The sequence below is a fragment of the Amycolatopsis sp. NPDC059235 genome (assembly GCF_042754125.1).
Classification (GTDB): Bacteria; Actinomycetota; Actinomycetes; order Mycobacteriales; family Pseudonocardiaceae; genus Amycolatopsis; species Amycolatopsis albidoflava.
In genome coordinates this window covers 1-55,627 of the sequence record NZ_JBHZAG010000021.1, presented here as the reverse complement: position 1 = coordinate 55,627, position 55,627 = coordinate 1, and the positions used below count along the sequence as shown (strand labels likewise).

The following is a 55,627-nucleotide window of genomic DNA, read 5'->3' as shown; positions in this document are numbered from 1 at the left end:
GCTGCCAACGACAGCGGTGTGGTGAGTGCCCCGAGTCTCAGGAACTCGCCCACCGGCGGATGTTGTCCGTGTCGGACGACAACCCGTCGCCACAGGAGCGTCGGGAGCGAGCCGCGGGTCATGATGAGTGTGGAGGCGCAGCGGTCCAACGCCGGTGGTCCGACGTTGTCGCGCGGCAGCACGGTCGCGCCGCGGGGCTAAAGCGCCAGCCACAAAGCACACGTCGCCGCTGCCAACGACAGCGGTGTGGTGAGTGCCCCGAGTCTCAGGAACTCGCCCACCGGCGGATGTTGTCCGTGTCGGACGACAACCCGTCGCCACAGCAGCGTCGCCAGCGAGCCCAGGTAAGTCGCGTTCGGGCCGATGTTCACGCCGAGCAGCACGGCGAGCAGCACGCCCTGGTTCGGGTGCGGGCCGAGGACGGACAGCAGGATCAGCGTCGCGGGCAGGTTGTTGACGACGTTCGCCAGCACCGCCGCGATGGCTGCGGCGAGGAGCAGTTCGGGCAGCCCGGCCGTGGTCGGCAGAATTGAGCGCAGCAGCCCGCCGAGGACGTGTTCGTCGACCGCTTCCACCACCACCGCGAGGGCGAGCACGAAGAGGATCAGCAGCGGGGACGCTTCGGTGATCACCTGCCACGGCCGGATCTTCCGCTCTGCCAAGGCTTTCACGGCCAGGACGAGCGCGGTCAGCGCAGCGATCCAGACCGGTTCGACGTGCACCAGCTGTCCGGTCGCGAATCCGGCCAGCATCACCGCCAGCACGACGAGGGTGAAGACCGGCGCTTCGCGGTGTTCCGGCTGACGGGTGCTGGCCGGTTCGCGGAGGTCCTTGCGGAAGAACCAGGCGAACGCGGCGAGTTCGACGGCGAGGGTGACCAGCCAGGGCAACGCCATCAGCGCGGTGAAGCCGGCGAAGGTGAGGCCGGACGCGGTGAAGGCGAGCAGGTTCGTCAGGTTGGAGACGGGGAACAGCGTGGACGCCGAGTTGGCCAGGTGCGCGCACGCGTAGACGTGCGGGCGCGCGGTGAGCTTCAGTTCTGCCGCCGTGGCGAGGACGACCGGGGTCAGCAGGACGACGGTGGCGTCGAGGCTCAGCACCGCGGTGACGATCGCCGCCGCGGCGAAGGTGAGCAGCAGCAGCCGCGGCTGGCGTCCTCGGCAGATTTCGGCGAGTTCGGCGCCTAGCCAGGTGAAGACGCCTTCGCCGGCGGCGAGGTGGCTGACCAGCAGGATCGCTGCGAGAAAGCCCATCGTCGGCAGCATCTGGACGACCCGCTCGCCTGCTTCGTGCGGGGAAGTCAGGCCGAGCGCGAGGACGACACCGGCGGCGGGGACCGCGAAGACTGCCTCCGGGAGGCCGCGCGGACGCGCCATGGCGAACCAGAGCGTTCCGGCCAGGAGAAGCAGGGACAGGGCACCGTTCACCCCCGAACGCTAGCCGCCGCGAGATCTCAGATCCCCGCCGGTTCCGGGACTCCCGCGCCGCGTTCCAGCGCCCGCTCCTTCTCCCGGATCACCGGCAGCACCGCCCGGCCGAAGTGTTCGACGTCCTCCAGATAGTGCAAAAACCCGAGCAGCAACAGGTTCGCGCCGCGCTTTTTGTACTCGATCGCCCGGTCCGCGATTTGTTCCGGAGTGCCGATCAACCCGGTCCGGAATCCGTCGTTGTACTGCACCAGGTCCGCGAACTCCGAATCCGCCCACATGCCCTTGGTGTCCGAAGTGGACTTCCCGGCCTGCGCGACCGCCGAGCGGAATCCTTCGACGGCGGGCACGTTCGCCTTCGCCACGATCTCCCGCAGCACCTCGCGCGCCTCGGCTTCGGTCTCGCGGGCGATCACGAAGCCGTTCAGCCCGAATCGCACCGCGTGGTCGTTCTCGGCGGCGTACCCGCGCACCTCGTCGACCTGCTCGCTGAACCCGTCGAAATCCTTGCCGTTGCTGAAATACCAGTCCGAAACGCGACCGGCCAGCTTGCGCGCCGCGGTGGAGTTGCCGCCCTGGAAGACCTCCGGATGCGGCCGCCCGGGACCGGCGACCGGTTTGGGTTTGATGTCGAAATCGTGGATGCGGTAGAAATCGCCGCCGAACTCGGCGTGGTCGTCGGTCCACAATTCCTTGAGCACGCGGATGAACTCCTCCGAGCGCCGGTAGCGCTCGTCGTGTTCGAGCCACGGCTGCCCGAGACCGGTGAACTCGTCTTTGAACCAGCCGCTGACCACGTTCACCGCGGCCCGGCCGCCCGAGATGACGTCCGCGCTCGCGATGAACTTCGCGAGCACGCCGGGCTGCCACAGTCCGGGATGGACGGCCGCGATGACCTTCAGCCGCTGCGTCGCGAGCAGCAGCGCCAGGCTGAACCCGGTGGATTCGTGCTGGTAGGCGGCCCCGTAGCTGGCGGTGTAGCGGACCTGGGTGAGCGCGTACTCGAAGCCGTTGTTCTCGGCGAGCACGGCCAGGTCGCGGTTGTACTCGTAGCCCCAATCGGTGCGCTGTTCGATGTCGCTGGTGACCAGGCCGCCGCTCACATTCGGGACCCAGTAAGCGAATTTCAGAGGTTCGTAGGGTTCAAGTGCGGACATGGCGGGAGTGAAACAGCGGCCGGGCGCGAGGGCAAAGGGCGTCCACGCGGTGGAATGTGCCAACCCGTGCCGGTGCTCCGGCCGTTCCCGGGTACGCTGCTTCGGCGGACGAGCTGGCAGGACGGTCGCGGCCCGGGTTCTCCCGGTCCGAGGAAAGTCCGGACTCCGCAGGGCAGGGTGGTTGCTAACGGCAACCCGGGGCGACCCGCGGGACAGTGCCACAGAAAACAGACCGCCCCCGTCTCGCGACGGGGGTAAGGGTGAAACGGTGGTGTAAGAGACCACCAGCATCCCGGGTGACCGGGATGGCTCGGTAAACCCCACCCGGAGCAAGGCCAAGAGGGAGCAACGCTCCTGCGCAGGCGATCGAGGGCGGCCCGCCCGATGCCTGCGGGTAGGCCGCTGGAGCCTGCCGGCGACGGCAGGCCGAGATGGATGACCGTCGCCCGGTCCGCCGCGAGGCGGCCCGGGAACAGGATCCGGCTTACATGCCAGCTCGTCCGCCCGATCGCTACGATCGGGCGCATGGGTCAAGCCGTCGCCGCCGCTGTCGCCTTCCGGACCACCTTCGACGCTCTGCACGCTCCCGTCTACTTCGCGCCAGAGACCCAGCAGCGGCTCGCCGCCGTCGGGCTCAAACCGGGGTCGATGACCTACTTCGCCAGCCGCTCCGCGGCGATGGGCGCGGTGGGACCGGGCACGGTCGCCGCGACCTTCTACAGCTTCAGCCCCAGCCTGATCGCGCACTTCGTCCCGCGTGTCTGGACGCTCGCCACCCCGGAGACCGTCCTGGAAGCCCGGCTCGCTGCCGTCGACGAGGTCTACCGCAGGCTGTTCGGCGACGAGACGCTCGCGTCCGCGGAAGTCGCCGAGGCGGCGGCGCTCGCGCGCGAAGCCACCGAGGGCTGTCGTCCGGAGGGGCGTCCGCTCTACGCCGCCCACGCGGACCTGGCGTGGCCCGAGGAGCCGCACCTCGCGCTCTGGCACGCGACCACGCTGCTGCGCGAGCACCGCGGAGACGGGCACGTCGCGGCGTTGACCACGAATGGCCTGCCCGGTCTGGAGGCACTGGTCACGCACAGCGCGACGGCGAACGGAACACCGCCGGACACCGCCAAACGCACCCGCGGCTGGAGCGACGACGAGTGGGACGCGGCCGCGTCCAGGCTGGCCGCCGACGGAATCCTCGGCGCGGACGGCGCGCTCACCGAACGCGGGCTGGCGTTCCGCGAACGCGTCGAGACGGCGACGAACGCGGCTGCGGAGGGTCCGTGGCGGCATCTCGGCGAGGAGAAGACGGCTCGGCTGGAGGCCCTGTGCGCTCCGCTCAGCCGCCGGGTGATCGAAGCGGGCGCGATCCCGAGCAGCGCGTTCCGGGTCTGATCCGCGAGGCGGTCTGGAACTGCCCGGGATCACGTTTTGTAGTGAACAAATGCGCACATCGGACGTGATGGTGACCGTTATCGCATCAGAGAGTGATCAATTCCGGATTGTTTTCCACACCGGTTGTCACTCACCGGACTCGCGGCGGAACGCCGATCGGGGCATGCCACACTGGTGCCTGCCCGACACGCCGGTCCGGGGCGCACTGAGAGTGAGCGCCGCACGATTTGCGGAGCCGCACCGCCGGAACACTGCGCAATCCGGGTGGCTTGGGTTATTCCGGAGCACCCTTGCCACGATGATGGAGGGCGAGGAATCCTGACCACCGGACCGCAGCACCCGCCCGCTAACCACAAGTCGACATCTACGCAGCGCGCTTTGACCATTACCCCTTGTAACGCCATGATGGTGTTCGTAGCTTCGCCGAAGCCAGAACAGCGCGGCGCCAACCGTGCACCGGGAGTATCGCGATGACCAGCATGACCGCCCTCGAGACGTTCGTGGCCGAAGGGCTCGGCACCAGCAACGTCCGCACCTGGCTGCTCGACAACGTCATCCCGCTCGTGCTGCTCGCGGTGGCGCTGCTGCTGCTGTGGCTCGGCGGCGGCAAGGGCGACAACGCGGGGGTCATGCGACGGCTCGCCGGCGTGGTCATCGCGCTCGCGATCATCGGACTCGCGGTCAGCGGCGCAGGCGTCAACGTGGGCCAGTGGATCGCCGGCCTCTTCACCGGCTGAGGCGGAGCAGGCGTGCGGATCAGGACCGATGACGAGGTGTACCGGGTCGATGCCGTCTGGCTCGGCCCGCCGAAAGCGACTTTTCCCTGGCGAGCCCGTTACGTGGCCTGGCTCGTCGGCATTCCGGTCTTCCTGGTCGTGCTTACCGTGGAGCGGTGGGTCGGCTGGAGTTTCGGGTTCTTTTCCACGGCGTGGGCGTTCGTGGCCACGATCGTGATCACCAGGCTGATCACCGCCAAGATCAGTCACGAGCGCCCGCTGGGCGCGGTGATCGCGATGATGGGCCAGGAATTGCGCGCGCCGCGCGAACGGTCCTCGGGCACGGGCGGCGCGGTGAGCGCGAGCCGGGTCCGGGTGCGGGCGGAGCGCCCGCTGCCGAAGCACAAGAGAAGGCGGCAGTACCAGCACCGCGACCTTCGTCGCGGTGCTGGCGCGAGTGCCGGGAAACAGGGAGCACCACGAGCGCGCCGGAGCCGCCCCGCGGCTCGGGCCGGGAGGTAGTCGTTGTTCGGTCGCGGCGGAAGCCGAGGGAAACGGGAGCAAGACGTCCCCGCCGGCGCGTGGAACGCGCCACCGCAGGGCCGTCCGCCGTCCGGCGGCAAAAACTCCGGCGGCAAGGGTCGCCGGCTGCCCGGTGAGCAGGCGATACCGGCGTACACGCCGTCGATCGCCGCGCGCAGCATCGACGGGCACCTGCTGCGGACCGGGTACGAGGTGTACGCCTGGTACCGGCTCGCGCCGCAGCGCTGGTCGTTCCGTTCCGATTCGCAGCGCCGCGACCTGATCGCGGCCATCGCGGGCCAGTACGCCGAACTGCAGGGCCGCTGGCTGCACCTGCGCGTCACGAACCGGCCGTACCCGATCCGGATGTGGGCCGAGGCGCACGTGTACAACGCGGTCGGCAGGCCGAACGACGTGCCCGGCGCGCTGTCGTTCGACGACTACCTGATCGGCGAGCAGCAGCAGCTGATGGGCCGCTCGATGGCGGAGAAAGAGGTCTACCTCGGCGTCCAGGTGCAGACCCGGCGGATGGTGGACCGCGCGGTCGAACGCGCCGCGCCGGTGCTGCGCCGGATCCTGCCCGAGGCGGTCGACGCCGAACTGGCCGCGCTCGACTCCGAGATCGAGCACCTCGACCAGGTCATCGGCAGCGCCGGGCTGGAAGGCCGTCCGGTGCACGCCGAGGAGATGTCCTGGCTGATGCACCGCTCGTGCTCGCTGGGCCTTCCCGCGCCGCGGAACATGCCCGCGGTGCCGGGCGCGGCCTGGGAGCCCGAGGACCTCGCCAGTTTCACCGACGCGGCTGATTTCCACGCCGACCCGTACGCGCCCACGGTCACCGTGCGCGGTCGCACCGGGTCCAACGCCGGCGTGTCGCGGCACCTCGCGGTGCTTACCGTCGGCCAGATGCACGGGCTGCAGATCCCCGAGGTCGACGATCCGTGGATCCAGCACGCGGACCGGCTGCCGGCGTCGGTCGAGGTGTCCGCGCGGATCTACGTGCGGCGTCCGGAAGAGGTGTCCGGCGAGCTGCAGCGGCAGATGAACAAGGTCCGCTCGCAGGTCAAGCACTACACCGACGAGCACGAGCTGGAACCGCCGCAGTCGCTGGCCCGCCAAGCGGGCCGGGTGCTGGAAATCGACGACGAGATGACGTCGGGCTTCACCGCGCTGGCCACCCGCGTGCGGTCGTGGTGGCGCCTCGCGGTGTCCGGCCCGACCGAACGCGACGCGCTGCGGCTGGCCCAGCAATTGCTGGACCTGTACAAGCCGAAGATCGCCATCGAGCACCCGGAAGCGCAGTACGCGATGGCCCGGGAATTCATCCCGGGCGAGCCGCTGGCCTCGGGCGCGTACATGCGCCGCGGTTCGGTGGTGTGGACGGCGTCCGCGGTGCCCACGGCGACCGCGGAAGTCGGCGACCGGCGCGGCATCCTGCTCGGCGAAACGGTCACCGCGACGCGGCGTCCGGTGGCCTGGGACCCGTGGATGGCGCAGGAAATCCGCGACGGATCGGGCCTCACCGCGATGGTCGCCGGACTCGGTGGCGGCAAGTCGTTCCTCGGCGGCGGCATCGTCTACAAGACGCTGCGGGCCGGGGCGCACTGGACGATCCTCGACCCGTCCGGCCCGCTGTCGCGGCTGTGCGACCTGCCGGAGATCCGGCCGTACGCGCGGCCGATCAACCTGCTCAACGCCCAGCCGGGCATCCTCAACCCGTACCGCGTGGTCGCCGATCCGCTGATCGAGCACTTCATGGACGAGGAGGACCCGGAACGCTCGTGGCGGCGCGAAAAGGCGCTGGCCGGAGCGACCCGGCGGCGGCTGGTGCTCGACGTGCTCACCGGCGTGCTGCCGTACGAGGTGTCGCGGATGGCGCAGACCCGGATCGTGCTGCTGCGCGCGGTGCGTGCGGTGGGCGGCCGGTTCGACGCGGACCCCGGCCAGGTCATCGACGCGCTGCGGCGGGATTCGAGCGAGCACCACGAGCACGCGGTCGTCGTGGCGGACTTCCTGGACGAGATGCGCGAGCGCATGGCGCTGCTGATCCCGGAGACCGACGCGGACCCGTACGCCGAGACCCGCGACGACCGGATGACCGTGCTGACCATGGCGGGCCTGACCCTGCCGAAGGACGGCGTGCCGCGCGAGTACTGGACCGACGCCGAATCGCTCGGCGTGGAAATGCTGAACCTCGCGGCGTGGCTGACCCAGCGGTCGGTGTACGAGAAGCCGAAGGAACTGCGCAAGGGCGTCTGGATCGACGAGGCGTTCTTCCTGTCCGAGGTGCCGACCGGGCGCGTGCTGATGAACCGGTTCGCCCGTGACTCGCGGAAGTGGAACGTCCGGGTGCTGCTGTCGTCGCAGATCCCGGCGGACTTCCTGAAGATCCAGGGTTTCGTGGCGCTGCTGGACTCGGTGTTCGTCGGCCGGCTGGACGACGACGACGCCCAGGCCGACGCGCTGCGGCTGCTGAAGGTGCCGGTCGGCGTGGGCTACGAGCAGGTCGTCGCCGCACTCGGCCGCCGGCCGGGAGCCCAGCGCGGGCTGGAGCGCGACATGGAGCCCCGGCAGTTCATCTTCGGCGACGGCGCCGGCGGCGTGGAGCGCATCCGCGTCGACTTTTCCGGCCCGCATCTCGACCCGCTGCGCGCGGTCATGGACACCACCCCGGGTTCGCCCGACGCGCGCACGAAACCCGGCAGCGAACTCGTGGTACCCCACGAGGACGAGGCCAAGCCGTATGTCCCCGCCCCACCGGAGGACGACGAGCTGGAACACGACTTCGAACTCCAAGCGGAACTCGAGGTCGGTCTTGCCGACGAGCAGCTGCTGGGCTCGCCGGACCCGCTCGCGTCCGAGACCGGCGAGGTGGAGGGTGCAGTGCGCAACGGACGGCAGGAGGACCGGCACGCCCGCGCCGGCGGCAAAGGCGGCGGCACCGGCAGGGATGCCGCGTGAACCCCGGTGATCCGGGCCGGCCGGCGCCGGCCGTGAGGAGGCCTGCGTGAACACCGTCTTCACGCTGGCGTTCGTCCTCGCTTTCGCCGCCGGCTGGCACGCGCTGCGCAAACGCGTCAAGGAAGGGCCGAAGGCCGGTGGCCGTCGGCCGAGCCGGCGCGCGTCGCTGCTGGCCGTGGTGGCGGTGATCGGGCTGCAGACGGTGCTGTTCGCGCCTGCCGCCAATGCGGCGGCCTGCGGGGAATCGCCGAACCCGGAGCGGCCGGGCGCGGGCATGGTCGGCGCGCTCGACCCCGCCGAGGGCCACGGCGAGGCGGGCAGCCCGTACATCGATTACAGCTACGCCGGATTCGTCTGGAACACCTACCAGACGAACTGCACGGCGTTGTCCGCCATCGCTTCGCCCAGCTCGACGATCGACACGTGGGCGGGCAACCAGCTCTTCAACGTCGGCAAGAACATCGTCGGCGCCACCAACTCGCTGCACTACACGGTGCTCGAGGGCGGTCTGCTCAACCCGATCTACAACGCGGTGAAGGCAGGCGCGGAGAAGGTCTACAACAACATCTACGCGCAGCTGTTCGGGCTGGTCGCGCTGATTCTGTCGATCATGTTGTTCCGCAACATCTGGCGCGGCGATCTGGCCGGGGTCAGCAAACGCGCGCTCTACGCGATGGCCGGCGTGTGGCTCGCGGCCTCGTCGCTGGCGATGCTGAGATATTTCGATCCGATCGACAAAGCGATCGTGCAGACCACCACGAACATCCAGGCCGGGTTCGTGGACGAGTCCGAGAACCGGGTCGTGCGGCACATCCTGCCGACCGACCTGCACACCGAAGTGGTCTACAAGAACTGGATGCGCGGGGAGTTCGGGTCGCCGGACGCGCCGCAAGCGACCCAGTACGGCCGCCCGCTGCTCGACGCCCAGGCCTTCACCTGGGACCAGTTGCGCAACGGCGACGACGCCAAGCAGAACGTCGTCGACGCCAAAAAGGCGGCCTTCAAAGACATCTCCACCAAACTCGGCCCCGCCACCGGCTACTTCACCGGAGAGGCGGGCGGGCGCACCGGAGCCGGGTTCCTCGCGCTGGGCCAGAGCCTCGTCTACTCGCTCTTCCAGTTGCTGGCCAAGGCGTCCGTGCTGCTCGCGCAGGTGCTGATCCGCCTGTTCGCGCTCACCGCGCCGCTGATCGGCCTGATCGCGCTGCTGAACCCGGAGATCCTGCGCCGCGTGCTCAAGGTCGCCGGCGGCATCGCGTTCAACCTGGTCGTGCTGTCGGTGCTGGCCGGCGTGCACGCGCTGCTGCTGCAGGCGATCTTCGCCGCGGGCGACGGGCTCAACCTGCTCACCAAGATGGTCCTCGCCGGGCTCATCACGGTGCTGCTGTTCCTGGTCGGACGGCCGGTGCGGCGGCTGTGGCAGATGGTCGAGATGTCGGTCAGCATGGTCGGCGCGGCGGTGCCGTCTCCGGGCGGCGGGCTGTTCTCCCGCTTCCGGCGGAAGAACGGGCCGACGCCGCAGGACGAGTTCTGGCAGAACGTCCGCGACACCGACGACGTCGTCGACGGCGACCAGCGCGGCCCGATCGGCGCGACGGTCGGCGGTGGCCGGTACCGGCCCGAGGCGGCGGTGTTCGCCAGCTCGCAGCGGCTCGACAACGGCTCTCGCGCGGCTAGGCCCGCCGCGGCCTGGTCCGGTGCTCCGTGGCCGGGCGCGGTCGGCCCCGCGCAGTCCGCCGCGGGCGCGCTGCCCGCGGGCGGCGGTGGGGGTGCGCCGGTGTTCGGCCAGTACCACCCGGTGGCCGGTGCGCCTGGCGACTACGTCATGGCGGGCGCGCGGTGGCCGGTCAAGGAAAGCCGCCAGGTCGACACGTCCCCGATCGCGGACCGGCGGTGGAGCGACGAGCCGGAACCGGTGGTCGTGCCGTCCCGGATGAGCGCGCCGGACCGCGGGTACTCCGCCCCGGCCCCGGACCAGCCAGGGTTCACCGTGCCGACGCAAGGCATCCGGGCCCAGCCGCGCCGGGTGGATCCCGAGGTCGTGGCCGGGAAACCGGTGTTCGTGCTGTACCGCCCGTCGCGCGGCATCGAGGTCCGCGACACCGACCAGGTCATGGGGCGGTGACCGATGCCGATCCGCACCAACCGCGGCCGCACCGCGGTGTACCGCCGCCTGTGGGGCTTCCCGCTCCGCTCGCCCCGGCATCTCGTGGGCACGCTGGTGTTCCTCGCGCTGGTGATCACCGCGCTGGGCATCGGCCTGCCGAAGGTGCTGGGCAAGCCGGCGTCCGCGCAGCCGGGAGCGGCTCCGCCGAACTCGTCGGCCGGGCCGCGCACCGGCGTCGCGGCCCCGGTGCCGAGCACTGAAACCCTGCCGACCCGGCTGTCGCAGCCGCTGGTCACCCCGACGTCGGCGCCGCCGAGCCCGGAGGCGGTGAACGTCGCGAGGCAGTGGGCGAACGCCTGGGTCCGCCATCCGGCGGGCATCTCGAACGCCGACTGGCTCAACGGGATGCGCGGGCTCACCACCGACGAGTACCTCCCCGTCATGTCCACAGTGGACCCCGCGAACATCCCCGCCACCAAGGTCACCGGCGATCCGACGGTCACGCAGTCCTACTCCAGTTCGGTCAAGGTCGTGGTCCCCACCGACGGTCCGAAACTCAGCATCACCGTGGTCCAAACCAGCGCGGGATGGCGAGTGTCGGATTACGACCAGGCGAGCTGACCGTGAAGCTGGCCATTCTCGTCTCGGTGCTGATCGCCGCCGTTTTCGCGACGGTGCTCACCACCAACGTCGTGACGAAGGTCGTGAACGACCAGCAGCAGGCGGCGGCCGGCGGGATCGCGCTGACCTCGTGCGACGCCGCGATCGGCCCGACCCAGCCCGGCCAGCCGGAGCAGGGCGGGTCGGACGCCGCCGAACTCGACCAGGAGTCGCGCGGCACGGTTTCGCTCATCATCGCGATCGGCAAGCAGCGCAGCCTCGCGCCGCGCGCGTGGCAGGTCGCGATCCAGGCCGGGATGACCGAATCGCGGCTGCACAACGTGAACTTCGGCGACCGCGACTCGCTCGGCATCTTCCAGATGCGCCCGTCGATGAACTGGGGCAGCGCGGCCCAGGTCACCGACCCGAACTACGCGATCAACAAATTCTTCGACGTCCTGCTCGGCGTCCCGGACTGGGAAAACCTGCGCCCCGGCGACGCCGCGCAGCGCGTCGAGCGGTCCGGCTTCCCGGACCGCTATCACCGCTGGGAGGCCATGGCGGCCTCGCTGGTGCAGAACCTGGGCCAGATCACGGACGTGGTCGGCTGCGGGCAGGGCATGGGTGCCGCGCTGCCGCCGAGCCAGGCCGCGGCGCAGGCGATCAAGTTCGCTCTCGGCGAGCAGGGCAAGCCCTACATCTGGGGCGCGACCGGCCCGGATTCCTACGACTGTTCCGGCCTGATGCTGCGCGCCTACGAGTCGGCGGGCGTGATCCTGCCGCGCGTGTCGAAGGACCAGTACAAGGCGGGCGCGATGCTGCCGGTGCGCGAAGCCCAGCCCGGCGACCTGATTTTCCTCGCCACCGACCCGGCCGACCCGACGACCATCCACCACGTCGCGATGTACCTGGGAGACGGCAAGATCGTCGAGGCCCAGCAGACCGGCGTCCCGGTGCACATCCGCCCGTTCTCGTTCGACGAGCGTCAAGTGGTGCCGCAGGCGGTGCGCCCCGGCGTCTAGCATGGGTGCGGGAGGCACCGGCTCTTGACCCGCGGGTGCCCAGTACCGCGGGTCCGGATTCACCCCGAAGTCGCGGCCTGTCCACGAGCACGTGGCCGCGCGCTGGCAGAGGATGGCACACGTGGCACGGAAATTCGGCAAGCGAGGCAAGACAGGCCAGAGCGAGCCCCAGGACCCGGCGGCGCTGTTCGGCACACCGCAGCCGCCGCGCCAGTCCGCGCACCCCGCGTCCAGCACCCCGTTGGCGGACCTGCTGAACCAGGGAATGCCCGGTGTCGACGGCGGGTACGTCGTCCTGCCGCGATCGCTGGCGGAGGGCATGTCGCTGCCGTGGCAGCAGCAGATGGCGGCTTTGCTGGCCCAGTTCCACGCGGAGCACGCCCGGTTGTCGTGGCCGGTGTACCGGGTGGTCCCGTCTCGTTACGAGCGGTTGGTCGATCTCGACGAGGAGCAGTTGGCCGAGGCGGGCTATCTCGTGGAGATGGACGCCGAGGGGGAGATGGTCTACCGGGAGCGGAGCGGCCGGAAGGTCCAAGACCCGGACCGGACGACTGTGCTCGTGTCCTGTCTGGACCCGATCCCGCGCCCGGCCGCGGCTGGTCCGGCGCCTTCGGGAACGGATCGACCGGTGGGGCCGTTGCCCGCGCCGGTGCCGATGAACATCGGACCCGCGCCGGTTTGGCGATCGGTGCCCAACGGTCCTGCTGAGGGGGCGGCTGGGCCGGTGAACACCGGTCAGGCACCACCTCCCGCGCCGCGTCCGCCGGAGGAGCCGCGCCCGTCCGCCGGTGCTGAGCCGGTGGCGAACGGCCAGACCAAGGCTCCGGAACCGGCTGCGCCCGCGCCGCCCGCCGCGACGGCTGACCAGGTTCCGGAGACCGTCAGCCCGGCCCCCGCGGCAGAACCACCCCAGTCCGACCCAGCGCCCGCAACCGACTCGGGCACGACTGTCGAAGAACCGGCTGCTCCGCACAACTCGGATTCCGCTCCGTCCGCAGTGGAGGAAGCACCGCCCGCAGCTCCCGCAACGGCGAGCCCGACCTCCGCGGCGCCCGCACCTGTCCCGGCACCGCACGAAGCTCCCGCTCCGCAGGCCGATCAGCAGTTGCGGGCGAGGCAGTCGTGGCAGCCGAAGCCGTACGTCCACGAGCCGAGGCAGCCCGCACGTCCGGCGGAACCGTTGCCGCCGCAAGGAAATCCAGCGCACGGCCAGGCTCCGCAGCCGGGAGGGCATCAGCCCCAGTACGTCGCTCCGTCACCGGCGCAGCAGACTCCGCCCGCGCCCCAACCCCCAGCGCAGCAGACTCCGCCCGCGCCCCAACCCCCAGCGCAGCCGCCCTTTTCCGGGACGCCGCACCAGGTTCCGGCGGTGCCTCCCGCCGCGCCGGTCACGGAGCAGCCGACGAACCCTGCCGCGCAGCAGCCGTTCGCACCCAGCACCCAGCAGCAACCTCCGGCTCAGCCGAGCGCGCAGCCGCTTCCGCCGACTGCACCTGCCGCGCAGCAACCGGCTCCGCCCGCACCGGCCGCGCAGCAACCGGTTCCGCTCGCACCTGGCCCGCAACAGGCCGCGCCTGCGCAACAACCTCCGGCGCAGCCTGCCTCGCCACCACTTCCGCAGGCGAACCCTCCGGCACAGCAACCGCTGCCGCCAGCGAACCCCCCTGCACAGCAACCGCTTCCGTCCGCACCAAGCGCCCCATCGGCTCCGTCCGCGCAGCAATCCCCGGCGCAGCCGCAGGCAAACCCATCGCAGCCAGCCCCTCCCGCCACGGGCGCTCCGTTCCAGCTGCCACAGCCCAGCGGCCGCCGCCGACCCGCCGAGACCGGGCCGGACGGGCGACCGCTGCCGGTTTTCCCCGGGCAGGAGACCGGCCCGTCCGCACCGCCGCCGTCGCGGACGTATCGGGACGAGCCGCCGGTCTTTCCCGGCAAGGAGTCAGCCGTACCGCCGGTGCCGGATTACGGTGCTTCCTCCCCGGCGGACGACGCCGCGACCCCGCCCCGCGGCATCCCCGTTCCGGACAACCGAGACTGGTTCGACGAGCATCCCGACCACAAGGACGACGGCCCGGCCGACTTCGGGCCCACCGGGCAGCCCACCGAGGTCCCGTTCCGCTGGCGCAAGTGAGCGGGCAGGTGTCAGGCTGAACCCATGTCTGACGACCCGAACCCGGACCAGGGCTGGTACTACAACACCCGCACCCACGAAGTCGAGCACCTGGAGCGCAGCCGCGGAGTCGACCTCCTCGGCCCGTACCCGGACGAGGCCACGGCCCGCCGCGCGCTCGACATCGCCCGCGAACGCACCCGCCAGGCCGACGCGGCCGACCGCTCCTGGGACGGCGACTGACCTGGGCCGGTCAACCGTGGATCCGCGGCTTCGTGCGCGGCTGGCTCCACAGCTGCAGCAGACAACCGGAATCCGCGGTGTGGAACCGGATCCGGTAGTCGCCGTGTCCGGCGGGCAGGGGCGGGAGTTCCAGCTCCCGCCCGGCCACCTCGCGCAGGACGGCGTGGCCGGATTGAAAACGGCAGCTCAGCTCCGCGATCCGGCGATAGGACCGGTCGGGGCCGGGGTCGCCGGGAGACAGCGTCACGGTCAGGGGAAGGTCGCCGTCGTGGACGGGAGACCAGAACAAGGCCGCGCCGGGGACGGCGTCGATCAGGTCCGCGGACTCGGCCGACGCCGGGATCGGCAGGATGTCGCCGAGCCGACGGCCTCGGTCGAGGAGCGCGAACTGGCCGGTCCGGACACGCAGGACGAAGCCGAGTCGTTCGGTTCGCGCGGTCGCGCGCCGGTCGGGGGCCACCTCCTCGGGGACGCCGTCGGGGAAGCCGTGCCCGGCGAGGTATTCGGCTAGCTCCGCGTCGGTGACCTGCCGGGCGCGGTCGGCGAGGCCGGGGACGTCTCCCGGCTCCGGTCGTTCGTACCTGCTGACGACCACCACCTGACCCGGGCCTTCGGGCAAGGGCCCGGGCCATTGGCTCACCGAGACCGTCCCGCACGTTCGGCAGGCGACCCGTCTGATGTTGACGGTCCCGCCGGACGCGTCGGCCCGCGTTTCGGTCGGTTCGAAGGCGAACTCGGGGAAATCGTGCGGACGACCGCAGGCGCGCAGGATCTGGTCCAGCGCGACGTCTTCTCGGGTCGGGACGGGGTTCACTGGTCGCCTCTCGGTTGAGCCAGCAGTTCGCGGCCGCGTTCTCCGGTGAAGCTGGCCGCCAATACCGGGTCGGCGAGCAGCGCGATCGGGGCAACGTGGTCGGCGCTGCGAGGCCGCCAGTGCACCAGTGCCGCCCGCACGGCCCGCCACAAGGCTTCGGGGTCGTCCGGGTGCTGGTCCAGTGCTTCCCTGACCCGTAGGTCGAACTCCGGGTTGCCGAACCTCGGGCGGGGCCCGTCCCGTCGAAGCCGGGCCTGGCCCTCGCCGACGGCGAGCTGGATCTCCGGACTCTCGCCCATCATCGCCGTCCGCAGTGTCGAGCGGTGGTAGGGCGTGGTGGCGCGGGCGTGCTCGGCCAGCAGCCACGGCATGAACTCCTCGGTGAACAGCGGATCGGCGAAAAAACCGTCGCGCGCGAACTCCGAGTGCAGCAGCCTGCTGAGCGAAAGTCCGGCCGGGTAGTCGCGGCCGAGAAAAAGATCGAGCTGGACCATCAGCACCGTCGCCCGGTCACGGCCGAACTTCTCGGCTTGCTTGAGCGCCGCCGCGGCGCTGTCGACCTCGCCGGCCAGAGCGTCGAGCCGGGCTTGTTCGACCTTGGCGTCCCATGCGTCGCGGGTCTCGCCTTCCGGCCGGTGCAGCCGGTGGAAATCGGCGTACAAGTCCTCCATCAGCGCGGCGAACGACGCGAACTTGGCAGGCGGCGCGGCCAGCCAGGAGAACAGGCTGTAGGCCGCCCACTCACCGGCCTCGTCGACGTCGCCAGGGTCGAGGAACAAGATCCCGACGTCGGCCTCGAGCGAGATCAGCAGCCCTCGGCTGAATTTGTTGCCCTCGCTCGGATTCGGCTCGCCTTCGGAGAGCTCTTCCCACTCCTCCCAGAGCGGCTCGAGGTCGCGCAGCCATCCGAGATTGGCGGTGTCCCGCATGCGCCGGACGGACGGTCCGGCTTCTCGCCAGCCGTCGGTGGTCAGCAGGAATTCCCGATACGACGGCGGCAGTTTCCGGCCGAGGCGCGCCTCCGCCCCGGCGACCGCCTCCGCGCTCGCCGGGGCGAAGCCGAGCCATCGATCGCGCAGGACTCGCGGGTCGAGGTCGGCGGGCTTCGTGCTCTGGACCCACTCCGCGCTCCACCGAGACAGCCATGGTCTCCAGTCCATAGCCGCCATTATGTCGGCGCGGCTCCGCCTCAGGCGGCCAATTCGGCGAGGTCTCCGATTATCCCGCGACGAGAGCCGGATCCAGGACGAACTCCGGGTCCACCTGCTCCGCCAGATCCGCTCCCGCGCGCCCGTTCCCCCAGGCCCGCGCGTTGCGCAGGTGGAACTCCACGCCCTGCCGCTGGTACCGCGCCCAGTCCCGTGGCGTCGTGTCCACCAGGTCCTGCATCGCGGCCAGCGTCGCCAGGTTGCGCGGCTCCAGTTCGCCGATCGGCCGGGTGGTCCCGCGCTCGGCGGCTCGGACATGTCCGGACGTCGTCATCCAGCCCAGCAGCGCCGAACCCAGTTGCGTGGTCAGGAAATCGACGTCGTCGCTGTCGGTGACCTTGTTTCCGACGGCTACCAGGTGAACCCCGAAGTCCCGCGCGTGATCCGCGTACTGACGGTAAACACCGACGCTGCGCAGGGTCGGTTCGCACACCAGGAAGGTCACGTCGAAGCGCGTGAACAGGCCCGAGGCGAATGCGTCGGCACCGGCGGTCATGTCCATCACCACGTACTCGTCCGTGCCGTCCACCAGGTGGTTCAGCAGCAACTCGGCCGCGCCGACCTTCGAGTGGTAGCAGGCGACGCCGAGGTCATCCTCGTCGAATTTGCCGGTGACGCCCAGCCGGACGTCGCCCAGCGAGCGGAAGCAGGCGTCGAAGACGGGGTTGTCCTCGAAGGGGCGCACGAGCCGCGAGCCGCGGCCGGGCGGGGTGGTTTTGATCATCGCGTCGGCGGACGGGATCCGCGGGTTGTCGCCGCGCAGGTAGTCCTTGATCAGCGGCATGTTCTCGCCCAGGGTCGGCCACGCCAGCGCCTGTTCCTCGGTCGCGCCGAGGGCTACCGCCAGGTGCTGGTTGATGTCGGCGTCGATGGCCAGCACCGGTTTGCCCGCACCCGCCAAGTACGAGACGAACAGCGACGAGAGCGTGGTTTTCCCGCTGCCGCCCTTGCCGACGAACGCGATCTTCACCGATTCGGCCCCTTCTGAAAATGAAGACGGTTATCAATGCCAGGCAGGCTACACCCGACCGGCCCGCGCCCGAACGGGCGATCATCGGCGGTTCGGCGGGATAGTGTTGGACCGTGCCGCCACTCGTGCTGAGGACGCCAGCGTCGGGAGGGGACTTCGGTCGTCTCCGGGCGGAGTTCGCGCTGCCGGAGTCGTTCGGGCCCGCGGTGCTCGCGGAGGCCGAAACGGCGGTGCTCGATCCGCTCGCGTCGGCCGGCGGCCGCGAGGACGCCACTGACCTGCCGTTCGTGACGATCGATCCGCCCGGGTCCAAGGACCTCGACCAGGCGATGGTGATCGAGCGGCTCGGCAGCGGGTTCCGGGTGCAATACGCGATCGCGGACCTGGCGGCGTTCGTGCCGCCGGGCGGGGCGCTCGATCACGAGGCGCGGCGGCGCGGGCAGACGCTGTATCTCCCGGACGGCAACGTCCCGCTGCATCCGCCGGTGCTGTCCGAGGGCGCGGCCAGCCTGCTGCCGGGGGAGACCCGGCCCGCGGTGTTGTGGACGATCGACGTCGACGAGGGCGGGGAAATCCTCGCCACCCGGGTCCGGCGGGCGTTGGTGCGTTCGACCGAGCAGCTCGACTACGAAGGGGTGCAGTCGTCGCTCGACGCCGGGCGGCCGCATCCGTCGGTGGCCGCGTTGCCGGAGCTGGGACGGTTGCGGCGCGCTCTGGCGGTGCAGCGCGGCGCGGTCGAGTTGCAGTTGCCGGAGCAGGAGATCAGCGGCGACATCGACGGCGGCTGGATTCTCGCGCGCCGGCCGCGGACGGTCGTCGACGCGTGGAACGCCGAAATCTCTTTGCTCACCGGGATGGCCGCGGCGCGGATCATGATCGACGCCGGGATCGGGGTGCTGCGGACGCTGCCGTCGCCGGAGCCGGACGCGGTGGAATGGCTGCGCCGGTCCGCGGCGGCGACCGGGCTGGCCTGGCCGGTCGAGCTGACGGTGTCCGAGTTTCTGTCTACTTTGGACCCGGGACAGCCCGCGTCGATGGCGTTGTATGCCGACACCACCAGGCTTTTGCGGGGCGCGGGTTACACGGCCTTCGCCGGGGAATTGCCCGCGGTGACGACGCATGCCGGGATCGGCGGGGCGTACGCGCACGTCACGGCACCGATTCGGCGGCTGGTCGACCGGTTCGGCACCGAGGTGTGCCTGGCGGTGACGGCGGGGCGCGAAGTGCCGGATTGGGTCCGCGAGGCGTTGTCCGAAGTACCGGCGCAGATGTCCGCTTCGGACAGTCTGGCCGCGCGGGTGGAGCGCGCGTGCATAGACCAGGTCGAGGCGTGGGTACTCGCTGAGCATGTGGGTCACGAGTTCACCGCGGTGGTGCTGCGTGCGGAAGAGACGCGCGCGGAGATCCTGGTCGAGAATCCGCCGGTGATGGCGAAGTGCTCCGGCGAGAAGTTCCCGGAGGGCGAGCGGATCGCGGTGCGGCTGACCGAAGTGGACGTCGAGCAGCGGAAGGTGTCGTTCGAACGGGTATGAGGAACGCGGAACTGGTCGATGATCTCGGCGAGCCGGTGCCGATCGAGGGCCCGCCGCGGCGGGTGGTGTCGCTGGTGCCGTCGCTGACCGAGGCGGTCGAGGTCAGCGCGCCCGGGCGGCTGATCGGGGCGACGGATTACTGCACGCATCCGGCCGATCTGGACGTGGAACGGGTCGGCGGGTCGAAGTACCCGAAGCTCGACCGGGTGCTCGCGCTCGAACCGGATCTGGTGCTGGCGAATTCCGAGGAGAACCGGCCGGAGGACGTCGAAACCCTGCGCGCCAACGGGATTCCGGTGTTCGTCATGGCGGCAGCGGAATCCGTGCCTGCCGCGTTGGGATCATTGCGGCGGATTTTCGGCCAGGTGTACGGCATCGACGAACCGGAATGGCTCGACACCGCGGACGAGCTGTGGCGCGAGGTGGAGCCAGTGCGGTACCGGGCGGTGATTCCGGTGTGGCGCAAGCCGTGGATCGTGCTGGGGCGCGACACCTTCGCCGGAGACGTGCTTCGCCGGGTCGGGATCGAGAATGTCTACTCAGGACACTCCGAGCGGTATCCCCGGCCGTCGCTGGAAGAACTCCAGAAGACCGGGGCCGACCTGGTCGTACTGCCCGACGAGCCGTACGAATTCACCCAGGACGACGGCCCCGGCTTCTTCCCGGAGATGCGCCCGGTGCTGGTTTCCGGGCGCTACCTCACGTGGTACGGACCGTCCCTCGTGGACGCCTACGCGGCGCTCAGAGAGTCAGTCCGGTAAGGACGGTCACGCGCTCCTCGGTGAAGTCCGCCATCGCCGCCGCCGGTCCTTCGCGGCCGACGCCGGAGTCCTTTACCCCGCCGTAAGGCATCTGGTCGGCGCGGAAGCTCGGCACGTCGCCGACCAGCACGCCGCCCACCTTGAGCCGGGCGGACACGTCGAACGCGGTCGGCAGGTCGCGGGTGAACACGCCGGTCTGCAAACCGAAGCGGGACGCGTTGATCCGCTCGACGCCGTCGTCCACAGAGGACACGCGAACCAGCGAGACCACCGGGCCGAAAACCTCGTCCGCCATCACCGAAGCGTCCTCGGGAGCTTCGGCGAGTACGGTCGGCTCCACCGTCGCGCCCTTACGGCCGCCACCGGCCAGCAGCTTGGCACCGGCGACAACCGCGTCGGTGACCCAGGATTCGACCCGCGTAGCGGCTGCCTCGTTGACCAGCGGGCCCACGTCGACGCCGTCCTCGCGCGGGTTTCCAGTGCGCAGCGCGGCAACCTGCTCGAGAACCTTCGCCTGCAACTCGTCGTAGACGTCGGTGTGCGCGTAAACCCGCTGCACCGAGATGCACGACTGTCCGGCCTGGTACATGGCGAACGTCGCGATCCGCTGCGCGGCGAAGTCCAGGTCAGTCCAATCCGGACAGACGAGCACCGCGCCGTTGCCGCCGAGCTCCAGCGCGACGTGCTTGCGCGGCACGCTGTCGCGGATCGCCCAGCCGACCGGCACCGAACCGGTGAACGACACGACCGGCAGCCGCGGGTCCTTGACCAGTTCGGCGGTCGCTTCGTTGCCCAGCGGCAGAATCGACCAGCTGCCCGCCGGAAGATCGGTCTCGGCAAGGATTTCGCCGAGCAGCAGCGCGGTCAGCGGCGTCGCCGGGGCGGGCTTGAGCACGATCGGCGCGCCGACCGCGATCGCCGGGGCGACCTTGTGCGCCACCAGGTTCAGCGGGAAGTTGAACGGCGTGATGCCCAGCACCGGGCCGCGCGGCACACGCCGGACGAGCGCGAGCCGTCCGGTGCCGCCCGGGTCGGTGTCGAGGCGCTGCAGGTCGCCGGAGAACCGGCGGGCTTCCTCGGAGGCCCAGCGGAACGTCGACACCGCACGGCCGATCTCGCCGCGCGACCACTTCAGCGGCTTGCCCGATTCGGCGGTGATCAGCTGCGCGATCTCTTCCGCCCGCTCGGAAAGCCGCCGCGAGATGTGGTCCAACGCGCCCGCGCGGACGTGCGCGGGCAGCGTCGCGTACTCGTCGGCGACGTCGGCCGCGGACTGGACCGCGGCCTCCACATCGGACGGTCCGGGCAGGTAGTGCGAACCGGCTTCGGAACCGTCGAACGAATGCCGGACGACGGTCGTTTCGCTGCTGGTTACCGGCTTTCCGGCCACCCAGAACGGGAAAGTCACTTGCGGGCCTCCGTGGCGATCGCGTACTCGAGAACGGCGAGGCCTTCGTCGAGCAGCTCGTTGGACAGGGACAGCGGGGGAAGCAGCCGGACGATGTTGCCGTAGGTGCCGCAGGTCAGCACCACGACACCCTGCGCATGGCAGGCGGCGGCAATGCGCTTGGTGAGGTCAGCGTCCGGCTCGTTCGTGCCGGGCTTGACGAACTCGGCCGCCAGCATCGCGCCGCGTCCGCGGACGTCGCCGATCACGCCGGTTTCCTCGGCCAGCGCCCGAAGTCGCGGCAGCACCAGTTCTTCGATGCGCTTCGCGGAACCGGTCAGGCCGTCGTTGCGCATGGTCTCGATCGCGCCCAGCGCCGCGGCGCACGCGATCGGGTTGCCGCCGTAGGTGCCGCCGAGCCCGCCCGGGCCGACCGCGTCGAGCAGCTCCGCGCGCCCGGTCACCGCGGCGAGCGGAAGGCCGCCCGCGATGCCCTTGGCCGTGCAGACCAGGTCCGGGATGACGTCCTCGTGCTGCGAGGCGAACCAGTTGCCGGTGCGGCAGAAGCCGGTCTGCACCTCGTCGGCGACGAACACGACGCCGTTCGCCTTGCACCACGCGGAAATCGCGGGCAGGAAACCGGGAGCGGGTTCGATGAATCCGCCCTCGCCCTGGATCGGTTCGAGCACGACGGCCGCGACCTGGTCGCCGCCGATCTGCTTCTCGATCCGGTCGATCGCCTGCCGCGCGGCCTCCGGGCCGGCCAGCCCGTCGCGGTACGGGTACGAGCCCGGCACGCGGTACACCTCGGGCGCGAACGGGCCGAAGCCGTGCTTGTAGGGCACCGATTTCGCGGTCATGCCCATGGTCAGGTTGGTACGGCCGTGGTAGGCGTGGTCGAACACGACGACGGCCTGGCGACCGGTGGCGGTGCGCGCGATCTTCACCGCGTTCTCGACCGCTTCGGCGCCGGAGTTGAACAGCACCGACTTCTTCGCGTGGTCGCCCGGCGTCAGCTCGGCCAGCGCCTCGCAGACTTCCACGTAACCCTCGTACGGGGTCACCATGAAACAGGTGTGGGTGAACAGCGCCGCCTGCTCGCGCACCCGGTCGACCACCTCGGGCGCGGAATGCCCGACGCTCGTCACCGCGATCCCGGAACCGAAGTCGATCAGCACGTTGCCGTCGGCGTCGGTGAGCAGGCCGCCGCTGGCGGAGGTGATGTAGGCGGGCAGCGTGGACGCGACCCCGGCGGCGACCGCGTTCGCGCGGCGCTCCTGCAGCGCGCGGGAAGCGGGCCCGGGGATCTCGGTCTGCAGCCTGCGCTGCCGGGGTGCCGGAGCCTGCGGCTCGGCGGCGGTGCTCGTGGTCACGGCTCGCTCCTGTACGCGTGGGTGGGTCGTCATCAGGATGGGGCCTGCGCCGTTCGCAGTCAGCTGGCCGTTCTGTCCAATTCGGCAGCTAGACTTAGCCGTTATGGCACTCACCCTGCGCGCCCTCGCCGCCGAACCCGCGCTCGGCCTGCGCGTGGTCGCGGGCGAGGCCGGGCTGGACCGCCCGATCGGCTGGGTGCACCCCACCGAGCTGACCGACCCGCAGAGCTTCCTCGAAGGCGGCGAACTGCTGCTCACGACCGGCCTGACGCTCTACAGCGCGACCTACGCGGCGTACCTCCGGCGGCTGGTCGACGCGGGTGTCGCCGGGCTTGGGTTCGGCGTCGGGCTGAGCCACGCGAAGGTGCCGGACGCGTTGGTGGCGGTCGCCGACGAGGTCGGATTGCCGGTGCTGGAGGTGCCGCGGAAGACGCCGTTCATCGCGATCACGCGCGCGGTGTCCCGGTCGGTCGCCGCCGACGAGTACGCCGCGACAGTGCGAATCGGTCGAGCTCAACAGGAGCTGACCCGCACGGCCGTCGGGCGCGCCGGTGCCGGGGGAGTGGTGCGCCGGCTCGCGCGGCTTATCGACGGCTGGGCCGTGCTCTACGACTCCGCCGGACGCGTGCGCGAGGCGTCGTCGGCTAAGGCGCGCAGTGTCGGCCTGGACATCACCGGCCTTCGCGCAGGCACGCGCGTGGTGTCCCATGGCGACGACGAGGTCGTCATCCAGACCCTGCACACACGAGGTGCGCTGGCGGTCGGCACTGCGGAACCGTTGGACAGCACCGGGCAGCACATCGTCAACACAGCTGTCTCGCTGCTTTCTCTTGCCCTGGAACAGGACCGCGCACAGCGGCTTTCGCTCTCCCAACTGCACACCGGTGTGCTTGAGCTGCTCGCCGCCGGACACCACGAGCTGGCCCGCGAGGTCGTGCCGGATCTTCCGCCGGAACCGTGGATGGTGCTCGCGGTGGCAGGCAGCAAGGCCGCCCGGAACACGCTGTACGAACGGCTGGAAACCCTTGCCGGGCAAGTGTTCGCCGCACATCGCGGCGACAAGCTGATCGTGCTGGCCGAGAACGACGAGGTGAGCGCGATCGTCGCCGAGACCGGCGAGTTCCACAGTGGACTGTCGACCGGGGAGTTCCCGACCGCGCTAAAGCAGGCGGAAGAAGCGGCCGAGGCGGCGCGGACGCAGCGGGTGCCGATGCTGCGGTACGCCGACCACGCCGGGGCCGGGCTGCTCGGCCTGGTCGATCACCAAGCCGCGCAAGCGTTTTCCGACCAGCTCCTCGCGCCGGTGCGAGAGTTCGACCGCACCGGCCGCGGCGACCTGGAGCTGTCCCTGCGCTGCTGGCTCGAACACCACGGCCACTGGGACCTCGCCGCGACGAAGCTCGGCGTGCACCGGCACACCCTGCGCAACCGGGTCACCAAGGCGGCCGAACTGCTCGGCCGGGACCTTGACGCACCCGGCGTCCGCGCGGAATTGTGGTTCGCTCTCCAGGTCAGGTCGTGACCAGCAACGTGATCGGCGAATCCCCGCAGCGCCGCAACGTCATCCCGCCCGGTGCCGTATACGGTTCCGCGCCGGAGGCCCACCAGGCAGGCACGTCGATCTCGCGCACCAGCGACCCGGTCGCCTTCCGCACGCTGTTCGACACGATCACGCGGCCCTGCGCGTTGAGCAGCGCGGCGGTCCGGCCGAGTGCGCGAAGCCGGCGACTCACCGTGCGCTCGAACTCGCGCACATACACGTCCGCACCAACGACTCCGGCGAATTCCTCACCGCGCGTGACAGGCACGGTGAAGGTCAGCGTGTATTCGTCAGTGCAGAGATAGTCCACGTACGGCCCGTTGACGTGCCGCCGGCCGCTGTCGCGCGGCACGGTAAACCACGATTGCCGCGTGTAGTCAAGGAAATTGGGGCTCTCCGGATCAAGGCTGATGAACAGCTGTTCCGGCGCGCCGTCGTCGGCGCGGCACGAAGTCCACCACTCGAAACCGAGTTCCTGATCAGCAAGGACATTCGGCGCGCTGACGAAGCCCGCGCCGACCACGAGGCCGCCGAGCGCCTCGATGACCTGCGGCCGGATCGTGTGCAGCGCTTCGGCGGACAGGTCGGCGGTTTCGCCGAGCAGCGTTTCCGCGGCGGCCAGAACTGGTTTCAGGCGCGCGAAAATCTCCTCGACGAGGGCGGAAACCTGGGTCACTACCTCTTCGCCGGTCAGCGTGTGGGTGTCGGTCACGATGCTCACCTCGTGATGCGGGTCATCGGAGCTTACGGCGTTTCGAGGGTCAGGTGCAGATCTGCGAGCCGATCAAGCGCGCCGAGAAGGTGTTCTTCGGTCAAGGCGCGCGCCCGATCGCCGTCGGCCGAGGCGATCGCGGTGACGATCGCCTGGTGCTCAGCGTAAGACCCACGGCAGGTTTCCTTGTCGCCGAGGGGCGCCCAGAGCAATACGCCATGTTCGCTCTGCAGCTGAACTTCCTGGTTGGTGAGCCGCGGGGACTGTGCGGCGGCGGCGACTTCGAGGTGGAAGTGCCGCTCCGCGCGGGTCGCGTCGGGGCCGCTCGCGCCGAGGAGGTCTTCCGCGGTGAGCCGCAGCCGTTCGAGATCTTCGGGAGTGCTGCGTTCGGCGGCGAGTTTCGCGGCCGAGCCCGCGACGGCGAGGTAGTGGTCGCCGAAGTCGCGAAGTTCAGCCATTGAGACCAATCGCAGGCGTTCGGCCCACGAACTCTGCGCGGGCCAGTCCGGGGTGCGCACGAAGCTGCCGCCGCCGCGTCCGCGCCGCGTTTCGACGAGACCCTGCTGCCGCAGCACCGCGAGCGCCTCGCGCACGGTGACGGTGGAGACCCGGAACTGCGCGGCGAGTTCGGCCTCGCTCGGCAACTGCTCTGCGTCGTCGAGGAGACCGAGGGTGATGGCGTCGAACAGCCGCGCCGCGACCGCTTCCGCGCGCCCCACCTGTTCCAGCGGAGCGAACATCGCCAGTCGTGCGCTGTTCGACATCTCCTTGCGCATCGTTGGTCCACCCGTCTCGGCATCCGTTGGTGCCAATCCTGCCCCAGGGCCTTGTCATTTGAAATATGGAGTTATATGTTTCATCCTGCCACGGAGAGTCAGGAGGCGCACGCGTGCAGGAGTTGAAGCACTACATCGGCGGGACTTACGTCGACTCGCTGTCCGGAAAGGTCGCGGAAATCGTCGACCCGGTTACCGGCCGTGCGTACTGCACCGCGCCGGTGGCCGGCGCCGAGGACGTGGACCGCGCGCTGAAGGTCGCCGCGGAAGCGTTCGAAAGCTGGCGCGAGACCACCCCGGCGCAGCGGCAGCTCGCACTGCTGAAGATCGCCGACGCGCTCGAGGCGCGCGGCGAGGAGATCATCCGCGTCGAAGCGCAGGACACCGGCAAGCCGTTCGCGCTGACCATGGAGGAGGAGCTGCCCGCGGTCATCGACCAGGTGCGCTTCTTCGCCGGTGCCGCGCGCGTGCTCGAAGGCCGCTCGGCCGGCGAGTACATGGAAGGCCACACGTCGTTCATCCGCCGCGAGCCGGTCGGCGTCTGCGCGCAGGTGACGCCCTGGAACTACCCGCTGATGATGGCGATCTGGAAGATCGCGCCGGCGCTCGCCGCGGGCAACACCATCGTGCTCAAGCCGTCGGACACCACTCCTGCCTCCACGCTGCTGCTCGCCGAGATCTGCGGCGAGCACCTGCCCGCGGGCGTGTTCAACGTGATCTGCGGCGACCGCGACACCGGACGTGCGTTGGTAGAGCACGACATTCCGGCGATGGTGTCGATCACCGGCTCGGTGCGAGCGGGCATCGAGGTCGCCGGTTCGGCGGCGCACGACGTCAAGCGCGTGCACCTCGAACTGGGCGGCAAGGCTCCGGTGATCGTGTTCCCGGACGCGGATCTCGAAGCCGCCGCCGAAGCCATTGCCGCGGCCGGGTATTTCAACGCGGGCCAGGACTGCACGGCCGCCACTCGCGTGCTGGTGCACGACGACGTGCACGACACTTTCGTCAACGCGCTCACTCGCCAGGCCGAGGCGAACAAGACCGGCACGGACGACGACGTCGCCTTCGGTCCGCTCAACAACGAGGCACAGCTGGAAAAGGTCTCCGGCTTCATCGACCGGCTCCCCGGGCACGCGACTGTCCACTGTGGAGGACGGCGCTCCGGCGACGAGGGCTATTTCTACGAGGCCACCGTGGTTTCCGGCGTCCAGCAGGACGACGAGATCATCCAGAACGAGGTCTTCGGCCCGGTCATCACGGTGCAGCGGTTCACCGAGGACGACGAAGCGCTCAAGCACGCCAACGGTGTTCCTTACGGCCTCGCCTCCTCGGTGTGGACCAAGGACCACCAGCGCGCCATGAAGTTCTCGGCGAAACTCGATTTCGGGTGCGTGTGGATCAACACGCACATTCCGCTCGTGGCCGAGATGCCGCACGGCGGGTTCAAGCGGTCCGGCTACGGCAAGGACCTCTCGCTGTACGGCCTCGAGGACTACACCCGCGTCAAGCACGTGATGAGTGCGCTGTAGCCGTCGTGACCAGATCCATGGGAAGGCCTGTCATGCCCCATCAAGCCCCCGCCGAGACCCGGCCGCCGGGAAGGCGTCCGCAGTCGGCGCAGCCGGCGATCCGGCTCACCGGACTGGAAAAGCACTTCGACAAGGTGCGTGCCGTGGACGGGGTCGACCTCGACATCCCGCCCGGCGAGTTCTTCTCGATGCTCGGCCCGTCCGGTTCCGGCAAGACCACCGTGCTGCGGATGATCGCCGGATTCGAACTGCCCACCGCGGGCACGATCGAACTCGAAGGCAAGGACGTGAGCCAATTGGCTCCGTTCGACCGCGACGTCAACACGGTTTTCCAGGACTACGCGCTCTTCCCGCACATGACGGTGCAGCAGAACGTGGAGTACGGCCTGAAAGTCAAGCGGGTCGCGAAGGCCGAACGCCGGGACCGCGCGAAGGAAGCGCTGCGCACGGTGCGACTGGAGGACTTCGGCGACCGGAAGCCGTCGCAGATGTCCGGTGGACAGCGACAGCGCGTCGCGCTCGCCCGCGCTCTCGTAAATCACCCGAAAGTGTTGCTTTTGGACGAACCCCTTGGCGCGCTTGACCTGAAGCTGCGCCAAACCATGCAGGTCGAGCTCAAGCAGATCCAGCGCGAGGTCGGCATCACCTTCGTCTTCGTCACCCACGATCAGGACGAGGCGCTCACCATGAGCGACCGGATCGCCGTGTTCAACGCGGGCCGCATCGAACAGGTCGGTACTCCGGTCGAGGTTTACGAACGCCCGGCAAGTGCTTTCGTAGCAGGCTTTGTCGGCACATCGAACCTGCTCAGCGGGCGCAGCGCCGAGGCGGTGATCGGCAGGCCGGGGGTCTACAGCATCCGGCCGGAGAAGATCCGCATCGACGGAGACCTTGCGTCTCCGGCCGGTCCCGGAGAGACTTCTGCGACCGGTTCGGTCACGGATGTCGTTTATGCCGGTTCGACGGTGCGCTACGCTGTCGCGCTCGATGCCGGGGGCCAATTGTCCGTTGTCCGCCAGAACACCAGCGAGCCGACCGAGTTCGCCGACGGTCGCGTCCGCCTGCGCTGGCGCCGCGAACACAGTTTCCGGGTCCCCGAAGCCGGCTAGTTCCTCACGGGAAGGTTTCTCTCGCTATGAAGAACAGGAAGACGCTGCTCGCAGGGCTGTGCGGCGTGAGCCTCCTGCTCGCTGCCTGCGGCACCTCGGGCTCCGACTCCAAAGCGGGGTCGGCGCCAGGCGCACAGGGCTTCACGCCGCCGAAGCTGAACGCGCTGACGCAGCTCGGCCAGCCGGAAGGCCAGCTGAACGTGCTCGCGTGGCCCGGCTACGCGGAAAACGGCTCGAACGACGCGAAGGTCAACTGGGTCACGCCGTTCGAGCAGCAGACCGGATGCAAGGTCAACGTCAAGCCGTTCGGCACCTCGGACGAGGCCGTGACGCTGATGAAGACCGGGCAGTACGACGTGGTTTCGGCCTCCGGCGACGCCTCGCTGCGGCTGGTCGCCTCGGGCGACGTCGAGCCGGTCAACACCGCGCTCGTGCCGAACTACAACGACATTTACCCGTTCCTCAAGAACAAGTCGTGGAACAGCGTCAACAACGTCGCCTACGGCATCCCGCACGGCTGGGGCGCGAACGTGCTGGCCTACCGCACCGACAAGGTGCAGCCGGAGCCGAAGTCGTGGTCGCCGATGTTCGACGAGAAGTCGCAGTTCAAGGGCAAGGTCATCGCCTACGACTCGCCGATCTACATCGCCGACGCCGCGCTGTACCTGATGGCGCACCAGCCCGACCTCGGCATCAAGAACCCGTACGCCTTGGACGACAAGCAGTTCAAGGCGGCCACGGACCTGCTCAAGAAGCAGCGCCCGCTGGTCGAGGAGTACTGGTCGGACTATCTCAAGGAAACGCAGTCGCTCAAGAGCGGCGACGGCGTGATCGGCACGGCCTGGCAGGTGACGGTGAACCTCGCGAAGAGCGAAGGCGCGCCGATCGCGGCCACGGTGCCGAGCGAAGGTGCGACCGGCTGGTCGGACACCTGGATGGTGTCCGCGAAGTCGCAGCACAAGACGTGTGCGTACAAGTGGATGGACTACATCACGAGCCCCAAGGTGAACGCCCAGGTCGCCGAGTACTTCGGTGAGGCCCCGGCGAACTCCAAGGCCTGTGCGGAGTTCAAGGACAAGTCGCTGTGCGACACCTACCACGCCAACGACGCCGCGTACGCCGCCAAGATCCAGTACTGGACCACGCCGATCCCGCAGTGCCTCGACGGCCGCACGGACGTCAAGTGCAAGGACTACGGCGACTGGACCCGGGCCTGGACCGAGATCAAGGGCTGAGCCGGCTCTCGCGGATGCCGGTTCCCACCGCGCCGGCATCCGTGAGTCCGCCGGGGGTTGCGGGCACTCCCCAATGTTCCCGCAGCCCCCGGCTTTTCTCCCTTCCGCACCCGAAAGCGCTATGACATGACCGCCGTGAGCCCGCCGAGTCACCGCATCTCGGCTTTCTTCCACCGCAAACCCCAGCTGCGCCTCGGACTTCTCCTCACCGCGCCGATGCTCTGGCTCGGCCTGGCCTACCTCGGCGCGCTCGCCGCCCTCTTCATCACGGCCTTCTGGTCCACCGACGTCTTCACCGGCAAGGTGGTCACCGACTGGTCCTTCGACAACTTCGTCACCCTGTTCAGTGATTCGGTTTATCGCACGATCACGTTCCGCACCGTCGGCATCGCGCTGCTGGTGACCGTGATCGACGCGGTGATCGCCTTCCCGATGGCCTTCGCCATGGCCAAACTCGCGTCGCCGCGGGCGCAGCGCCTGCTGGTGATCATGGTGATGACGCCGCTGTGGGCGAGCTACCTGGTGAAGGCCTACGCGTGGCGGACCCTGTTGTCCGGCAACGGAGTGCTGAACTGGCTGCTGGACCCGCTCGGCCTGTCCGGCCCGGGTTACGGCGTCACCGCGACCGTGATCACGCTGTCCTACCTCTGGCTGCCGTACATGATCCTGCCGATCTACGCGGGCCTCGAGAAGCTTCCGACGTCCCTGGTGGACGCTTCCGGCGACCTCGGCGCGAAATCGTTCCGCACGTTCCGTTCGGTGATCCTGCCGCTGACGTTCCCGGCGATCGTCGCGGGTTCGATCTTCACCTTCTCGCTGTCGCTCGGCGACTACATCGCGGTGAAGATCGTCGGCGGCACTTCGCAGATGCTCGGAAATGTCGTGTACGACAACATCGGCGCGGCCAACAACCTGCCGTTCGCCGCGACCGTCGCGACGGTTCCGGTCGTGATCATGCTCGTCTACCTGGCCGCGGTGCGTCGCACCGGTGCGCTGGACAACCTCTAGGAGACCGCCGTGCGGATGTCGAAACCCGCCCGGGTGCTGCTGTGGACCGCACTCGGCGCCGGATTCGCGGTGATCTATTTCCCGCTGCTGGTGGTCCTGCTGAACTCGGTCAACGCCGACACCACGTTCGGCTGGCCGCCCAAGAGCTTCACCCTCGAATGGTGGGGCCGGGCGATCACCAACGAGGGCGCCCTGCACGCCTTGTGGACCAGCGTCATCGCCGGCCTTTCGGCGACCGCGATCGCGTTGGTGCTCGGCACGATGGCCGCGTTCGCGTTGCAGAAGTACCGGTTCTTCGGGCGCAACTCGTTGTCGCTGCTGGTGATCCTGCCGATCGCACTGCCCGGCATCGTCACCGGCATCGCGCTGAACAACGCGTTCCGGACGATCTTCGGCCTCGACCTCGGCCTGATGACGGCGATCGTCGCGCACGCCACGTTCTGCATCGTGGTGGTGTTCAACAACGTGGTCGCCCGGTTGCGCCGGATGGGCGGGAACCTGGAAGAAGCGTCGATGGACCTCGGCGCGGACGGCATGACGACGTTCCGCCTGGTGACGTTCCCGATGCTGCGATCCGCTTTGCTGGCAGGCGGTTTGCTGGCGTTCGCGCTGTCGTTCGACGAGATCATCGTGACGACGTTCACCCTCGGCACGGGCATGGAAACGCTGCCGATCTGGATCTACAACAACCTGTTCCGCCCGAACCAGGCCCCGGTGGTCAACGTGGTGGCGGCGGTGCTGATCATCGTGTCGACGGTGCCGGTCTACCTGGCCCAGCGGCTTTCCGGCGGCGACAGCTCCAGCGGCGGCCGGATCTAGCTTCGAAGGTCCGTGAAGGGCTCCTTGAGGGAATCAGATTCCTTCAAGGAGCCCTTCACGGCTTTAAACCGGTTGCCGCGCCCGAGGACTGACGTCATCCGGCATTTCGACCTCGACCGACCCGCCGTCATCGGACATTCGCTCGGCGGCATGCTGGCGGCGTTGTGGGCCGAGGAACATCCCGAATGCCCGCTCGCGGTCAACCTGGACGGGCACACGAATCCCACCGGCCCGGTGCTGCGCGGCTTCGTCGACGAGCAAGTCCGGCGAGGAGCTACCGGAACCCGTCCGTCGCCTCGCGGAGCGCCGCGAGAATGCCGGGATCGGTAACCGCGTGCCCCGCGGATTCGGTGAGCTTCAACGTCGAACCGGGCCAAGCCCGATGCAGCTGATACGCCGTGATCGGCGGGCACACCGCGTCATAGCGCCCCTGCACCAACACTCCCGGAATCCCAGCGAGCCGACCCGCGTCCCGGATCAGCTGGCCTTCTTCCAACCACGCCCCATGCTGGAAGTAGTGCACCGCAAGACGAGCGAACGTCAACGCGAACTGCGGATTCGCGTACTGGTTCACAAAGGACTGTTGCGGCAGCAACGCCACCGTCGCGCCTTCCCAAATGCTCCAAGCAATCGCGGCCCGCTCGCGTACCGCGGGGTCGGGGGAGTGGAGCAGCTCGGCATACCCGGCGAGCGGGTCGTCCGAGTGGTCCAGCGGCTCCAGAAAAGCGTCCCACTCCGCAGGGAACAGGTTCGCCGCGCCACCACGATAAAGCCAGTCCAGTTCCCGCTGCCGCACGGTGAAAATCCCGCGCAACACCATCTCGGACACCCGCGACGGATGGGTCTCCGCATAAGCCAGCGCGAGCGTCGAACCCCACGACCCGCCGAACAGCTGCCACCGCTCGATATTCAGCCGTTCGCGCAGCCGTTCCATGTCGGACACCAAGTGCCACAACGTGTTCGCCGTCAAGTCGTCGCCGGCGTTGGGCGTGCTGCGCCCGGCTCCACGCTGGTCGAACAGGATGATCCGGTACGCCTCGGGGTCGAAATGCCGCCGGGTCATCGGGGAGGAGCCGCTTCCCGGCCCGCCGTGCAGCACCACCACCGGTTTCCCCTGCGGGTTACCGGCTTCCTGGCAGTAGATCCGGTGTCCGTCGCCGACGTCCAGCATTCCGTCGGCGCGCACCGGGATCGGCGGGTAAAGCTCGTCCATACCGGACACTCTTCCCGAAGGGTCTCCACGTCAGGAAGGGAGGGTGGGGGCCCGCCCCCGCCGCCGGGCTGAGCGGGCCCCCGTCTGTGATCGCGGTCAGCAGCCTGGTGTCGCGGCTACGTTCGCGAAGCCCTTCCCGGCGCCTCCCACCTTGTTGCTGGCGCAGACCTTGTTCCCGGTGGCCGCCTTGACCACGTAGAAACCGTAGGCCGAGGGCGCCTGCACGTCCGCGGTGTTGTCCGAGAAGGTGTTGTTCTGGCCCCAGCCGTCGACCTGCACGTGGACCTCGAACGACCCGTAGGTCGCGTCGTGCACGAAGACCTTGCTGCCCTTGTTGCCGGTGACCAGGTATCCGTTGCCCTTCACGTCGACCCAGCTGTCGGCGTAGTTCTCGCCGCTCTGGCCGGTGCCGTCGAAGGTGTTGCCGCGCAGTTCGCCGCCGGTGGTGCCTTCCTTGACGTCGATCGACTCCGCGCGCACGTTGGGCCCGATCTTGTTGCCGATCGCCTTGTTGCGGTCGCTGTGATCAGGCTGCCCGTTCGGCCAGTTGCTGTTGGCCGAGCCGAAGTAGATGCCCTCGCCGAAACCGCCGTTTTCCTTGCCGGTGTCGGAGATTTCGGAGTTCTGCACGACGTTGTCGCTGCTGCCGTGCTGGAAGTGGATGCCCTCGTTGCCGATGCCGGTCACCTTGAGCCCGTCGACCAGCGTGTGGTTGACGCCCAGCGCCATCACGCCTTTCTGGCCGCCGGTGACGGTGAAGCCGGACAGCGTCCAGTAGCTGCCGGTCAGCTCGATGGTGCGGCCGCCGGAGGCCTGCACGACCGCGCTGCGCGGGCCGGTGAGGGTGATCCGGCCGGAGTCGGTGCCGTTGGCGGCGGCCTTGAAATTGCCGGTGTAGGTGGTGTTCGCGGCCAGCTGGATCGTGGTGCCCGGCTTGGTCGAGGCCAATGCGGTCTTCAGCTCGGCGGAAGTCTTGACCGGGACAGTCCCGGCGGACGCCGCGGGTGTGGCGAGTGCGAGCAGTGCTGCGGCTCCGGCAGTGGCTGCCAGAACTCGATCGCGGACGCGCATTCCAACCCTCCTCGTCGAGGCTCGATGACTTCGGATGCGGCGTGCGCTCACGCTAAGACATCGAGAGAACACTGGTCAAGTACATGATTGATGTTCATGGATGTGAACAGAATGAACAAAGGATGGCCGGAAAGTGTCGCCTGTGACTGTTCCCGCCCGGCTTGCTCGGAGTTAACCCGGTCCTCGGTAGTTTTTCCGCGGAATGCCCGAACTGCGGCGAGAAAGGCCCGTGAATGTCCGCGGTCAGCTACCTCGAGTCCATTGTCGTCGGCGCTTTGCAAGGCGTGTCGGAATTGTTTCCGGTGTCCAGTCTCGGGCACAGCGTCCTGTTGCCGGCGCTCGTCGGCGGAAGCTGGGGCCGCGACCTGAGCATCGGCAAGGATTCGCCGTACCTCGCGGTGCTGGTGGCGATGCACGTCGCCACCGCGATCGCGTTGATCCTCTTCTTCCGGCGCGACTGGGTGCGCATCGTCACCGGCCTGTGGACGTCGATCCGCCGGCGCGAGGTCCGCACGGCGGATCAGCGGCTCGCGTGGCTGCTCATCCTCGCCACGATCCCGGTCGGGATCGCCGGGCTGCTGCTGGAAAGCCTGCTGCGCGACGTGCTCGGCAAGCCGGTGCCGTCGGCGATCTTCCTGGCGCTCAACGGCGGCGTGCTCTTCGCCGCGGAGAAGTTCTCCCGGAAGCCCAGGACGGCGGTCGCGCGCGAGGAGGAGACCATCGACTTCAGCGCCGAGGAGACGATGGTGATGCGCGCGGTGACCGTCGACGAGGCGACCGACGTCCGGCTGTCGAAGCTGAGCGTGAAGGAAGCCGTGCTCATCGGTTCGGCGCAGATTTTGGCTCTGCTGCCCGGGATCAGCCGCTCCGGCATCACCATGGTGGCCGGTCTGCGCCGCGGTCTCGACCACGAGGACGCCGCCCGCTTCGCCTGGTTGCTGGCGACGCCGGTGATCCTCGCCGCGGGCGCGTTGAAGATGCCGTCGCTGTTCACTCCGGAGAACAAGCCGTCGCTCGGCCCGGCGCTGGTCGGCAGCGTGGTGGCGTTCATCGCCTCCTACATTTCTGTCCGTTTTCTGACGAAATACTTTGAAACGCGTACCTTGACCCCCTTCGCCATCTACTGCGCGGTCGCCGGAATCGGCAGTCTGATCTTCTTCGGGGTGTCAGGGGCGGCGTAGAGCGCAATTTCGCCGGGTGCACACTGAACGCATCGAAATCGTGCCTGACCTGCCGCCGCTGAGCGGATCGACGCTGTTCACGGCCTGGACCTTGGACGTCCCGGCCGTGCTCGTCGCGTTCGCGCTCGGCGCCGGCTACGTCGCGGCGGCGCGCCGTCAGGAGTGGTCAGCGGGGCGGACCACAGCGTTCCTCTCCGGGCTGGCCACGCTCATCCTCGTCACGTGCTCGTTTCTCGGCGTGTACGACACGACGCTGTTCTGGGTGCGCGCGACGCAGAACACCGTCCTGCTGATGGTCACGCCGTTGCTGCTCGCGCTCGGCGCGCCGGTGACGCTGCTGATGCGCACCGCGCCGCCTAAACTCGCTACATGGCTGCGTACGCACGGCCGTGGCAGCTTCGCGCAGTTCATCACGTTCCCGCTGTGCGTCACTGTCGTGCTGATCGCGCCGTTCCTGCTTATCTACCTCACGCCGCTGTACGAGCTCTCGCTCGACTCAGCGGTCGTCGGCGGCTTCGTGCGCGTGGCGCTCGTGCTGGCCGGCTTCTTGTACTTCTACAGCCGTGTGCAGCTCGATCCGACGCCGCGCAACGGTTCGCACCTGGTGTCGGTGTGGATCTCGTTCACCGAAGTGGTCTTCGACGGCGCGCTCGGCCTCGTGCTGTGGCTCGGCCCGCTGCTCGCGCCCGCGCACTACGACGCGGTGCACCGCGACTGGGGACCGGACCGGCGCGCCGACCAGATCATCGGGGCCGGCGTGCTGTGGATCGGCGGAGACGTCGCCGGGCTGCCGTTCGTCGGCGCGCTCTTCATCAGGTGGGCCCGCGACGACGAAAAACGGGCGAAACGGCTCGACCGGAAACTGGACGAGGAGGCAGCGGCAGGCGAGGCACCGGCGAAGGGATTGTGGTGGGAGAACGATCCGGAACTCGCCGAACGGTTCCGCCGCTCGTGAGTGCCGGCTCGCACCGGCACTCACGAGGCGACTCAGTGGAACGCGTGCTCGGGCGCGGGGAACTCGCCGCGCCGGACGTCCTCGGCGAACGCCGTCGCGGCACTCTGCAGCACCCCGGCGACGTCGGCGTACCGCTTCACGAACCGCGGCGCCTTGCCGCGGCGCAGCCCGGCCATGTCCTGCCAGACCAGCACCTGGGCGTCGCAGTCCGGGCCGGCTCCGATGCCGACCGTCGGGATCTTCAGCTCGTGCGTGACGCGCTTGGCCGCCTCTGCGGGCACCATCTCCATCACGACCGCGAACGCGCCGGCTTCCTGCAGGGCCAGCGCGTCGGCGAGCAGCTTCTCCGCCGCTTCGCCGCGCCCCTGCACCCGGTAGCCGCCGAGGTTGTGCTCGCTCTGCGGGGTGAAGCCGATGTGGCCCATGACCGGGATCCCGGCCGAGGTGAGCGCCTCGACGTGCGCCGCGAACCGGTGCCCGCCTTCGAGCTTGACCGCGTGCGCGCGGCCCTCCTTCATGAACCGGACGGACGTGGCCAGCGCCTGCTCCGGGGACAGCTGGTAGGAGCCGAATGGCAGATCGGCCACCACGAGCGCGCGTTTGGCCGCCCGGGTGACCGAGCGGACCAGCGGGAGCAGCTCGTCGACGGTGACCGGCAGCGACGTGTCGTAACCGAACACGTTGTTCGCCGCGGAGTCGCCGACCAGCAGCACGGGGATGCCCGCTTCGTCGAAAAGCTCGGCGGTATACATGTCGTAAGCGGTGAGCATGGGCCACGGTTCGCCGCGGTCCTTCAGCTCGCGCAGATGATGAATCCGGACTTTCCGAGGCTTGGCCGGGCCGGCGCCCGTCGCCGGGCCGGTTCCGTAAGGGGCGGCCACCTCGCCGGAGGCGCCGTCGGGTTGGGCAGACTGGGCAGACATCGTCGTCGACCGTCCTTCCCTCGAGGCCTCGCTGAGGTCCCCGGGTCGTGGAGTCAGTACCGGACACAGCGTGACACGCGCGCGGGAGGGCCCCAAGGTCGTGCGACCAGCTTCACACGGCCGGGTAGCGACAACCGTTTTGCCTCCTGTGACGTCTTGATAGGCATCGGACCGATATGCGTCCGGTGGTGAGAAAGTCCGGCGCCTCCCTCCAACCGGCAGCGCCGCAAGAAAGCCCGGCTGCCGCCCCACCACCTCCCTCAACGGAGCGGCGGAGCCGCACGGAAAGGATCCAATGGGAACCCCAGTGAGCGCCCGCCCGCGCAGCCTCGGCTGGAAGGCCCGCGCCGGCGGTCTCGTGGCCACTGTCGTGCAGCTCGCGGCGATCTTTTCGATCGTGCTGCTGCTCGCCGGCGGACGGCACGGGCACCTGCTGAACGGCATCGACATGGCCTTCGGCGCGGTGAGCGTGCCGACCAGTTCGAGCCTGGTGATCGTGCTGCTGCTCGTGGTGCTCGGGGCGGCGCTGCGCAGGCGCAAGAAGGCCGCGCTGTACGTGCTGGTGCTGTTCCAGGTCGCCGGCCTGGTGACCACGCTGGTCCTGCAGGCGCTGCTGCTGTGGGCTCCCGACCTGCTGACTCTCACTGCCCGCCAAATGCGGCACATCCCGACGCAGGTGGGCGCGCTCGCGGTCGCCGACGTCATCTCGATCCTGCTGATCGTGTTCCTCCTGTCGCTGCGTCCCGCGTTCCCCGCCCGGCTCGCGCCCGGCGCCTGGTGGAACGGCCTTTCCGTGCTGTTCGTCGGGTTCCTCGCGGTGATCGTGTGCGGCTGGGCACTCACCGAGGTATTCCCGGGCAGCCTTGGCGACGCGTGGGAGCGGTTCGCCTGGGTGGTCAACCACGCCACCGGCGAGAACCTGCAGCTGCGCCGCATCGGCGTCGGCGAGGGGCCGGCATGGATCGACGTCGTCCTCGACCTCGGCGCGACCTTCGTGTCCACTGCCGCGCTGTACACGCTCTTCCGCGGCGTACGCAGCCGTCGCATTCGGACAGACGACGAAGAGCTGCAGTTGCGTCGTCTGCTGGGCGAGTACGGCGAGGACGACTCTCTCGGCTACTTCGCCACGCGTCGCGACAAGAGCGTCATGTTCGCGCCCAACGGCCGCGCCGCGGTGACGTACCGCGTGCTCGCCGGCACCACAGTGGCGAGTGCGGACCCGATCGGCGACCCCGACGCGTGGCCGGACGCTGTGCAGGCGTGGCTCCACGAAGCGCGTACGTACGGCTGGACGCCAGGCGTGCTCGGCGCGAGCGAGAAGGGCGCGAAGGCGTACGCCGCGGCGGGGCTGCGCGCGCTGCAGATCGGCGACGAAGCGGTCCTCGACGTCCGAGAGTTCTCTCTTACCGGTCCTGAGCGGAAGTCCGTGCGACAGGCGGTGAAACGGATCCAGCGCGCCGGGTACACCGCGCAGGTCCGTCGGCACAGCGAAATCCCCGAAGACGAGATGGTGCAGCTGCTCGCCCGCGCGCAGCAGTGGCGGGTCGACGAGACCGAGCGTGGCTTCTCGATGGCGCTCGGCCGTCTCGGCGACCCGAGCGACGGCCGCAGCGTGATGGTCGAGGCGTACGACGCTCGCGGCGAACTGCGCGGCCTGCTGTCGTTCGTGCCGTGGGGCCGCCGGGGCCTCTCGCTCGACTTGATGCGCCGTGACCGGGACGCCGAAAACGGGCTCAACGAGTTCATGGTCGCCGAGGTCGTCGCGGCCGCGCAGCATGTCGGCGCGCAGCGGATCTCGCTGAACTTCGCGATGTTCCGTGCGGTGTTCTCCGAAGGAGAGCGCATCGGCGCCGGGCCGGTGCTGCGTGCGTGGCGTGCGGTGCTCGGTGTCGCGTCGCGGTTCTTCCAGCTGGAATCGCTGTACCGGTCCAACGCCAAGTACGGCCCGGAGTGGGAACCGCGCTTCCTCTGCTACTCCTCGGCGCGGCGGCTTCCGCGGGTCGGCATCGTCGCGGGCGCACTGGAGGGCTTCGTGCCCACCGGACGCGCGCGTTCGCTGCGACTGGAGAACGTGGGGGAGGACTTCGTCGCACAGGTCCGGCGCATCGACGAGGAAGCGGCGCAGGTCGTGCCGCGGCCCAAGCGGCGTCCGGAACAGGTGCGCGTGCGAGTGGCCAAAGTGGACAAACTGCGGGAACTCGGAGTGGACCCGTATCCCGTCGGCTTCTCCCGCGAAGACCAGCTCGGCGACATCGTGCACACGTTTTCCGGGCTGGAACCGGATTCCCACACCGGAAAACGCGTCCGGGTAGCCGGGCGAGTGCTGGCCCTGCGCACTCTCGGCGGCCTGTGTTTCGCCCGGATCAAGGACTTCTCCGGCGAACTGCAGCTGATGCTCGACGCGAAGGTCCTCGACCTCACCGGCTGGCGCACCGGCGTAGACCTTGGCGACCACGTCGGCGTGAGCGGCGAGGTGATCACGTCCCGCCGAGGCGAGCTGTCGGTGCTGGTGGACGAATGGACCGTCACCGCGAAGTGCCTGCATCCGTTGCCGGACAAGCGAAAGGGCCTCACCGACCCGGAGACGCGAGTCCGTCAGCGCTACCTGGACCTGGCGGTCAACCCAGACTCCGCGAACATGCTGCGCCTGCGCTCGACGGTCGTCCGCGCCGTCCGCGAACGCCTGCACCAGGGCGACTTCCTCGAGGTCGAAACCCCGATGCTGCAGACCATTCACGGCGGCGCCAACGCGCGGCCGTTCGTCACGCACATCAACGCCTACGACATGCGGATGTACCTGCGGATCGCCCCGGAGCTGTACCTGAAGCGCCTGTGCGTGGCCGGCGTCGAGCGGGTTTTCGAGCTGAACCGGAACTTCCGCAACGAGGGCGTGGACGCGACCCACAACCCGGAATTCACGATGCTGGAGGCGTACCAGGCGTACGCGGACTACAACGCTATGCGCCACCTGATGCGCGATCTGATCCAGTACGCCGCCGAAGCCGCGTACGGCGCACAGATCGTGCGACGCCCCGACGCCAACGGCCGCGTCGTCGAACACGACATCTCCGGCGACTGGCCCGTGATCCCCGTGCACAAGGCCGTGTCGGACGCCCTCGGCGAGGAAATCGACTCCCGCACGCCCATCGCCACCTTGCGGAAACTGTGCGCCGCCGCCGGAGTTCCCGTGCCCGAGGAAGCCAGCGCAGGCGACCTGGTCCTTAAGGCGCACGAGCACCTGGTGGAGGGTTCGACGGTGCTGCCGACCTTCTACACGGACTACCCGACCGAGGTCTCCCCGCTGACCCGCCAGCACCGCACGGACCCGCTCCTGGCCGAACGCTGGGACCTGATCGCGTTCGGCTCGGAAGTCGGGACCGCGTACACGGAGCTGACCGACCCGCTAGAGCAGCGTCGCCGGTTGGAGGCACAGTCGTTGCGCGCGGCGAGCGGGGATGTCGAGGCGATGGAGCTGGACGAGGACTTTCTGCTGGCGCTGGAACACGGAATGCCGCCGACCGGCGGCTTGGGCCTCGGAGTGGACCGGCTGCTGATGATGCTGAGCGGAACGTCGATTCGGCAGACAGTGCTGTTCCCGTTCGTCCGTCCGCAGGGGTGAGGTTTCGGGCCTTGACCCTGGCTGCGGTGACCGCTGGGCCTATTGCTTCCGCTGACTTGCTTTCGGCGCTCGGGGACGCACCCCCGGCTGTCTGCCCTCGGTGTCGGCGACCTAGTGCCCAGCTGGCCACCCGATGCGATTCGTGGTCGCAGGTGCCTCGCCGCTGCCATCGACTCGGCGGATGTCGGCAATCGCGGACACGGTGCCGCCTGCGCCCGACCGCAGGCGCATCCCGTCTGCGGATCACCGGACGCCTAGTCATCGCCCGCGGCCAGCCGCCCGGTCGTCCCAGCGACCAGCCTCGTGAGTGCCCTGCGCCCAGCCTCGTGGGCGCTGCCCTGCGGCCAGCCGCCAAAAAACCCGCAGCCTGGCCGGCTTCGCGTCATCCCCTCACCGCATCCGGCCGGACGCTGCTTGCCCTCGTTGTCCCTGGCCGAATGCCGCTTGCCCAGTGGCCCCGGCCGAATCCCGAGCATCCCTCACGTTCGAGGCAGGTATTGGCAACACGCCAACCATGATCCGGTAGCCTCCCCCAGGGATTCGGTGCGTGAGTTCGTGGTAGCGGATGGTGTCCGGAACCTCCGGTAAGTCACGGGTGTGACACCATCCGGCACTTCGTCGCAGAGATTCGCTTAGGGTGGGCAAGTGCGTGCTGCGCGGGTGGCTTTGATAGTCCTGCTCGGACTGGGTTTGGCGGGATATTCCGCGTGGCTGCTGGAGTTCTTCCTGCAGACCGGGGTGTCGCCGACCGAGCAGCCGGTCTGGGATCTGTTCCGCGCGCAACCGGTCTTCCAGATCGCGACGGGGATCGGCGGCCTGGCCTTTTTCTTCACCGGCCCCGCCCTGATGCGGCTCGCGCCCGCGCACTGGAGCGGCAGGCTGACGTCAGTTTCGGTGTCGGTGTTCGGGATCGTGCTGATGGTGTGCGCCGGGGTCCCGGAGACTGTGGTGACGCCGAACCTGCTGAGCGCGGCCGTCGCCGTCGGGGCGTTCAGCCTGGTCTTCTGGTGGCCGTCCGGGTGGCGAGCCTGTGCCGTGGGCTGCCTGGTGGTGGTGCTGGTCGCGTGGGCGCTGGTGGTGGCGTCGACGCTGGCCGGGCACTTGGAGGGCGTGTTCACCCGGGTGCAACTGGTGGTGCACGCGGCGCAGGTCGTGATCGGCGGCGCGTACGTCGTGCAGACCCCGGTTCCGGTCCGCGGCCGAAAATTGTCGGTGGCGGGTGCGATGCTGCGGAGCAACAGACACCGGAAGTGAGGCCCCCATGGCTGGCAAAGTCTCCCCAACCCCTGACGAACGCGGCGGTTTGCTCGGTTTCCTGGCCCAGCAGCGGCAAGCGATGAAGACCGCCGCGTACGGCCTGACCGACGATCAGGCGCGCGCCGTGCCCAGCGCGAGCGCCCTGAGCGTGGGCGGGCTGCTGAAACACGTGTCGTCCACCGAAAGCGGCTGGATCGACCACGTGCTGCGCATCCCGCCGAAGCCCTTCGCCGAAAGCATGGCGACCTACCAGGAAAACTACCGCCTCGGCCCGGACGAGACGCTGGAGTCGGCGATCGCGGCCTACGACGAAGTCGCCGCCCGCACCGAAGAGGTCATCGCCGGCATCGAGGACCTGAACCAGGAAGTCCCGGTCCCGAAAGACGTGCCCTGGTTCCCGGACGACGTGTCGGCCTGGTCGGTCCGCTGGGTGCTGCTGCACCTGATCGAGGAAACCGCCCGCCACGCCGGCCACGCCGACATCGTCCGCGAGTCCCTGGACGGTGCCACGGCCATGCCCCTGCAAGCCGCCGCGGAGGGCTGGCCGGAGACGGACTGGCTGAAGCCGTGGAAACCGGCGGAATGAGCCGAGTTTTCGCTGGTTACGCGCCCGGTTAGCCGCCGTGGTTGAGCCCAGCCGAGGTGGGTTGGCTGGGCGAGGTTGGCTGATTAGCCGTATCGGATGGGTTGGGTGAGTTGGTCTGGCTTGAGGTTGGACTGGTTGGTTAGCCGTGGCGGTTGGGTTAGGTGGGTCGGTTTGGCTGGAGGTTGGGTTGACTGCTTGGCCGTGGCAGTTGGGCCAGGTGGGTCGGTCTGGCTGGAAGTCGGGTTGGCTGGTTAGCCGTGGCGGTTGGGCTGGGTGAGTTGGTCTGGCTTGAGGTCGGGTTGGCTGGTTGGCCGTGACGGGTGAGCCAGGAGCCTTGGATTCGCTGAAGGTTTGGGTCGGCTGGTTGGCCGTCCGGGTTGGGCTGGCGAGCTGGACTGGCTGGAGGTTGGGTCGGCTGGTTGGCCGTTACTGGTGAGCCAGGGCGTTGGGCTCGCTGAAGGTCACGTTGGCCGGTAGTCGCGACGAGGGGGCAAGGCGGACTTGACTGGCCTCAAGGTCGGGCCGCCCGATTAGCCGCAACGGCCGAGCTGGACCAGACGGCTTCGTCCCCAGCTGGTCGTGAGGAGGGATGCCGCTCGCTGCCACGGTCCGGCCGGTCGGCTAGCTGGGGCCAACGAGCTGCCGACCATGCGGCTTTGACTGCCTTCGCCCTGCGCCGGGCAAGTGAGTGCACTCGGTTGGAAACCCTGCGGCACTGGGGGTGCGGCTGGATTCCGGCCGAGTGCACCAAGGCTCCAGCCTGATCAAGCGGCTCCTGCCCGAGCAGCCAGGCAACACTCGAGAGACCCCGCCGATCAGCGGTCAAGGCAGACCAGTTTCCGCACCTGATCCGTCAGAACAATGTCGGTTCCTCCGGAAACGCCCCTTCGATCACCAGCATCCGCCGCTTAGTCTCGACCCCGCCCGGTGCCGAAAAGCCTCCGGTGTTCTTGCCCGCTCCCAAAACCCGGTGGCACGGCACGATGATCGGAAACGGATTGTTCCCCATCGCCTGCCCGACAGCCTGAGCTCCGCCCGGCGCACCCAGCTGATGCGCGATATCCCCGTACGTCAGAACTTTCCCCGGCGGAATAGCCCGCGCGACGTCGTACGCGCGCCGGTTGAAGTCCGGCACGTCCTGGTAATCCAACGGTGCCGCACGCAAATCGCGAGCCTCTCCCGACAGCAGCGCGACGACATCCTCCACCACCGCGCGAAGTTCCTCCGGCACCGGCGATTCCACCGCGTCCGGGAAGCGGGTCGCGAGGTGCGCGCGCGTCCGCTCGGCTGTACTTCCCGGCAGCGCGGTTCCGATCACCGCACCGTCCCGCCAAGCGAGGCCGCACGCCCCGATCGGGGTGTCGAACACCGTGTACCCAACCGTCATACCGCCCAGCGTACGACCCGGCACCGACAGAAACTGGCGAGAAAACGACACGACCCTAGAGCCGCGGCGAACCCGATCGCGCCCTCCACAACGGCGGCCGCGACCCGGGCAAGCCGATCGCGATCCTGGCTGAAGCCAAGCCTCAGCCAGTCGCACCGGAAGCCCGCCCGCCCGCCGCCGAAACCCGGCCAAGCCCGGAAATCCGCTCGGGACTTTCCCTTCCCGGCCAACGGCCTCCGCGACCCCGGCGAAGCTGGCAACCGCGGTCAGGACTCCATTCCCGCCACTCGCCTCGGAGCCTGGTGAAGCCGGAAGCTCCAGTCACGACCCTGCTCCGTCGCCCGGCTCTGAGGCCTGGCGAATGTGGAAGTTCCGGTCGGGATTCCCGTTCCCGCCGCTGGTCTCCGAGCACGCTCCGCGTGCAAGAAACCTGGCGAAGCCAGAAGACTCGGTCAGGACTCCGTTCCGCCGCCGAACTCCGAGGCATGACGAGGCTGGAAGCTCTGGTCGGGACTTCCGTTCCCGCCACTGGCCTCCGAGGCTCGGCGAAGCCGGAACCCGGTCAGGACTCCGTTCCGCTGCCGAACTCCGAGGCCTGGCGAAGCCGGAACCCCGGTGAGGGCTGCGTTCGGCTGCCGAGGGCCGATGCCTGGCGAAGCCGGAACCGGGTGAGGACTCCGTCCGCCGCCGAGCGCCGACGCCGGGCGAAACTGGAACCCCGATCAGGACCTCCGTTCCCCTCACCCCGGCTCCCGAAACCCGACCAAGCCGGACCCCCGGAACCCGAAACCCCCGGTCAGGATTTCCGTTCCCGCCACCCGTTCGTCATCGGAAGCCGTCGATCCCGGCCAAACGCCTTGAACGTGATCTTCGTGCCCGGCGGGTACTGCCGCCGCTTGTACTCCGCTCGGTCGACCAGTCGCACGACCCGGTCGATCGTTTCCGGGTCGAACCCGGCCTCGATCAGGTCCGCGTACCCGCGGTCGTTCTCGACGTAGTCGTCCAGGACGTCGTCCAGCAGCTCGTAATCCGGCAGCGAATCCGAGTCCTTCTGGTCCGGCCGCAGCTCCGCGGACGGCGGCTTCGTGATCGAGTTTTCCGGGATCGGCGGCGTTTCCCCGCGCTTGGCCGCTTCCTCGTTCCGCCACCGCGCCAGCTGCCACACGTGCGTCTTGAACAAGTCCTTGATCGGCGCGAACGCACCGACCGCATCGCCGTAAATGGTCGAGTAGCCGACGGCCAGCTCGGTCTTGTTGCCGGTCGCCAGCACCAGGTGTCCGTCCAAATTGGACAGCGCCATCAGCAGCATCCCGCGCACCCGCGCCTGGATGTTCTCCTCCGCGAGCCCGGTCAGCTGCAGCTGGTTCACATACACGTCAACCATGTCGCCGATCGGCTCGACCCGGTAGTGCGCGCCGATCCGCTCCGCCAAGTCGGAAGCGTCATCCCGCGAGTGCGAGGACGAGTACTTCGACGGCATCGAAACGCCGTACACGTTGTCCCCGCCGAGGGCGTCCGCCGCGAGGGCCGCGCAGACCGCCGAGTCGATTCCGCCGGAGAAGCCGAAGGTGACCGAAGAAAATCCGTTCTTGTGCACGTAATCGCGCAAACCGACGACCAGCGCCGACCACACCTCGGCCTCGTCCGACAGCGGTTCGCTGATCGTCGGAGCGACCAGCGGCGAGTACTCAACCAGCGGCGAGTCATTCAACACCCGCCGGTGCACTTCCAGCCCGTCGAAAGAGCCGGTGGCGGCAGCACCAGCGACAGGCAGGTCCAAGTCCAGCACCAGCAGGTGCTCCACGAACTGCGGAGCCCGCGCGAGCAGAGTCCCGTCCGCGCCGACCACCAGCGAGTCGCCGTCGAAGACCAGATCGTCCTGGCCGCCGACCTGGTTCGTGTACACCAGCGGCGCGCCCGCCTCGGCCGCTCGCCGGGCGATCAGCGGCAGCCGTTGTTCGTCCTTCGAGCGCTCGTACGGCGACGCGTTCGGCGCGACCACCAGGTCGACCCCGGCCTTGCCCAGCGCGGAGATCGGGCCGCCGTCCTGCCAGATGTCCTCGCAGATCACCATGCCGATGTCGACGCCGTGCAGCCGCAGCACCTCGAGTTCGGTGCCCGGTTTGAAGTACCGGTGCTCGTCGAACACGCCGTAGTTCGGCAGGTGGTGCTTGAACTGCCGGGCGACGACCTCGCCGCGGTACAGCGCCGCCGCGGCGTCGCGCGGGCCGATTTCGTCGTGATCCAGGTAGCCGACGTACGCGAGCACCTCGCCGCAGCCTGCCTCGTCGAGCCGGCGCGCCAGTTCGGTCACCGAGCGCCGGGACGCGTCGGCGAACGTGCGCCGGAGCGTGAGGTCCTCGACCGGGTAACCGGTTTGGGACATCTCCGGGAACACGACGACGTGCGCGCCCGCCTCGGCGGCCTTGCGGGTCCACTCGACGGTGAGCGCGGTGTTCCCGTCGATGTCGCCGACGGTGGTGTTGACCTGGGCCAGTGCGATGCGCAGTTGCGGCATGCCGCCATTCTGTCCCACCGCACCGACAGAAACTACGCAGAGGTGAGCCAGAGAACGGCGAAGGGCCCCTCACCCGCGGCGAGGGGCCCTTCGAAACGAGGAATCAGGACTTCTTCATCCGCATCATGCTGCGCACCTTCTTGACCGTCTGCTCGAAGTCCGAGTCGAACGGGTTGTCGTGCACCAAGTAAGTCCACGTCGTGTTCGCCCGCCGCACGCCGACCTCGGCGAGATCGAGCCCGTCGTCGGTGATCTCGGCTTCCTCGAGCGTCTTCGCCGACCGCGAGGCGGATTCGGCGATGATCTTGTGGAACTCCGGGATCGCCGCGCGGTGGAACTCGTCCAGCGGCGTCTCGCGGGCCAGCGCACGCAGGTGGATGCTCTCGCGCACGTCGGTGAGATACGCCAGGTGATCCGACCACAGCTGGTCGAGGTGGAACAGCCGGACCTCGCGGCACACCTGCTCGAGCCGCTCGGAGTCGTCCAGCTTTTCCTTCAGCTCGGCGAACTTCTCCGGCTGCGCCTTCTCCAGCTCCTCGGCCGCGAGCCCGGTGTGCAGCACCTTGTCGCGGTGTTCCAGCAGCTCGGCGCGCTGCCGCTCGATCAGCCGCGTGTAGCGCCAGGTGTTGCGGTGGATTTCCAGGTCGACGCCCTCGGCCACGCGCTGGGCGTGGTTGAGCTGCCGGTGCGCGGCCGGGTCGGTGATCTCGCCGGTCTCGGTGTCCGCGTCGATGCCGTCCGGCAGATCCGGCGCGTTCGACAGCACGAGGTCGTCGTTGAGGCTCGCGAAGAAGATCGCGCTGCCCGGGTCGCCCTGCCGTCCGGACCGGCCGCGCAGCTGCCCGTCGAGACGGCTCGACGGATACCGCGCGGTGCCGATCACGTGCAGGCCGCCCAGCTCGGCGACCTCCTCGCGGGTCGTGCCGTCGCTGCCGCCCAGCCGGATGTCGGTACCGCGACCGGCCATCTGCGTGGACACGGTGACCGCGCCCTTCTTGCCCGCCTCGGCGATGATCGCGGCCTCTTCGGCGTCGTTGCGCGCGTTCAGCACGACGCACGGCAGTTCGGCCTTCGCCAGCTTTTCCGCCAGCTCCTCGGACTCGGCGACGTCCTGGGTGCCGACGAGAATCGGCCGCCCGGTCTCGTGCACCGTGCGGATCTCCTCCTCGATCGCGCGCAGCTTCTGCGACGGCGAGGCGAAAACGCGGTCCTGCTGGTCCTCGCGCACGTTCGGGGTGTTCGGCGGGATCACCGCGACCTCGAGCTTGTAGAACTCGCGCAGCTGCTCGGCGACCGCGACGGCGGTACCGGTCATGCCCGCGACCTCGGGGTAGCGCGCGAGCAGCGCCTGCACGGTGATCGAGTCGAGAATCTCGCCCCGGTCAGTCGCGGTGACCTGCTCCTTCGCCTCGACCGCGGCCTGCAGGCCGTCCGGCCAGCGCTGCAGCTCGGCGACGCGGCCGCGGGCGGCGTTGATCAGCTGCACCTTGCCGTCGCGGACCAGGTAGTCGACGTCGCGGGTGAGCAGGGCGTGCGCGTGCAGGGCGACGTTCACCGCGGCGAGCCGGTCCGAACCGGACTCGTCGTACAGGTCGACGCCGCCGAGCGACTTCTCCACGACCGACGCGCCGGCGCTGGTCAGCCACGCGTTGCGGCCTTCGGAGTCGGTCTCGTAATGCAGGCCGAGCCGCAGCCGCCGGACGATCTTGGCGACCTCCTCGTCGGCGTCGTTGTGGTCGATCGAACCGGCCATGACCAGCGGCACGCGCGCCTCGTCGACCAGCACCGAGTCGGCCTCGTCGACGATCGCCACCTCGGGAGCCTTCTGCACCAGGTCGTCGGCGCTGGTCACCAGGCGGTCGCGCAGCACGTCGAAGCCGATTTCGGCGACCGCGCCGTAGGTGACCTCCTTGCCGTAGGCCTCCTTGCGCTCCTCCTTCGAATGCGCCGGTTCGACCCAGCCGACGGTGACGCCGAGCAGCTCGTACACCGGGCCCATCCACTCCGCGTCGCGGCGGGCGAGGTAGTCGTTGACCGTGACCACGTGCACCCGGCGGCCGCGCAGCGCGTACCCGGCTCCGGCGAGCGCGCCGGCGAGCGTCTTGCCCTCACCGGTCTCCATCTGCACGACGTGGCCGGTGAGCAGGCCCATGGTGCCGAGCAACTGCACGTCGAAGGCCCGCTCGCCGAGCTTGCGCCGGGCGGCCTCGCGGCCGAGCGCGCAGATCTCGATCAGCTGGCTGTCGGTGAACGAGGCGGCCCCGCCGATGGCGTCTCGCAGCTTGCCCGCGCGCTCGGTGAGCTCGGCGTCCTCGAGCTTCTCCAGCTCCGGTTCGAGCTTCTCGACGGCGGGCAGCAGCGCTTCGTAACGGGTCAGCTCGACGCTGCCCGGCCGCTGGATGATCCGGCGGAGCCGCTTGCCCACCCGGCTGATCAGTGCCACCCCTGGTCTCCTCGTGTCGATGTGTCTCCGGTCGCACCCCGCACTGCCCAACGCGCCGACGGTGCGTTCGAGTTCCGCGCCCGGATGGCACGATCAAACCGTGCCACGTCATCCCAGCGCCAGCCCGAAAGTCCATCCGTTCGTCGCGTTAGCGGCTGCCGGCCTGCTCGCGACCACGCTCGCGGCGTGCTCGTCGAAGCCCGACCAGGCCGCGCTCGCGCCGACGGTCGAATCGCACGCGCCGGTGGGCCCGGTGCCCGCCGGACTGGAGCGGTTCTACGGGCAGAGCGTGTCCTGGTCCGCGTGTGCACCCTACGCGACCTCGGACGACGCGCGATCCGCCTTCAAGGCGCAGGGAATCGAGTGCGGACGGCTCACGGTTCCGTTGAACTATGACAAACCGGACGGGCAGACGATCACCATCGGCGTGCTGCGGCACCGCGCGAGCGATCCGGGCGAGAAAATCGGTTCGCTCGTGGTGAACCCGGGCGGACCGGGCGCTTCGGGCATGGTCGCCGCGGCGGGCCTGATGGACCAGGTGTCGAAGTCCGATCTGGGCGACCGGTTCGACCTCGTCGGTTTCGACCCGCGCGGGATCGGGGCCAGCGAACCGCAGATCAAATGCCTGACCGGACCCGAACGCGACGCGGACCGCGCCGACGACAGCGAGACCGACGGTTCGCCTGCCGGCGTCGCGAAGCAGGAGACGGAACAGAAGGACTTCGCCGCGAAGTGCACACAGCGGACGAAGTACGGCGACGACATGCTCGCGCACGTCGGCACGCGCGACGTCGTTAAGGACATGGACGTGCTGCGAAGCGTCCTAGGCGACGAGAAGCTCACGTACCTCGGTTACTCGTACGGCACGCGCATCGGGTCCACGTACGCGGAGACCTTCCCGAAGAACGTGCGTGCGCTCGTTCTCGACGGCGCTGTCGACCCGACGCAGAGCCCGGAAGACTCGCTCGTCGCGCAGGGCCAGGGCTTCGGCGGAGCGTTCAACGAATTCGCGAAGTGGTGCGCGGCGCGTCAGGACTGCGCGCTCGGCCACGACCCCGCCGACGCGACGAAGCAGTTTCAGGACCTCACGCGCCGGTTGATCGACTTCCCCGTTCCGGTGGGCGACGGCCGCAAGCTGTCGTACGACGATGCGACCACTGGCGCCATACAGGCCCTCTACCAGCAGAATCTCTGGGAGTACCTGAACACGGGGCTGAACGAGCTGAGGCTGCAGCGCGGCACGACGCTGGAGAAACTGGCCGACATCTACAACGAGCGCAACCCGGACGGCACCTACGGCACCACGCAGGACGCCTTCATCGCGATCCGCTGCGTCGATGATCCTCGAGTCACCGATCCGAAGCAGATCCTCGAAGGCCAGGAGAAATACGTAAAGGCCGCGCCGTTCCTCGACGACGGCCGCAAAGCCAGCTCCGCTCGCGACGCGTGCGCGTTCTGGCCGGTGCCGAACACGTCGAAGCCGCATGAGCCGAACGTCGAGGGCCTGCCGAAGACTCTGACGATCTCGACCACGAATGACCCGGCGACGCCGTACCAGGCGGGCGTGAATCTCGCGAAGGCGTTGAAGGGTTCGCTGTTGACCTTCGAGGGGACGCAGCACACGGTGTTCCTGCAGGGCAACGCGTGCGTCGACAAGGCGGGGTCGGCGTACCTGATCGACGGCACGACGCCGCCGGACGGCACTCGCTGTAAGTCCAGCTGAGGTCGCGCTGGCTCGCGACGGTTGTGGCGGCGACGCCCGAGCCGGAGACCGCTAGGGCTGCTGATCCGTCAGCAGCACCTCGTACATCACCGGGCTGTCGCGCATTGTCGCCGGTGGCACCTGCAGCCACATCCGCGCGAAGCGGCGCGGTTCCGCCGCCGTCACCCAGATCTTCACGTTCACGTCCGCGTGGATCTGCGGTACCAGCGCCGCCGCGACAGCCTGGGGCACAGTTCCGCCGACGCGGTAGCCGTCGACGTGCTGGATCGTCTCGCGGATTTCGGTTTTCGGCTGCTGGAGCGAGCCGAGCAGACGGATCAGACCGCCGTGCGGACCGAGGAACCGGCTGACCGGGAAAGTCGTGGGACCGCTCGTTTCGCCACCCTTCGTGTCCTTGGCGGTCGCGGTGTGCCCGGAGACGGTGAACGAGAACGACCGATCGGTGAATTCCGCGCTGCCGCTCGCCTGCCCGCCGTTCTTGAGCGTCGCGTTGCCGACGAGCTTCGTCATCGGCAGGCCGGGCAGTACGCCATTGACGCCGACCGAGAAGTGCAGGCTGCGGACCTTGGAGAAGTTCTCCTTGGCGGCGGAGAGCAATCCGTCCGCCGCGGGCAAGGGGGGTGCCGCGGTGCAACCGCCGACCAGCCCGAGGAGCAGCAGCGCCGGCAGGACACGTCGGCTGAGCATGGCCGAGAGCCTACTTGGTTGGCCCGATCCTTTCGGATGGTGTCCTTCCGGCCACTGTCGACAGAGGTCCGAGCGCACCAGACTGACTGCTCGTGACCGTTGAGACTCGTCCTGCCCGCCGCCTGCACCGCGCCTGGTTCGTCGCGGCGGCCGCGTTCGTCGCCCTCCTCGCCGCCGCCGGCTTCCGCGCCGCGCCGGGTGTCCTGATCGATCCGCTGCACGAAGAATTCGGTTGGTCCCGCGCCACGATCGGCTCCGCCGTCTCGGTCAACCTCGTCCTATACGGCCTCTTCGCGCCCTTCGCCGCGGCGCTCATGGAGCGGTTCGGCATCCGCCGGGTCGCGGCTACCGCGCTGTGCGTCGTCGCGCTCGGCGCGGGCGGCACGGTCTTCATGAGCGCCAGCTGGCAGCTGATCCTCTGCTGGGGCGTGCTCGTCGGCCTCGGCACCGGCTCGATGGCGATGAGCTTCGCCGCGATGGTCGCGACGCGCTGGTTCGTCCGCCACCGCGGTGTCGTAACTGGCGTACTGACCGCCGCCGGAGCGACCGGTCAGCTGATCTTCCTGCCGTTGATCGCGTCGCTCGCGGTGGACGACGGCTGGCGGACTGCGTCCATGGTCATTGCCATCGCGGCTCTCGCGGTGGTCCCGGTCGTGCTGTTGGCCGTACGCGACCATCCTGCCGACGTCGGCACTGTCGCGTACGGAGCGCCCGAAGGCACCGAAGTCGAGCGCCCGGCCCCGAAGGTCGGCACTGTCCGCCGAGGGTCGACGGTGCTGTTCCAGGCCGCACGCACCCGCACGTTCTGGCTGCTCGCTATCGGGTTCGCCATCTGCGGGGCGACCACGAACGGGTTGGTCAGCACACACTTCGTCCCGGCCGCGCACGACCACGGCATGCCGCAGACGACCGCGGCGAGCCTGCTCGCGCTGGTCGGCGTCTTCGACGTGGTGGGAACGATCGCGTCGGGATGGCTCACCGACCGTGTCGACCCACGGATCCTGCTCGGCGTCTACTACGCGTTGCGGGGAGTTTCTCTCGCCCTGTTGCCGCAGCTGTTCACGAATTCGGTCCAGCCGAGCATGTGGGCGTTCATCCTCTTCTACGGCCTCGACTGGGTGGCGACCGTTCCGCCGACGGTCGCGCTCTGCATCCGCTCCTTCGGGGAAGCCGGGCCGATCGTGTTCGGCTGGGTCTTCGCCTGCCACCAGCTGGGCGCGGCGTTCGCGGCTTCCGCCGCCGGCGCGGTGCGCGACCAGCTCGGCGATTACGCGGTCGCCTGGTACGTCGCCGCCGGGCTCGCGGTCATCGCCTCGGTCGCGTCGCTGTCGATCACCCGGTCAAGCAAAACTCAGAAACCCCACCTCGCGTGAACCCGTCTCCGATGTGGGTGACCCGTGAAACATGGCGTTAACACGTGCTGGTTAGGGTTCGGCCATGGATCGCCAGCAGGAATTCGTGCTCCGCACTTTGGAAGAGCGCGACATCCGTTTCGTTCGCCTGTGGTTCACCGACGTGCTGGGATTTCTGAAGTCCGTCGCGGTCGCGCCCGCTGAACTGGAGGGCGCGTTCAGCGAGGGCATCGGGTTCGACGGCTCGGCCATCGAAGGCTTCGCACGCGTCTACGAGTCGGACATGGTCGCCAAGCCCGACCCGTCCACGTTCCAGGTGCTGCCGTGGGAGACCCCGGAGGGCGGCCCGTACTCCGCGCGGATGTTCTGCGACATCGCGATGCCCGACGGTTCGCCGTCCTGGGCCGACCCGCGGCACGTGCTGCGCCGCCAGCTGTCGAAGGCCAGCGAGGCCGGGTTCACCTGCTACGTGCACCCGGAGATCGAGTTCTTCCTGCTCGCCAACCTTCCCGACGACGGCAGCGAGCCCGAGCCCGCCGACAACGGCGGCTACTTCGACCAAGCCAGCCACGCCACCGCGACCCATTTCCGCCGGCACGCCATCGAGACCCTCGAGGCGATGGGCATCTCGGTCGAGTTCAGCCACCACGAGGGCGCGCCGGGCCAGCAGGAAATTGACCTTCGCTACGCCGACGCGCTGACCATGGCCGACAACGTGATGACGTTCCGTTACGTCGTCAAGGAGGTCGCGCTGACCCAGGGCGTGCGCGCGACCTTCATGCCGAAGCCGTTCACCGACCAGCCCGGCTCCGGCATGCACACCCACGTCAGCCTGTTCGAAGGCGACCGCAACGCGTTCTACGACGCGGAGGACCCGCACGAGCTTTCCGAGACCGGCAAGGCGTTCGTCGCCGGCGTCCTGCACTACGCCAAGGAAATCTCCGCCGTCACCAATCAGTGGGTCAATTCCTACAAACGGCTGATCAGCGGCAGCGAGGCTCCGACGACGGTGTCGTGGGGAAGGGCGAACCGCTCGGCGCTCGTGCGCGTGCCGATGTACTCGCCGGGCAAGGCGTCGTCGCGGCGCGTGGAGATCCGGACGCTCGATTCGGCGTGCAACCCGTACCTGGCCTACTCGGTGATACTGGCCGCGGGGCTGAAGGGCATCGAAAAGGGCTACGAGCTGCCGCCGCCCGCCGAGGACAACATCTGGCAGCTGTCGGACTCCGAACGCCGCGCCGCCGGTTACTCGCAGTTGCCGCAGAACCTCGGCGAGGCGCTTGCCGAGATGGAGAAGTCGGAACTGCTGCCGGAAGCGCTCGGCGAGCACGTTTACGACTTCTTCTTGCGCAACAAGCGGGTCGAGTGGGACAACTACCGGAGCGCGGTCACTCCGTACGAGCTCCGGACCCTGTTGCCGATGCTCTGACGGGCCCCCGGGCCGTGCTCCGACGTTGGGGAGGCATCGGAACATGGGAAAAAGACTGCCCGCCGTACTCGCCGCACTGGTCGCGGCGGCGGGCTTGGCCACCGCGCCGCCGGCGGTCGCGATGCAGGATGAACCCGCGGTCGACGCGGCGGGCCTGCACTTCGACCTCGACCGCGCCGACATCCCGTTCCTGCAGCACCGGATGGCGACCGGTCAGCTCACTCCGACCCGGCTGACCAGCGCGTACCTCGCCCGGATCCGGGTGCTCGACCCGAAGGTCAACGCCGTCCTCGCGCTCAACCCGGCCGCGCTCGCGCAAGCCGCGGCCAGCGACCTCCGGCACCGGACCGGCCGCACCCGCGGTCCGCTCGACGGGATCCCGGTGCTGGTCAAGGACAACGTCGACACCCACGACCAGCAGACCACCGCCGGTTCGCGGGCGCTGCGGAGCCGTCCGGCGAAGGACGCCACGCTGATCACCCGGCTGCGCGATGCGGGAGCGGTGATCCTCGGCAAGGCGAACCTGTCCGAATGGGCCAACTTCCGCGCCGCGAAGCCGACTTCCGGCTGGTCCGGCGTCGGCGGGCAGACCAACAACCCGTACGTCCTGGACCACAACCCGTGCGGGTCGTCCGCCGGCTCCGCGGCGGGCGTCGCCGCGTCGCTCGCGCAGGTCGCGATCGGCAGCGAGACCGACGGGTCGATCGTGTGCCCGGCCGGGATGACCGCGACCGTCGGCCACAAACCGAGTCTCGGGCTCGTCAGCCGCACCGGCGTCGTGCCGATCTCCGCGGAACAGGACACGGCGGGACCCATCGCGCGCAACGTCGTCGACACCGCGCTGACCCTCTCGGTGCTGCAGGGTCGCGACCCGTCCGACCCGGCCACCCTGCGCTACCCGCAGACCCAGCCGACCGACTACGCGAAACTCCTCCGCCCCGGCGTCCTGCGCGGCGCCCGGATCGGCCTGTGGCGGCTGCCGGTGCTCGGCCCGGACACGGACGCCGTGGTCAGCAAGACGAAAGCCTCGCTGGAACGCGCCGGGGCGACGGTCGTCGAGGTGACCCTGCCATACCAGGACCGGCTCTCGGCGCTGGAGTTCCCGGCGCTGCTGACCGAGTTCCACCGGGACATCGACGCCTACCTCGCCACGCGCCCCACCGGCCCGCGGAACCTGGCGGACCTCATCGCGTACAACCGCGCTGACCCGCTGGAACGCACCTGCTTCGCTGGCCAGGAACTGTTCGAGCAGGCGCTCGCCGCGCCCGGCCCGCAGGATCCGACCTACCTGAAGAACCGGGCCGAGCTGCAGGACCTGTCGCGCCGGTCGCTGGACGAGACCCTCGCGAAGTACGACCTGGACGCCATCGCGTCGCCGACGAACCCGCCGGCTTGGAAGACGGACTGCAAGGTCGGCGACAACGACGTGATCCCGTCCTCGACCCCGGCCGCGGTGGCGGGGTACCCGGCCGTCACCGTCCCGGCCGGTTCGGTCGGATCGCTGCCGGTGGGGATTTCGTTCATGGGCGGACAGTGGAGCGACGGGAAGATGCTCGCGCTGGCCGCGGACTACACGCGGGTCGCACCGGCTCGGGTTCCGCCTCGATACCTGCCCCGGTTGCCTGGGTAAGCCTTTCGGGGTGATGGCTTGTCGGCCGCCGGTCAGTGCACTGCACTGGCCGGCGGCTTTCGTTTTCGGCAGGTGCCGCTGCGGATCAGTGGGCCTGGGCAGCTGGCTGACCTGCGTAATCGGGTTGCGCGGGCGGCCGCGAAGGGGTGGACTTGGGCTGGTTCGAGGGCGGCCGGGCGGAGACCTGGGTCACTCGGGGGCTCTCCGGAGCCCGTCCGAGCGCCTGCGAACCGGTCGAATCGGCCCGCTGTCAAGGCTCTGACCAGCGTCGATGCCGTTAAGTGACCCCCCTGTTTTCGGGTGGTTGGAAGGCATGTAATCTTCTCTTCGTCGCCAGGAACACCGGGCCGGCGGGGCCGAAAGCCTCACCGACCAGGAGCCAGGGCCGAGCGGGTTGACACCGCGAAACGGACCAGGTAATGTTCAGCGTCGGCCCACGAGCGGCCGCCGACTCCCTACGACTAGCTTGTAGGTACCGGCATGCTCGACCAAAAGCTTGAAATAACGCATCGAGTTTGGCCTGGTTGATTCCGGGGCTGGTTCGGGGTGTGTTGCTTGAGAACTCAACAGTGTGCTAGTGAACTAAGCCAGTAGAGCTTATATGAAACCCCCTCGTCGGGGTTTCCTTTGAG

43 protein-coding genes and 1 other RNA gene are annotated in these 55,627 nt (G+C 69.1%); 28 read left to right on the top strand and 16 right to left on the bottom strand.

Features of this window, described 5'->3' with window-relative positions:
- Positions 1–197 precede the first annotated feature (197 nt).
- Both ACFXI3_RS16375 and sfnG read right to left on the bottom strand, forming a co-directional pair.
- Entirely contained in the window at positions 198–1,376 is a 1,179-nt protein-coding gene (locus ACFXI3_RS16375) for an SLC13 family permease (protein WP_378400205.1), read from the bottom strand.
- A gap of 77 nt (positions 1,377–1,453) precedes the next feature.
- A complete protein-coding gene (sfnG, locus tag ACFXI3_RS16370; protein WP_378400174.1) occupies positions 1,454–2,584 on the bottom strand; it encodes a dimethylsulfone monooxygenase SfnG in 1,131 nt (376 codons plus the stop codon).
- Between the two features lie 109 nt (positions 2,585–2,693).
- On the opposite strand from sfnG, the gene rnpB reads away from it, so the two are divergent.
- The 10 genes from rnpB (at position 2,694) to ACFXI3_RS16320 (ending at position 14,248) form a co-directional block, all read left to right on the top strand.
- Positions 2,694–3,087, top strand: an RNA gene (rnpB, locus tag ACFXI3_RS16365) — RNase P RNA component class A.
- Positions 3,088–3,109: 22 nt separating this feature from the next.
- Positions 3,110–3,967 (top strand): hypothetical protein, encoded by an 858-nt coding sequence (locus ACFXI3_RS16360; RefSeq protein WP_378400173.1) that lies wholly within the window; start codon positions 3,110–3,112, stop codon positions 3,965–3,967.
- Between the two features lie 470 nt (positions 3,968–4,437).
- Entirely contained in the window at positions 4,438–4,704 is a 267-nt protein-coding gene (locus tag ACFXI3_RS16355) for a hypothetical protein (protein WP_344288458.1), read from the top strand.
- A gap of 12 nt (positions 4,705–4,716) precedes the next feature.
- On the top strand, positions 4,717–5,205 hold the full coding sequence (locus tag ACFXI3_RS16350; protein WP_344288456.1) for a hypothetical protein: 489 nt from the start codon (positions 4,717–4,719) through the stop codon (positions 5,203–5,205).
- 3 nt (positions 5,206–5,208) lie between these two features.
- Entirely contained in the window at positions 5,209–8,166 is a 2,958-nt protein-coding gene (locus ACFXI3_RS16345; RefSeq protein WP_344288454.1) for an ATP-binding protein, read from the top strand.
- Positions 8,167–8,212: 46 nt separating this feature from the next.
- On the top strand, positions 8,213–10,291 hold the full coding sequence (locus ACFXI3_RS16340; RefSeq protein ID WP_344288452.1) for a magnesium transporter: 2,079 nt from the start codon (positions 8,213–8,215) through the stop codon (positions 10,289–10,291).
- Positions 10,292–10,294: 3 nt separating this feature from the next.
- A complete protein-coding gene (locus tag ACFXI3_RS16335; RefSeq protein ID WP_344288450.1) occupies positions 10,295–10,894 on the top strand; it encodes a hypothetical protein in 600 nt (199 codons plus the stop codon).
- A gap of 2 nt (positions 10,895–10,896) precedes the next feature.
- Positions 10,897–11,895, top strand: coding sequence for a C40 family peptidase (locus ACFXI3_RS16330; RefSeq protein WP_344288885.1), 999 nt, complete (start codon positions 10,897–10,899; stop codon positions 11,893–11,895).
- Positions 11,896–12,016: 121 nt separating this feature from the next.
- Positions 12,017–14,026: a hypothetical protein gene (locus tag ACFXI3_RS16325; protein ID WP_378400172.1), complete on the top strand. Its 2,010-nt coding sequence runs from the start codon at positions 12,017–12,019 to the stop codon at positions 14,024–14,026.
- 24 nt (positions 14,027–14,050) lie between these two features.
- Positions 14,051–14,248 (top strand): hypothetical protein, encoded by a 198-nt coding sequence (locus tag ACFXI3_RS16320; protein ID WP_037815747.1) that lies wholly within the window; start codon positions 14,051–14,053, stop codon positions 14,246–14,248.
- A 10-nt stretch (positions 14,249–14,258) separates the two neighbouring features.
- Here ACFXI3_RS16320 and ACFXI3_RS16315 read toward each other — a convergent pair whose 3' ends face one another.
- Genes ACFXI3_RS16315 through ACFXI3_RS16305 form a run of 3 tightly spaced genes read right to left on the bottom strand, consistent with a single transcriptional unit; the run spans position 14,259 to position 17,240 of the window.
- Positions 14,259–15,062, bottom strand: coding sequence for a hypothetical protein (locus ACFXI3_RS16315; protein ID WP_378400171.1), 804 nt, complete (start codon positions 15,060–15,062; stop codon positions 14,259–14,261).
- Entirely contained in the window at positions 15,059–16,222 is a 1,164-nt protein-coding gene (locus tag ACFXI3_RS16310) for an SMI1/KNR4 family protein (protein ID WP_378400170.1), read from the bottom strand. The genes ACFXI3_RS16315 and ACFXI3_RS16310 overlap by 4 nt, the downstream gene beginning before the upstream one ends.
- 58 nt (positions 16,223–16,280) lie before the next feature.
- Positions 16,281–17,240, bottom strand: a complete 960-nt coding sequence (locus tag ACFXI3_RS16305; protein WP_378400169.1) for an AAA family ATPase — start codon at positions 17,238–17,240, stop codon at positions 16,281–16,283.
- Positions 17,241–17,353: 113 nt separating this feature from the next.
- Between ACFXI3_RS16305 and ACFXI3_RS16300 the strand changes: the two genes are divergently transcribed.
- A complete protein-coding gene (locus tag ACFXI3_RS16300) occupies positions 17,354–18,772 on the top strand; it encodes an RNB domain-containing ribonuclease (RefSeq protein ID WP_377926003.1) in 1,419 nt (472 codons plus the stop codon).
- Positions 18,769–19,533 carry a helical backbone metal receptor gene (locus ACFXI3_RS16295; protein WP_378400168.1) on the top strand — a complete coding sequence of 255 codons (765 nt, stop codon included), beginning with the start codon at positions 18,769–18,771 and terminating at the stop codon, positions 19,531–19,533. The genes ACFXI3_RS16300 and ACFXI3_RS16295 overlap by 4 nt, the downstream gene beginning before the upstream one ends.
- Here the strand turns inward: ACFXI3_RS16295 and ACFXI3_RS16290 are convergent.
- On the bottom strand, positions 19,514–20,941 hold the full coding sequence (locus tag ACFXI3_RS16290; RefSeq protein WP_378400167.1) for an aldehyde dehydrogenase family protein: 1,428 nt from the start codon (positions 20,939–20,941) through the stop codon (positions 19,514–19,516). The genes ACFXI3_RS16295 and ACFXI3_RS16290 overlap by 20 nt on opposite strands.
- On the bottom strand, positions 20,938–22,293 hold the full coding sequence (gene gabT / locus ACFXI3_RS16285) for a 4-aminobutyrate--2-oxoglutarate transaminase (protein WP_378400166.1): 1,356 nt from the start codon (positions 22,291–22,293) through the stop codon (positions 20,938–20,940). The genes ACFXI3_RS16290 and gabT overlap by 4 nt, the downstream gene beginning before the upstream one ends.
- Before the next feature lie 103 nt (positions 22,294–22,396).
- Here gabT and ACFXI3_RS16280 point away from each other — a divergent pair, with 103 nt between their 5' ends.
- Positions 22,397–23,815: a PucR family transcriptional regulator gene (locus ACFXI3_RS16280; protein ID WP_378400165.1), complete on the top strand. Its 1,419-nt coding sequence runs from the start codon at positions 22,397–22,399 to the stop codon at positions 23,813–23,815.
- Here the strand turns inward: ACFXI3_RS16280 and ACFXI3_RS16275 are convergent.
- Positions 23,805–24,545 carry a cache domain-containing protein gene (locus ACFXI3_RS16275; RefSeq protein ID WP_378400164.1) on the bottom strand — a complete coding sequence of 247 codons (741 nt, stop codon included), beginning with the start codon at positions 24,543–24,545 and terminating at the stop codon, positions 23,805–23,807. The two genes, ACFXI3_RS16280 and ACFXI3_RS16275, sit on opposite strands and share 11 nt — an antisense overlap.
- A gap of 32 nt (positions 24,546–24,577) precedes the next feature.
- The gene (locus tag ACFXI3_RS16270) at positions 24,578–25,321 is read right to left on the bottom strand and encodes an FCD domain-containing protein (RefSeq protein WP_344288431.1); all 744 of its coding nucleotides are present in this window, start codon (positions 25,319–25,321) and stop codon (positions 24,578–24,580) included.
- 113 nt (positions 25,322–25,434) lie between these two features.
- On the opposite strand from ACFXI3_RS16270, the gene ACFXI3_RS16265 reads away from it, so the two are divergent.
- The 6 genes from ACFXI3_RS16265 to ACFXI3_RS16240 all read left to right on the top strand — a co-directional run bounded on the left by ACFXI3_RS16265 (position 25,435) and on the right by ACFXI3_RS16240 (position 31,351).
- Entirely contained in the window at positions 25,435–26,850 is a 1,416-nt protein-coding gene (locus tag ACFXI3_RS16265; RefSeq protein ID WP_378400163.1) for a gamma-aminobutyraldehyde dehydrogenase, read from the top strand.
- Positions 26,851–26,882: 32 nt separating this feature from the next.
- Positions 26,883–27,959, top strand: a complete 1,077-nt coding sequence (locus ACFXI3_RS16260; protein ID WP_344288427.1) for an ABC transporter ATP-binding protein — start codon at positions 26,883–26,885, stop codon at positions 27,957–27,959.
- A gap of 26 nt (positions 27,960–27,985) precedes the next feature.
- The gene (locus ACFXI3_RS16255) at positions 27,986–29,194 is read left to right on the top strand and encodes an ABC transporter substrate-binding protein (RefSeq protein WP_344288425.1); all 1,209 of its coding nucleotides are present in this window, start codon (positions 27,986–27,988) and stop codon (positions 29,192–29,194) included.
- Positions 29,195–29,320: 126 nt separating this feature from the next.
- A complete protein-coding gene (locus tag ACFXI3_RS16250; protein WP_037815731.1) occupies positions 29,321–30,202 on the top strand; it encodes an ABC transporter permease in 882 nt (293 codons plus the stop codon).
- A 15-nt stretch (positions 30,203–30,217) separates the two neighbouring features.
- The gene (locus ACFXI3_RS16245; RefSeq protein ID WP_370940174.1) at positions 30,218–31,021 is read left to right on the top strand and encodes an ABC transporter permease; all 804 of its coding nucleotides are present in this window, start codon (positions 30,218–30,220) and stop codon (positions 31,019–31,021) included.
- 12 nt (positions 31,022–31,033) lie between these two features.
- The gene (locus ACFXI3_RS16240; RefSeq protein WP_378400162.1) at positions 31,034–31,351 is read left to right on the top strand and encodes an alpha/beta fold hydrolase; all 318 of its coding nucleotides are present in this window, start codon (positions 31,034–31,036) and stop codon (positions 31,349–31,351) included.
- Here ACFXI3_RS16240 and pip read toward each other — a convergent pair.
- Both pip and ACFXI3_RS16230 read right to left on the bottom strand, forming a co-directional pair.
- A complete protein-coding gene (pip, locus tag ACFXI3_RS16235; RefSeq protein WP_378400161.1) occupies positions 31,296–32,234 on the bottom strand; it encodes a prolyl aminopeptidase in 939 nt (312 codons plus the stop codon). The two genes, ACFXI3_RS16240 and pip, sit on opposite strands and share 56 nt — an antisense overlap.
- A gap of 96 nt (positions 32,235–32,330) precedes the next feature.
- Complete coding sequence (locus ACFXI3_RS16230) at positions 32,331–33,305, bottom strand: hypothetical protein (protein WP_378400160.1); 975 nt, start codon at positions 33,303–33,305, stop codon at positions 32,331–32,333.
- A gap of 233 nt (positions 33,306–33,538) precedes the next feature.
- Between ACFXI3_RS16230 and ACFXI3_RS16225 the strand changes: the two genes are divergently transcribed.
- Together ACFXI3_RS16225 and ACFXI3_RS16220 are read left to right on the top strand one after the other, a co-directional pair.
- Positions 33,539–34,486, top strand: a complete 948-nt coding sequence (locus ACFXI3_RS16225) for an undecaprenyl-diphosphate phosphatase (RefSeq protein ID WP_344288413.1) — start codon at positions 33,539–33,541, stop codon at positions 34,484–34,486.
- A 16-nt stretch (positions 34,487–34,502) separates the two neighbouring features.
- Positions 34,503–35,441 carry a cytochrome c oxidase assembly protein gene (locus ACFXI3_RS16220; protein WP_378400159.1) on the top strand — a complete coding sequence of 313 codons (939 nt, stop codon included), beginning with the start codon at positions 34,503–34,505 and terminating at the stop codon, positions 35,439–35,441.
- 32 nt (positions 35,442–35,473) lie between these two features.
- On the opposite strand, the gene panB is transcribed toward ACFXI3_RS16220, so the two are convergent.
- Entirely contained in the window at positions 35,474–36,364 is an 891-nt protein-coding gene (gene panB, locus ACFXI3_RS16215) for a 3-methyl-2-oxobutanoate hydroxymethyltransferase (RefSeq protein WP_344288409.1), read from the bottom strand.
- A 295-nt stretch (positions 36,365–36,659) separates the two neighbouring features.
- Between panB and lysX the strand changes: the two genes are divergently transcribed.
- The 3 genes from lysX to ACFXI3_RS16200 all read left to right on the top strand — a co-directional run bounded on the left by lysX (position 36,660) and on the right by ACFXI3_RS16200 (position 41,826).
- A complete protein-coding gene (lysX, locus tag ACFXI3_RS16210) occupies positions 36,660–39,983 on the top strand; it encodes a bifunctional lysylphosphatidylglycerol synthetase/lysine--tRNA ligase LysX (protein ID WP_378400158.1) in 3,324 nt (1,107 codons plus the stop codon).
- 645 nt (positions 39,984–40,628) lie between these two features.
- Positions 40,629–41,237, top strand: a complete 609-nt coding sequence (locus ACFXI3_RS16205; RefSeq protein WP_344288405.1) for a hypothetical protein — start codon at positions 40,629–40,631, stop codon at positions 41,235–41,237.
- A 7-nt stretch (positions 41,238–41,244) separates the two neighbouring features.
- The gene (locus tag ACFXI3_RS16200) at positions 41,245–41,826 is read left to right on the top strand and encodes a DinB family protein (protein ID WP_344288403.1); all 582 of its coding nucleotides are present in this window, start codon (positions 41,245–41,247) and stop codon (positions 41,824–41,826) included.
- 853 nt (positions 41,827–42,679) lie between these two features.
- On the opposite strand, the gene ACFXI3_RS16195 is transcribed toward ACFXI3_RS16200, so the two are convergent.
- The 3 genes from ACFXI3_RS16195 to secA2 all read right to left on the bottom strand — a co-directional run bounded on the left by ACFXI3_RS16195 (position 42,680) and on the right by secA2 (position 48,174).
- The gene (locus ACFXI3_RS16195) at positions 42,680–43,213 is read right to left on the bottom strand and encodes a methylated-DNA--[protein]-cysteine S-methyltransferase (protein ID WP_378400157.1); all 534 of its coding nucleotides are present in this window, start codon (positions 43,211–43,213) and stop codon (positions 42,680–42,682) included.
- A gap of 796 nt (positions 43,214–44,009) precedes the next feature.
- The gene (locus ACFXI3_RS16190) at positions 44,010–45,731 is read right to left on the bottom strand and encodes an NAD+ synthase (protein WP_378400156.1); all 1,722 of its coding nucleotides are present in this window, start codon (positions 45,729–45,731) and stop codon (positions 44,010–44,012) included.
- A 103-nt stretch (positions 45,732–45,834) separates the two neighbouring features.
- The gene (gene secA2 / locus ACFXI3_RS16185; RefSeq protein ID WP_378400155.1) at positions 45,835–48,174 is read right to left on the bottom strand and encodes an accessory Sec system translocase SecA2; all 2,340 of its coding nucleotides are present in this window, start codon (positions 48,172–48,174) and stop codon (positions 45,835–45,837) included.
- 100 nt (positions 48,175–48,274) lie between these two features.
- On the opposite strand from secA2, the gene ACFXI3_RS16180 reads away from it, so the two are divergent.
- Entirely contained in the window at positions 48,275–49,897 is a 1,623-nt protein-coding gene (locus tag ACFXI3_RS16180; protein ID WP_378400154.1) for an alpha/beta hydrolase, read from the top strand.
- 51 nt (positions 49,898–49,948) lie between these two features.
- On the opposite strand, the gene ACFXI3_RS16175 is transcribed toward ACFXI3_RS16180, so the two are convergent.
- The gene (locus ACFXI3_RS16175; protein ID WP_344288393.1) at positions 49,949–50,584 is read right to left on the bottom strand and encodes an LppX_LprAFG lipoprotein; all 636 of its coding nucleotides are present in this window, start codon (positions 50,582–50,584) and stop codon (positions 49,949–49,951) included.
- Positions 50,585–50,676: 92 nt separating this feature from the next.
- Between ACFXI3_RS16175 and ACFXI3_RS16170 the strand changes: the two genes are divergently transcribed.
- The 3 genes from ACFXI3_RS16170 (at position 50,677) to ACFXI3_RS16160 (ending at position 54,995) form a co-directional block, all read left to right on the top strand.
- Positions 50,677–51,957, top strand: a complete 1,281-nt coding sequence (locus ACFXI3_RS16170; RefSeq protein ID WP_378400153.1) for an MFS transporter — start codon at positions 50,677–50,679, stop codon at positions 51,955–51,957.
- A gap of 64 nt (positions 51,958–52,021) precedes the next feature.
- Positions 52,022–53,365 carry a type I glutamate--ammonia ligase gene (gene glnA / locus ACFXI3_RS16165; RefSeq protein ID WP_344288388.1) on the top strand — a complete coding sequence of 448 codons (1,344 nt, stop codon included), beginning with the start codon at positions 52,022–52,024 and terminating at the stop codon, positions 53,363–53,365.
- Positions 53,366–53,408: 43 nt separating this feature from the next.
- Complete coding sequence (locus tag ACFXI3_RS16160) at positions 53,409–54,995, top strand: amidase (RefSeq protein ID WP_378400152.1); 1,587 nt, start codon at positions 53,409–53,411, stop codon at positions 54,993–54,995.
- Positions 54,996–55,627: the final 632 nt, after the last annotated feature.

What these genes read in the sequence shown, in the direction of transcription:
- ACFXI3_RS16375 (WP_378400205.1), bottom strand. Translation starts at nt 1,376, where the DNA reads ATGGCGCGTCCGCGCGGCCTCCCGGAGGCAGTCTTCGCGGTCCCCGCC.
- sfnG (WP_378400174.1), bottom strand. Translation starts at nt 2,584, where the DNA reads ATGTCCGCACTTGAACCCTACGAACCTCTGAAATTCGCTTACTGGGTC.
- ACFXI3_RS16360 (WP_378400173.1), top strand. Translation starts at nt 3,110, where the DNA reads ATGGGTCAAGCCGTCGCCGCCGCTGTCGCCTTCCGGACCACCTTCGAC.
- ACFXI3_RS16355 (WP_344288458.1), top strand. Translation starts at nt 4,438, where the DNA reads ATGACCAGCATGACCGCCCTCGAGACGTTCGTGGCCGAAGGGCTCGGC.
- ACFXI3_RS16335 (WP_344288450.1), top strand. Translation starts at nt 10,295, where the DNA reads ATGCCGATCCGCACCAACCGCGGCCGCACCGCGGTGTACCGCCGCCTG.
- ACFXI3_RS16320 (WP_037815747.1), top strand. Translation starts at nt 14,051, where the DNA reads ATGTCTGACGACCCGAACCCGGACCAGGGCTGGTACTACAACACCCGC.
- ACFXI3_RS16310 (WP_378400170.1), bottom strand. Translation starts at nt 16,222, where the DNA reads ATGGACTGGAGACCATGGCTGTCTCGGTGGAGCGCGGAGTGGGTCCAG.
- ACFXI3_RS16295 (WP_378400168.1), top strand. Translation starts at nt 18,769, where the DNA reads ATGAGGAACGCGGAACTGGTCGATGATCTCGGCGAGCCGGTGCCGATC.
- ACFXI3_RS16280 (WP_378400165.1), top strand. Translation starts at nt 22,397, where the DNA reads ATGGCACTCACCCTGCGCGCCCTCGCCGCCGAACCCGCGCTCGGCCTG.
- ACFXI3_RS16270 (WP_344288431.1), bottom strand. Translation starts at nt 25,321, where the DNA reads ATGCGCAAGGAGATGTCGAACAGCGCACGACTGGCGATGTTCGCTCCG.
- ACFXI3_RS16260 (WP_344288427.1), top strand. Translation starts at nt 26,883, where the DNA reads ATGCCCCATCAAGCCCCCGCCGAGACCCGGCCGCCGGGAAGGCGTCCG.
- ACFXI3_RS16255 (WP_344288425.1), top strand. Translation starts at nt 27,986, where the DNA reads ATGAAGAACAGGAAGACGCTGCTCGCAGGGCTGTGCGGCGTGAGCCTC.
- ACFXI3_RS16250 (WP_037815731.1), top strand. Translation starts at nt 29,321, where the DNA reads ATGACCGCCGTGAGCCCGCCGAGTCACCGCATCTCGGCTTTCTTCCAC.
- ACFXI3_RS16245 (WP_370940174.1), top strand. Translation starts at nt 30,218, where the DNA reads ATGTCGAAACCCGCCCGGGTGCTGCTGTGGACCGCACTCGGCGCCGGA.
- pip (WP_378400161.1), bottom strand. Translation starts at nt 32,234, where the DNA reads ATGGACGAGCTTTACCCGCCGATCCCGGTGCGCGCCGACGGAATGCTG.
- ACFXI3_RS16230 (WP_378400160.1), bottom strand. Translation starts at nt 33,305, where the DNA reads ATGCGCGTCCGCGATCGAGTTCTGGCAGCCACTGCCGGAGCCGCAGCA.
- ACFXI3_RS16225 (WP_344288413.1), top strand. Translation starts at nt 33,539, where the DNA reads ATGTCCGCGGTCAGCTACCTCGAGTCCATTGTCGTCGGCGCTTTGCAA.
- panB (WP_344288409.1), bottom strand. Translation starts at nt 36,364, where the DNA reads ATGTCTGCCCAGTCTGCCCAACCCGACGGCGCCTCCGGCGAGGTGGCC.
- lysX (WP_378400158.1), top strand. Translation starts at nt 36,660, where the DNA reads ATGGGAACCCCAGTGAGCGCCCGCCCGCGCAGCCTCGGCTGGAAGGCC.
- ACFXI3_RS16200 (WP_344288403.1), top strand. Translation starts at nt 41,245, where the DNA reads ATGGCTGGCAAAGTCTCCCCAACCCCTGACGAACGCGGCGGTTTGCTC.
- ACFXI3_RS16195 (WP_378400157.1), bottom strand. Translation starts at nt 43,213, where the DNA reads ATGACGGTTGGGTACACGGTGTTCGACACCCCGATCGGGGCGTGCGGC.
- ACFXI3_RS16190 (WP_378400156.1), bottom strand. Translation starts at nt 45,731, where the DNA reads ATGCCGCAACTGCGCATCGCACTGGCCCAGGTCAACACCACCGTCGGC.
- ACFXI3_RS16175 (WP_344288393.1), bottom strand. Translation starts at nt 50,584, where the DNA reads ATGCTCAGCCGACGTGTCCTGCCGGCGCTGCTGCTCCTCGGGCTGGTC.
- glnA (WP_344288388.1), top strand. Translation starts at nt 52,022, where the DNA reads ATGGATCGCCAGCAGGAATTCGTGCTCCGCACTTTGGAAGAGCGCGAC.
- ACFXI3_RS16160 (WP_378400152.1), top strand. Translation starts at nt 53,409, where the DNA reads ATGGGAAAAAGACTGCCCGCCGTACTCGCCGCACTGGTCGCGGCGGCG.